50 protein-coding genes and 2 pseudogenes (1 of these 52 running past the window's edge) are annotated in these 55,433 nt (G+C 71.6%); 27 read left to right on the top strand and 25 right to left on the bottom strand.

Annotated elements, in window-relative coordinates; genetic code table 11:
* The 3 genes from ACH4TG_RS06495 to ACH4TG_RS06485 form a co-directional block, all read right to left on the bottom strand.
* Positions 1–1,256: the 5' portion of an FtsK/SpoIIIE domain-containing protein gene (locus ACH4TG_RS06495; RefSeq protein WP_398241018.1), read on the bottom strand. 121 nt of this gene lie to the left of the window's left edge; the window shows 1,256 of its 1,377 coding nt (coding positions 1–1,256); its start codon is at positions 1,254–1,256; the stop codon falls past the left edge of the window.
* A gap of 5 nt (positions 1,257–1,261) precedes the next feature.
* Positions 1,262–1,612 (bottom strand): hypothetical protein, encoded by a 351-nt coding sequence (locus ACH4TG_RS06490; RefSeq protein ID WP_222968324.1) that lies wholly within the window; start codon positions 1,610–1,612, stop codon positions 1,262–1,264.
* 177 nt (positions 1,613–1,789) lie between these two features.
* On the bottom strand, positions 1,790–2,578 hold the full coding sequence (locus ACH4TG_RS06485; RefSeq protein WP_398241017.1) for a GntR family transcriptional regulator: 789 nt from the start codon (positions 2,576–2,578) through the stop codon (positions 1,790–1,792).
* Positions 2,579–2,684: 106 nt separating this feature from the next.
* Between ACH4TG_RS06485 and ACH4TG_RS06480 the strand changes: the two genes are divergently transcribed.
* Genes ACH4TG_RS06480 through ACH4TG_RS06465 form a run of 4 tightly spaced genes read left to right on the top strand, consistent with a single transcriptional unit; the run spans position 2,685 to position 4,288 of the window.
* Complete coding sequence (locus ACH4TG_RS06480) at positions 2,685–3,092, top strand: NUDIX hydrolase (protein ID WP_398241197.1); 408 nt, start codon at positions 2,685–2,687, stop codon at positions 3,090–3,092.
* 46 nt (positions 3,093–3,138) lie between these two features.
* Positions 3,139–3,576, top strand: a complete 438-nt coding sequence (locus ACH4TG_RS06475) for an ATP-binding protein (protein ID WP_398241016.1) — start codon at positions 3,139–3,141, stop codon at positions 3,574–3,576.
* On the top strand, positions 3,561–3,887 hold the full coding sequence (locus ACH4TG_RS06470; protein ID WP_398241015.1) for a hypothetical protein: 327 nt from the start codon (positions 3,561–3,563) through the stop codon (positions 3,885–3,887). Before ACH4TG_RS06475 ends, ACH4TG_RS06470 begins: the two co-directional genes overlap by 16 nt.
* Positions 3,884–4,288 (top strand): hypothetical protein, encoded by a 405-nt coding sequence (locus ACH4TG_RS06465; protein ID WP_398241014.1) that lies wholly within the window; start codon positions 3,884–3,886, stop codon positions 4,286–4,288. The genes ACH4TG_RS06470 and ACH4TG_RS06465 overlap by 4 nt, the downstream gene beginning before the upstream one ends.
* Before the next feature lie 25 nt (positions 4,289–4,313).
* Here the strand turns inward: ACH4TG_RS06465 and ACH4TG_RS06460 are convergent, their stop codons facing one another.
* The 3 genes from ACH4TG_RS06460 to ACH4TG_RS06450 form a co-directional block, all read right to left on the bottom strand.
* Positions 4,314–4,847: a hypothetical protein gene (locus tag ACH4TG_RS06460; protein ID WP_398241013.1), complete on the bottom strand. Its 534-nt coding sequence runs from the start codon at positions 4,845–4,847 to the stop codon at positions 4,314–4,316.
* A 907-nt stretch (positions 4,848–5,754) separates the two neighbouring features.
* A complete protein-coding gene (locus ACH4TG_RS06455; protein ID WP_398241196.1) occupies positions 5,755–5,976 on the bottom strand; it encodes a hypothetical protein in 222 nt (73 codons plus the stop codon).
* 438 nt (positions 5,977–6,414) lie between these two features.
* Entirely contained in the window at positions 6,415–6,738 is a 324-nt protein-coding gene (locus tag ACH4TG_RS06450; protein ID WP_398241012.1) for a hypothetical protein, read from the bottom strand.
* Between the two features lie 266 nt (positions 6,739–7,004).
* Here ACH4TG_RS06450 and ACH4TG_RS06445 point away from each other — a divergent pair, with 266 nt between their 5' ends.
* From ACH4TG_RS06445 to ACH4TG_RS06415, 7 genes and pseudogenes are all read left to right on the top strand, one after another.
* Positions 7,005–7,361 (top strand): hypothetical protein, encoded by a 357-nt coding sequence (locus ACH4TG_RS06445; protein ID WP_398241011.1) that lies wholly within the window; start codon positions 7,005–7,007, stop codon positions 7,359–7,361.
* 476 nt (positions 7,362–7,837) lie between these two features.
* Positions 7,838–8,401, top strand: a pseudogene (locus ACH4TG_RS06440) (putative T7SS-secreted protein); the annotation flags it as partial.
* A 226-nt stretch (positions 8,402–8,627) separates the two neighbouring features.
* A pseudogene (locus tag ACH4TG_RS06435) lies at positions 8,628–8,936 on the top strand (RHS repeat-associated core domain-containing protein); the annotation flags it as partial.
* Between the two features lie 371 nt (positions 8,937–9,307).
* On the top strand, positions 9,308–9,571 hold the full coding sequence (locus tag ACH4TG_RS06430; protein ID WP_398241010.1) for a DNA-binding protein: 264 nt from the start codon (positions 9,308–9,310) through the stop codon (positions 9,569–9,571).
* Positions 9,572–10,359: 788 nt separating this feature from the next.
* On the top strand, positions 10,360–11,193 hold the full coding sequence (locus ACH4TG_RS06425) for a PIG-L family deacetylase (RefSeq protein ID WP_398241009.1): 834 nt from the start codon (positions 10,360–10,362) through the stop codon (positions 11,191–11,193).
* Positions 11,194–11,442: 249 nt separating this feature from the next.
* A complete protein-coding gene (locus tag ACH4TG_RS06420; RefSeq protein ID WP_398241008.1) occupies positions 11,443–12,534 on the top strand; it encodes a MerR family transcriptional regulator in 1,092 nt (363 codons plus the stop codon).
* Between the two features lie 111 nt (positions 12,535–12,645).
* A complete protein-coding gene (locus ACH4TG_RS06415; protein ID WP_398241007.1) occupies positions 12,646–14,154 on the top strand; it encodes a DUF4246 domain-containing protein in 1,509 nt (502 codons plus the stop codon).
* A 213-nt stretch (positions 14,155–14,367) separates the two neighbouring features.
* Here ACH4TG_RS06415 and ACH4TG_RS06410 read toward each other — a convergent pair whose 3' ends face one another.
* The 3 genes from ACH4TG_RS06410 to ACH4TG_RS06400 form a co-directional block, all read right to left on the bottom strand.
* Entirely contained in the window at positions 14,368–14,547 is a 180-nt protein-coding gene (locus ACH4TG_RS06410; protein ID WP_398241006.1) for a peptidase inhibitor family I36 protein, read from the bottom strand.
* Positions 14,548–14,700: 153 nt separating this feature from the next.
* Complete coding sequence (locus ACH4TG_RS06405; protein ID WP_398241005.1) at positions 14,701–15,828, bottom strand: nitric oxide synthase oxygenase; 1,128 nt, start codon at positions 15,826–15,828, stop codon at positions 14,701–14,703.
* Between the two features lie 89 nt (positions 15,829–15,917).
* On the bottom strand, positions 15,918–17,060 hold the full coding sequence (locus ACH4TG_RS06400; protein WP_398241004.1) for a globin domain-containing protein: 1,143 nt from the start codon (positions 17,058–17,060) through the stop codon (positions 15,918–15,920).
* Between the two features lie 1,026 nt (positions 17,061–18,086).
* Between ACH4TG_RS06400 and ACH4TG_RS06395 the strand changes: the two genes are divergently transcribed.
* The 4 genes from ACH4TG_RS06395 to ACH4TG_RS06380 all read left to right on the top strand — a co-directional run bounded on the left by ACH4TG_RS06395 (position 18,087) and on the right by ACH4TG_RS06380 (position 25,058).
* Entirely contained in the window at positions 18,087–22,625 is a 4,539-nt protein-coding gene (locus ACH4TG_RS06395) for a DUF6531 domain-containing protein (RefSeq protein ID WP_398241003.1), read from the top strand.
* A gap of 14 nt (positions 22,626–22,639) precedes the next feature.
* Entirely contained in the window at positions 22,640–22,987 is a 348-nt protein-coding gene (locus ACH4TG_RS06390) for a hypothetical protein (RefSeq protein WP_398241002.1), read from the top strand.
* 200 nt (positions 22,988–23,187) lie between these two features.
* The gene (locus ACH4TG_RS06385; RefSeq protein WP_398241001.1) at positions 23,188–24,480 is read left to right on the top strand and encodes a PQQ-binding-like beta-propeller repeat protein; all 1,293 of its coding nucleotides are present in this window, start codon (positions 23,188–23,190) and stop codon (positions 24,478–24,480) included.
* Positions 24,481–24,578: 98 nt separating this feature from the next.
* The gene (locus ACH4TG_RS06380; protein ID WP_398241000.1) at positions 24,579–25,058 is read left to right on the top strand and encodes a VOC family protein; all 480 of its coding nucleotides are present in this window, start codon (positions 24,579–24,581) and stop codon (positions 25,056–25,058) included.
* 55 nt (positions 25,059–25,113) lie between these two features.
* Here the strand turns inward: ACH4TG_RS06380 and ACH4TG_RS06375 are convergent, their stop codons facing one another.
* Complete coding sequence (locus ACH4TG_RS06375) at positions 25,114–26,373, bottom strand: chitinase (protein ID WP_398240999.1); 1,260 nt, start codon at positions 26,371–26,373, stop codon at positions 25,114–25,116.
* 412 nt (positions 26,374–26,785) lie between these two features.
* Between ACH4TG_RS06375 and ACH4TG_RS06370 the strand changes: the two genes are divergently transcribed.
* A complete protein-coding gene (locus tag ACH4TG_RS06370) occupies positions 26,786–31,372 on the top strand; it encodes a DUF6531 domain-containing protein (protein ID WP_398240998.1) in 4,587 nt (1,528 codons plus the stop codon).
* Between the two features lie 2 nt (positions 31,373–31,374).
* A complete protein-coding gene (locus ACH4TG_RS06365) occupies positions 31,375–32,340 on the top strand; it encodes an SUKH-3 domain-containing protein (RefSeq protein ID WP_398240997.1) in 966 nt (321 codons plus the stop codon).
* Between the two features lie 297 nt (positions 32,341–32,637).
* Here ACH4TG_RS06365 and ACH4TG_RS06360 read toward each other — a convergent pair whose 3' ends face one another.
* From ACH4TG_RS06360 to ACH4TG_RS06345, 4 genes are read right to left on the bottom strand one after another with little or no spacing between them, the layout of a single operon-like run.
* Positions 32,638–33,309: a response regulator gene (locus tag ACH4TG_RS06360; RefSeq protein WP_398240996.1), complete on the bottom strand. Its 672-nt coding sequence runs from the start codon at positions 33,307–33,309 to the stop codon at positions 32,638–32,640.
* Positions 33,306–34,472 (bottom strand): sensor histidine kinase, encoded by a 1,167-nt coding sequence (locus ACH4TG_RS06355; protein WP_398240995.1) that lies wholly within the window; start codon positions 34,470–34,472, stop codon positions 33,306–33,308. The genes ACH4TG_RS06360 and ACH4TG_RS06355 overlap by 4 nt, the downstream gene beginning before the upstream one ends.
* A gap of 20 nt (positions 34,473–34,492) precedes the next feature.
* On the bottom strand, positions 34,493–35,446 hold the full coding sequence (locus ACH4TG_RS06350; protein ID WP_398240994.1) for a hypothetical protein: 954 nt from the start codon (positions 35,444–35,446) through the stop codon (positions 34,493–34,495).
* A complete protein-coding gene (locus ACH4TG_RS06345; protein WP_398240993.1) occupies positions 35,427–36,398 on the bottom strand; it encodes an ABC transporter ATP-binding protein in 972 nt (323 codons plus the stop codon). The genes ACH4TG_RS06350 and ACH4TG_RS06345 overlap by 20 nt, the downstream gene beginning before the upstream one ends.
* A 229-nt stretch (positions 36,399–36,627) precedes the next feature.
* On the opposite strand from ACH4TG_RS06345, the gene ACH4TG_RS06340 reads away from it, so the two are divergent.
* Positions 36,628–37,614 carry a phosphorothioated DNA-binding restriction endonuclease gene (locus ACH4TG_RS06340; protein ID WP_398240992.1) on the top strand — a complete coding sequence of 329 codons (987 nt, stop codon included), beginning with the start codon at positions 36,628–36,630 and terminating at the stop codon, positions 37,612–37,614.
* An 80-nt stretch (positions 37,615–37,694) separates the two neighbouring features.
* On the opposite strand, the gene ACH4TG_RS06335 is transcribed toward ACH4TG_RS06340, so the two are convergent.
* From ACH4TG_RS06335 to ACH4TG_RS06320, 4 genes are all read right to left on the bottom strand, one after another.
* Positions 37,695–38,381 (bottom strand): hypothetical protein, encoded by a 687-nt coding sequence (locus tag ACH4TG_RS06335; RefSeq protein WP_398240991.1) that lies wholly within the window; start codon positions 38,379–38,381, stop codon positions 37,695–37,697.
* 56 nt (positions 38,382–38,437) lie between these two features.
* Positions 38,438–40,258 carry a hypothetical protein gene (locus tag ACH4TG_RS06330; RefSeq protein ID WP_398240990.1) on the bottom strand — a complete coding sequence of 607 codons (1,821 nt, stop codon included), beginning with the start codon at positions 40,256–40,258 and terminating at the stop codon, positions 38,438–38,440.
* Positions 40,259–40,322: 64 nt separating this feature from the next.
* Entirely contained in the window at positions 40,323–40,535 is a 213-nt protein-coding gene (locus tag ACH4TG_RS06325) for a hypothetical protein (protein WP_398240989.1), read from the bottom strand.
* A 46-nt stretch (positions 40,536–40,581) separates the two neighbouring features.
* A complete protein-coding gene (locus ACH4TG_RS06320; RefSeq protein ID WP_398240988.1) occupies positions 40,582–40,797 on the bottom strand; it encodes a hypothetical protein in 216 nt (71 codons plus the stop codon).
* Positions 40,798–41,064: 267 nt separating this feature from the next.
* On the opposite strand from ACH4TG_RS06320, the gene ACH4TG_RS06315 reads away from it, so the two are divergent.
* The 5 genes from ACH4TG_RS06315 to ACH4TG_RS06295 all read left to right on the top strand — a co-directional run bounded on the left by ACH4TG_RS06315 (position 41,065) and on the right by ACH4TG_RS06295 (position 44,465).
* Positions 41,065–41,463 (top strand): helix-turn-helix domain-containing protein, encoded by a 399-nt coding sequence (locus ACH4TG_RS06315; protein ID WP_398240987.1) that lies wholly within the window; start codon positions 41,065–41,067, stop codon positions 41,461–41,463.
* 217 nt (positions 41,464–41,680) lie between these two features.
* Positions 41,681–41,932: a hypothetical protein gene (locus ACH4TG_RS06310; protein WP_398240986.1), complete on the top strand. Its 252-nt coding sequence runs from the start codon at positions 41,681–41,683 to the stop codon at positions 41,930–41,932.
* Between the two features lie 145 nt (positions 41,933–42,077).
* Positions 42,078–42,824 (top strand): hypothetical protein, encoded by a 747-nt coding sequence (locus tag ACH4TG_RS06305; protein WP_398240985.1) that lies wholly within the window; start codon positions 42,078–42,080, stop codon positions 42,822–42,824.
* The gene (locus ACH4TG_RS06300; RefSeq protein ID WP_398240984.1) at positions 42,821–43,159 is read left to right on the top strand and encodes a winged helix-turn-helix domain-containing protein; all 339 of its coding nucleotides are present in this window, start codon (positions 42,821–42,823) and stop codon (positions 43,157–43,159) included. The genes ACH4TG_RS06305 and ACH4TG_RS06300 overlap by 4 nt, the downstream gene beginning before the upstream one ends.
* Before the next feature lie 100 nt (positions 43,160–43,259).
* On the top strand, positions 43,260–44,465 hold the full coding sequence (locus ACH4TG_RS06295; RefSeq protein ID WP_398240983.1) for an alpha/beta hydrolase family protein: 1,206 nt from the start codon (positions 43,260–43,262) through the stop codon (positions 44,463–44,465).
* Here the strand turns inward: ACH4TG_RS06295 and ACH4TG_RS06290 are convergent.
* Positions 44,449–45,258 (bottom strand): SAM-dependent methyltransferase, encoded by an 810-nt coding sequence (locus ACH4TG_RS06290; protein WP_398240982.1) that lies wholly within the window; start codon positions 45,256–45,258, stop codon positions 44,449–44,451. The genes ACH4TG_RS06295 and ACH4TG_RS06290 overlap by 17 nt on opposite strands.
* Before the next feature lie 115 nt (positions 45,259–45,373).
* On the opposite strand from ACH4TG_RS06290, the gene ACH4TG_RS06285 reads away from it, so the two are divergent.
* Entirely contained in the window at positions 45,374–46,009 is a 636-nt protein-coding gene (locus tag ACH4TG_RS06285) for a winged helix-turn-helix transcriptional regulator (protein ID WP_398240981.1), read from the top strand.
* A 369-nt stretch (positions 46,010–46,378) separates the two neighbouring features.
* On the opposite strand, the gene ACH4TG_RS06280 is transcribed toward ACH4TG_RS06285, so the two are convergent.
* From ACH4TG_RS06280 to ACH4TG_RS06270, 3 genes are all read right to left on the bottom strand, one after another.
* Positions 46,379–46,906, bottom strand: a complete 528-nt coding sequence (locus ACH4TG_RS06280) for a hypothetical protein (RefSeq protein WP_398240980.1) — start codon at positions 46,904–46,906, stop codon at positions 46,379–46,381.
* Between the two features lie 107 nt (positions 46,907–47,013).
* On the bottom strand, positions 47,014–48,513 hold the full coding sequence (locus tag ACH4TG_RS06275; RefSeq protein ID WP_398240979.1) for an ATP-binding protein: 1,500 nt from the start codon (positions 48,511–48,513) through the stop codon (positions 47,014–47,016).
* Between the two features lie 16 nt (positions 48,514–48,529).
* On the bottom strand, positions 48,530–49,213 hold the full coding sequence (locus tag ACH4TG_RS06270; protein WP_398240978.1) for a response regulator transcription factor: 684 nt from the start codon (positions 49,211–49,213) through the stop codon (positions 48,530–48,532).
* 342 nt (positions 49,214–49,555) lie between these two features.
* Here ACH4TG_RS06270 and ACH4TG_RS06265 point away from each other — a divergent pair, with 342 nt between their 5' ends.
* Positions 49,556–50,398 carry a DUF3152 domain-containing protein gene (locus tag ACH4TG_RS06265; RefSeq protein ID WP_398240977.1) on the top strand — a complete coding sequence of 281 codons (843 nt, stop codon included), beginning with the start codon at positions 49,556–49,558 and terminating at the stop codon, positions 50,396–50,398.
* A gap of 59 nt (positions 50,399–50,457) precedes the next feature.
* On the opposite strand, the gene ACH4TG_RS06260 is transcribed toward ACH4TG_RS06265, so the two are convergent.
* The 3 genes from ACH4TG_RS06260 to ACH4TG_RS06250 form a co-directional block, all read right to left on the bottom strand.
* Complete coding sequence (locus ACH4TG_RS06260) at positions 50,458–52,257, bottom strand: hypothetical protein (RefSeq protein WP_398240976.1); 1,800 nt, start codon at positions 52,255–52,257, stop codon at positions 50,458–50,460.
* Positions 52,254–53,315 carry an ATP-binding protein gene (locus ACH4TG_RS06255; RefSeq protein WP_398240975.1) on the bottom strand — a complete coding sequence of 354 codons (1,062 nt, stop codon included), beginning with the start codon at positions 53,313–53,315 and terminating at the stop codon, positions 52,254–52,256. Before ACH4TG_RS06255 ends, ACH4TG_RS06260 begins: the two co-directional genes overlap by 4 nt.
* Before the next feature lie 75 nt (positions 53,316–53,390).
* Complete coding sequence (locus tag ACH4TG_RS06250; protein ID WP_398240974.1) at positions 53,391–54,332, bottom strand: LysR family transcriptional regulator; 942 nt, start codon at positions 54,330–54,332, stop codon at positions 53,391–53,393.
* Between the two features lie 70 nt (positions 54,333–54,402).
* Between ACH4TG_RS06250 and ACH4TG_RS06245 the strand changes: the two genes are divergently transcribed.
* Both ACH4TG_RS06245 and ACH4TG_RS06240 read left to right on the top strand, forming a co-directional pair.
* Positions 54,403–54,720, top strand: a complete 318-nt coding sequence (locus tag ACH4TG_RS06245; RefSeq protein WP_398240973.1) for a hypothetical protein — start codon at positions 54,403–54,405, stop codon at positions 54,718–54,720.
* A 128-nt stretch (positions 54,721–54,848) separates the two neighbouring features.
* On the top strand, positions 54,849–55,427 hold the full coding sequence (locus ACH4TG_RS06240) for a dihydrofolate reductase family protein (protein ID WP_398240972.1): 579 nt from the start codon (positions 54,849–54,851) through the stop codon (positions 55,425–55,427).
* Positions 55,428–55,433: the final 6 nt, after the last annotated feature.

Raw genomic sequence — 55,433 nt, 5'->3', positions numbered from 1 at the left:
CAGATGGCGGCAGCGTCCCCGAGGGAGAGGTACGGGGTGCGGATGCGGGACCAGCCGCCGGAGGTGTCCCCGGCGACGGCGAGGCCCGGACGTTCGGGAGCGATGGCGCAGGCGGCCATGACCGCTTCGGGTGCGATGTCGCCGAGGGCCATCTTTGCGGAGGCTTCGTCGTTCACGCGGTGACAGACACGGCCGGTGAGCTGGGCGCGGAGCATGGTCGCGCCCTTGCCGAGTTCGGCGCCGAAGCGCTGTCCGCACACTTCCAGGTAGATGCCGGCGGCCCGGCCGAGCTGGGCGAGCCGGATGAGCTGGGTGACCATCTCGTCGCGCCGTTCTTCGTCCTTGCGGGAGGCGACGAGGAACAGTTCCGCCACCTCGTCGACGAACAGCACCACAGGCACCGGGCGTTCGGACTCGGGCAGGCCCCACACGTCGGACGTGATGTCCTCGTCCGGCGTCGAGGAGGCGATGCCCTGCCGGGCCTTGATCAGGTCGTACCGGTCTTCCATCAGCCGGACGAGCACGGGAAGCAGGTCGGCCGCCTGTTCAGGGTCGGTCGCCAGCCCGGACAACCGGGCCGCGAACGGGGCCAGTTCGACGCCCCGCTTGCAGTCGATCCCGACGAGCGCGACGGGCTGCGGGGCGAGCCCCGCTATGAGGTGGCGGAGGTACGTGGACTTGCCCGCCAGCGTTGCGCCGAGGGTCAGTTGGTGGGGTATCGCGCGGTAGTCCCGCACGAAGGCGGTCGCATCCTCGCGCAGCGCCACAGGCACCTTGAGGAAGTCGCCGCCGGCCTTGCGTGGCATGCGGACCTTGCGGAGCACGTCGAAGCCGACGAGCCGCAGTTCGACCACGCCCGGCTTGACCACGGACACGTACACGGCGTGGACGCCCCACGCGTGCCGCAGCCGTTCAGCCGAGGCTGCGACGTCGGCCGGCTCCTGACCGGGAGCGAGCCGCAGCCGAAGCCGCATGCCCGTCGTCGTCGGGCGGATGATGCCTCGCCGCGGAGGAACCGGCCGCACCTCTCGCCGGGTCGTGGCCCGTACCGCCAGGGTGCGTAAGCGGGACGGGGCCACGGTCAGCCCGCAGACGTCCATCACGGACCCGTACGAGCCCATGAGGCGAGCCGCCGAGAGTGGCAGGCCGACCATGGACCAGTACGCGGCCGGTTGCTCGGCCCGGAGGTAGGCAGCGCCACCGCCGACAGCGGCGAGGGAGCCACCCACCTCCAGCATCGTCGTCAGATCGGGCATGCCGATCAGGCTCCGACCTGGGCCGGGAAGGCGGACGGGGTGACGGCGGCGGCGCGGAACGCGATGCCGTGCCGCTGCTGGCCGTTGAAGGTGCTCTCCCACGGTCGGGCGATGAGCCCCGGCAGCGCGACCGGAGCGCCCAGCGCCAGTCCCTCACCCACACCACTCTGCGGGATGGTCACCTTGACCAGCGAGGACTCCCCGTCCTCGATGTAGACGACGCCGACGGTCATCAGCGCCTCACCGGTCGTCGCGTCGGTGGCGACCTCCCCGGTCTGCCGGTCCTTGATCTTCGTCTCCGGAGCCTCGGTCAGCAGGATCGTTGCCGCCGAGGTCTCCACACGGATGGAACGCAAGGTCGAGTCTCCTCACAGTGTGACAGCTAGTCGTCTAGACAAGTGCCATTCGTCGTACCCGAAGGCCCGGGCACGACAACCACTGTGCCACACATCCCGCCTACTCGTCTATACGAGTTTGCCTCTGGGGGCGTACGAGTAGCGGGAGTTGAACACCCGTCACGCCATCTGCCCTGGTCACGTGGCAGGGAGCTGGTAGGCCAACACGTACGCGTCGGCGGCCATCACGGTGTCGCAGACCTCGACCGCGCGGCCCCCGGTGTCGAAGGCGGTTCGGATCAGGTGGATGACGGGGACGCCGGCGGCCAGGCGCAGGGACCGCACCTCGTGCGGTGCGGGCATCCGGGCGCGGATCTCCTCCTCGAAGTGGTCGAGGCGGTGGCCGAGTTCTTCGAGCCGGGCGTAAATGCCGCCGGGGCCCGGGTTCGGTTCAGCGATCTGGGTGCCGCGGGCGATGTCCAATGGGAGGTAGGAGGTGGCGAATTCGACCGGCCGCCCGTCGAGGAGGTAGCGGCGGTGCCGGGCCAGGACGCGGCGGGGGCCGCCGAGGCGAGTGGCGATGTTCTGGCTGGGCCGTTCTTCCTTGACCTCCAGGTTGTCCACAGTGGGGTGACTGCCGGCGGCATCGGCTTCGACGGTGAACGCCGACTTGCCCTGCTCGCGGTGGCGGCGGGCGAACCGGTCGGAGGCCAGGCGGCGCACCGGGGGGCGGGGGCGGACGAAGACGCCCTTGCCGTGCTCGGAGAACACGAGCCCTTCGCCCTGGAGGACGGACAGGGAGTTGCGGACGGTCATCCGGGAGACGCCGTAGTGCTCGACGAGTTCGGTCTCCGACGGGAGTTTGTCGCCCTCGGAGAAGCGGCCCTTGTCGATGGCCTCGCGTAGCTGGTCGGCGATCTGGCGGAAGACCGCCCGGTCGCTCGTCGGGTCCAGTGCGCCGAGCGCACCGGAGGGGATAGCGGGCATGCGTACTCCTTTGGATATCTAGACGAGCGGCCGACCCTTGTTGCTACGGTGGAGAGCCTAGCCACCCGAGAGGATCAGGTACGTGCCGATCGAGCGCCCGCACTCGGTGAGCGTCGCCGGAGTCATCGTCGACGACGAGGGCCGCGCGCTGCTCATCAAGCGTCGGGACAACGGACATTGGGAACCGCCGGGCGGAGTGCTGGAGGCGGGCGAGACCATCCCCGACGCTCTCCAGCGCGAGGTCCTGGAGGAGACCGGCGTCAAGATCGCGCTGCCCGCGACTCTCACGGGCGTCTACAAGAACATGACCGGCCTCATCGTCTCCCTCGTCTTCCGATGCGAGGCGATCGACGGCGAACCGGCCGTCGGCAGTGAGACCAGCGCCCTGCGCTGGGCAACCCGCGAAGAAGTCTCCGAACTCGCAGACGAGGCATACGCGATCCGCGTCCTGGACGCTCTCGACGCCACATCCCCGCCAGCCGTGCGTGCGCACGACGGCGTGAAACTCGTCTAGCTCGAACTCTCTACCCATGGCCGCCTACCAGCACAAAGGAACTTGTATGGACGAGTATATGAGTAGCGTGCGGATCTGGGGACTCACTTGCCCGGGTTCGCTGGAGGAAGTTGGCCGCGCGCGACGCTGGACCCGGGAAGTCCTGGCCGATTCGCCACACGCCGACGACGCGGCGCTGATCGTCACCGAGCTAGGCGCGAACGCGCTCCTCCACACGCTCAGCGGCGATCCGACGGGGTCCTTCCACGTCAGCCTGGCGCTGTCCGAGCACGTGGTGTGCGTGTCCGTGACCGATGCCGGCGGCGCGAAGACCGTGCCCGCGGTCGAGCACCCCGACGATGAGGAGACCCACGGCCGCGGCCTGGGGATGGTGGCCGCGCTGGCTCAACATGTCGAGACGCTGGGAGGCGAGGACGGCCGCACGGTCACGGCGTACCTGTACTCGTCCACAGCTGTGGATGAACTCGCATGCTTACCGCGCTGAGTCCCGTACACGGCGTCGGGTACCGGTGCGAGGTCACCGCCCACGCGCCGGACGGGGGAGTCATCTCGCTGGGAGCCTGCGCCATACGTAACCGGCGCCTGGCGCTGCGCTGGCTCATCGGCCGCGCCCAGGACGTGACCGACCAACTCGACGAGCCCTACGCGCGACCCGGCCGCCGCTGGTCGACCGACATGGCCGAGCACGAACGCGCGATGGCCGTCCTTGCACAAGGCAGCCCGTACAGCGTGACGTTCGCCGATGACGCCTGCCGCTACCGCCTGACGATCCACCTGCGCGGGAGCTCCCGATGAACAACCCCACGCCCCTGCTCCGCCCCGGCTACTGGTGCGAATGCTGGACCAAGAGCCCCGCAACAGGCGAGACCCCTGTCCTGGTGGCTTCTATCGACGTAGCAACGGCAGCCGACGCCATCCGCTGGATCCGCATCGCTCTGCGCACCATCACACCCGCCCTGGACCGTGCCGCCTCTCACGACGCCTGGACCTGGCTCACCACCGGCCAACTCGACGCCACCCAGCTCCTCCAGGCCGGCAAGCCCTGCACCTACACCGCCCACCACGCCACAACCACGATCGAATGGACCGCCCGCCCCGTCACCTTCCTTGCCCTGGTCCATGGTGCCGCCAGTCGCCCGGCATGCGCAGACGGGTTCAGGCCCCCGCCCGTGGACCTCGGCCCAAGCGATGGATGACCCCTACTAACTCCGACCGTGCTCCCTACCAGCCGAACTCAGGCGGTCCAACAACCTCGGCACCGACCTGTGCCGCCAGCCAAGCGGGACGCTCTACCTCTCCGGGCCGGGCATGGACGAACACGGTGTGCTCCGCGGCCCACTCGGAACAATGAATGTCATGGCTGTTACAGGCAATCTCCAACTCGGCATACTTGTACTCCTCGTGCTCCAACCCGAGCTCAGGCAAGGCTGGCCACTTCAAGTTGTGCCACAGGACGTAGCACCTCGTAATGCTCGCCCAAGTCTCCAGAGCCACTCGCGCCGCGGCGACGGAAGTAACGCCCAGAGACACGTTTACAGGTAGCCCGCTGCCGTCCCGTGCATAGACCTTGGCCCTCGCCTCATCAGGGAAGGCATCGACCAAGCGTTCCAGGAGATCGTGGCTGTGCGCCCAGGCATCCAAGTAGCACCACGTCGGGTCATACCAGGAAGCAACAGACAGCAGCCTCTTCGCAAGAGCGAAGGTTTCCCCCAAGTCCCTGGTCCGCATCACTGGCCACGCCATCGTGTTGCCCATGGGGCGCATCCTGCCGAGCTCCCCATCCCCCAGTCCAGCCAAATTCAGGGGCCTGCCCGAGTAACAACCTTCTCTACGGGTTCAAGGCTCCCGGCGTCGCTGACGCTCCGCCGGGCGCGCGTCCGGCTTCCGGCCGCGCCGTCGCTCCTGTCTCCGCCCCGCTCGGCACGGCCGACGCCGCGCGCGCCCGCGAGGGGGGAGGCCCGAGGGGCATGAGGCGAGACCGTACAGCCGGGGTCAAAGAGGTGCCTCCGGCGGGGGCGCTCAGGCTCCGAGATGGACCAGGCCCGGCCGGCGACCGCACGTTCGTCGTGGGAATGGTGCGGGAGCTCCCATCCCGACTGCCATCGACCCGGGACAAGCCGAGCAGTCGCGGCCCAGGGCGTCAAGGTCGTTCGTACAGCGGCGCGCTCCACCTTGACGCCCTGAACCACGCCCGCTCCACAGGAGTGCGGGCCGAGGGCAGACGGGATGGAAGCGGGGGCGTGGAACTCATTGGTGCGGGTGCTGGGCGAGGCTACGATTACGGCATGCGACGGGGGCGGATGAGCTGGTCAGGCTGGTTTCAGTGGAAGAGTTGGCTCATTAGCTGGTCCTGGATCGCTGGCCTCCTCATGCTAGGCAAGGGGATTTGGCAGGGCATCTGGGGTGTCGTAATAAGCATCGCAGCTGCGGTGCCCCTCGCCACGGGCGCCGAGCTGCAAGAGCATTGGCGCAAGAATCGTCCCGCTCGCGGGCGAAGGTTCCGTAGGCGGGTGCCCTTGTACCGCAGGGAAGTACAGCAACCGCGCCGGTCGCCTACGGCTGATAGCACCCCCCATCAACCCGTTGACCTCGTCAAGAGACCTCAGCGACCGTCGCGCCCATAGTTCGCATCTAGGGGCAATAGGCACCCGCGACACGTCGATCACGCGAACGGCGACAGGCCCTTGCTTTCCAGGTGGGCGAGCAAGGAGTCCAGACAGGCGTCTGCTGTGATCAGATCCGCACGAAAAAAGGAGTCCTCGCCAAGCGCGCCACCGCTGACGAGGACCATCCATGCGGTTCTGCGCTCGATCATGCGCTCACCGTCGACCTTGAACACGGTCGTGATTCCGCGCTCGGCCAGCCAACCCATCAGCTCAAGCATGTCCACTCGCACTCCTCCGGGGAGATCATCCCATCTCCACAACGGGCACCTGGGTGGACGTACGGCAAGATGAGGTGTCTCTTGGTGGCCTGCATGGAGGAGGCTCCGTGTCTGGAGAGCCCTGCCCCGAGTGCGGCAAACCACTCGCCGACCGCGGACTCTTGCTGATGAAGCGCGACGATGACGGACAGCGGGCATGCCGCGCAGTGCTCTCGTGCGGGAGCGGGCATCGTTGGTGGCGGTGGGCCGACCGAAACGAGATCTTGGAGTTCGTCCCTAACTGGGTGCCGGTCCGCTGACTCGCGCGGTCGTGCCCGCCACGTGCCCGTCTGACGGGTGCGCAGCGGGGTCTTACGGGGAACAGCGGGTCAGAGACCCCAAAGGCGCCGTACGGGCCTGTACGAGGTCCCCACGGGGCCACCGCACTGGTCTTCCAAACTAGCGCTCTAACGTCTCCTCTTGGTCGCGCGACCGCTGCCCTTGATCACATGCGCAGTAGGGGAGATCCGTGCCGATCTTGGCCGTGTGGAGGTCTTGCACCGCGTTCATCGGAATGCGGGCAACGGTGACGCACACCTTTTCCGGATCGGCCGGCGCGGCCCCCGTGACCGCTATGTGGGGCTGGTCGGCGAGAGAAACCGTAGCGAGAACATCGAAGACGTAGAAGCCGTCAACTTCCTCGTAACCATCGGCCCAAATGTGGGCGAGCCCGCCATTGACCATGCGTAGGTGCCAGAGCGAGGGTATGTCGTGAAGCTGCACGACAAGCAGGCTAGACCCACGGTGGAGCTTGGCGAGTGGGCGTATGCGCCGCGCCGTGTCGGTCGCCTTCCGCTCTACAGACAGCACCCCCGTACAGCAGCGAAGTACCGCAACCACAGCAACTCTCCGCAACTGTAGGCGTCCGCAGGCGGCCGCTATGTGCCCGGTCCGACCGATGCTGACCCATCCAGCTCTAGCTACGGATCAGAAGGTGCCCCCGTCGCCGGGCATGCCGATCTGTCGGTGCTGCATGACAGCTTTCCGGCATGAGCTACGACTTGGCTGTGTGGGAAGGCGAGCGCCCGGCGGATGACAAGGCGGCCGGGCAAGCCTTCACCGACCTCTACGACCGCTACGTCGATACGGATGAGGAGCATCCGCCAACCGAGCGCATAGCGGCTTACGTCGCCGCGCTGCTGGAGCGATGGTGTGACCTGACCGAGGACGAGGGGGACACCTCTCCGTGGTCGACGGGACCGTTGATCGGAGAGGCGAGCGGCCCGCTCGTGTACTTCCCGATGCGATGGAGCATGGCCGAGGAAGCCTCCGCCTATGCGGCGACCTTGGCGGACTCCTTGGGACTGATCTGCTTCGACCCGCAAGAGAACCGTCTCAGGCCCTGAGGCTGAGAGGCCGCCCACCGTCTCAGTTTCCGTCTCATTCAGCCCCGTGCATGGCCGTTCAGACGAGACCCAAAGCCGACACCGTGACGGCGACCGGGCGACGGTGAACGCAGGTGAACGCCGCCGCGCCTCGGCCCGCGAGTCACCAACAGACTTGGAAAGCGTGTTGGGGGCAACCCCTCACGAGTTCGAATCTCGTATCCTCCGCACCCGCCCGTGAGGGCACTCGCAGGGCCCCATCGCTGAGCGGTGGGGCCCTGCGAGATTTTGCGGCCCGATGTCCGGGCTCGGGCGATCCCCCCCGCGTGGCGGCAGCCGTGACGGAACCGGCGTCCGGGGAACTGCCGTCTCGGACTCTGCGTGACGGGCGCGACACGGTCGGGAAGGCCGGTCAGGGATCCGGCGATCTTCCTGCGTCTTTCCAGCTCTGCGAGGATGGGCGGGACCGGCAGGCTGAATCGGGGGAGGCAGCGGTCATGGGCAGGCCGACGGATTGGCATGTGCTGGATCTGGACCGGGATCCGGTACCGGGGGAGCCGTACGAGGTCAAGGAACTCGCCCGCAAACTCGGGGCGTTCGCCGACGACGTGGCCAGCGCCCTGCGCTCCGTGCGCGGTCTGAACGGCGACACCGTCATCCAGGAATGGGCCGGCCTGTCCGGAGACGAGTACCGCACCCAGTTCGGTGACCTGCCCGGCGAGTTGGACAAGCTGGAACGCTCCTACCGCCTGGCGTCAGGTGCCTTGGACGACTACTGGCCGCAGTTGGAGACCGCGCAGGCCGACGCCGACCGCGCCCTGTCCCAAGGCCGCCAGGCCCGCGCCGACCTGGACACCGCGAAAGGTCAACTCACCAACGCCGACGCCTGGGTGAAACGCGCCCAGGACAAGTCCAACGAGTACCAGCAAGACCCCAAGCCCGGCGTCCCCCCACCCTCGGAGCAGGACGTCCGCGACGCCGCCCGCAACGCCACCGACGCGAGCAGCGCCCACAACACCGCCTCCGCCGCCGTCCACGACGCCCAGTCGCGCCTCGACGCCGCCAAGGAACTCGCCGCGCAGGCCGCCGGGATCCGCGACACCGCCGCCTCCAAGGCCGAACACGCCCTGCACGAAGCATCCGACGCCGGTATCCACAACAAGCACTGGTGGGAGAAGGCGGTCGACTGGGTCGCCGACCACTGGGACGACATCGTCGCCGCCTGCAAGATCATCGTCGCCGTCCTCGGCATCGTCGTCATGATCATCGGCGGACCACTCGCCTGGCTGGTGCATCGTCACCGACCTCGCCGGAGCACCGACCGAACTGCTCGACGCGTCAGGCGACGTCGCCTGGCGGATGCGGACCACCCTCTGGGGATCGGGGACGCCCACGGGCGACGAGCCGTGCCCACTGCGCTTCCAGGGCCAGTACTACGACGCAGAATCCGGCCTCCACTACAACCTCGAGCGCTACTACGATCCGGCGCTGGGGCGCTACGTCTCCCCTGACCCACTCGGCCTGGACGCGGCCCCCAACCACCACGCCTACGTGTCGAATCCGCTGCTGTGGACCGACCCGCTGGGCCTCGCCCCGGCCTGCGGGGGTGCGGGCGCGGACAACCCGGCGAACTACGCCAAGCAGCTGCGCTACTACGAGCAGGCGCAGAAATACGGCAAGGGTGGAATCCGGGAGCTCGAAAGCGGGAGGTTCCGCTTCTACGGAACCATCGCGGAAGCACGGAACCCCGGTGAGATGGTCGGCCGACGCCTGGTACGAGAGTGGGATCCCGCTACGGACGCCACCCGGATCTGGCACGAGACCGTCGACCACGCAGGCAACGTCCGTATCGTTCGCCCCGATGTGACGGTGACCGGCGGCAAGAAGGTTCACTATGTCTTCGACGCGCTGGGCAATTTTACCGGCACCTTCTGAGCCGACCAGCGACCATCCACTACCGAGGGAACATGAGCGACGAGCTTCTACACAACATCAAAGCGCGGCTGGAGGCGCTGGCCGACGACCCCGCGGCCGACGCCGGGGAGGCCGCCGACTGGGCCCTGGAGGTGATGGAGGGGGACGACCCCCTGCTCGCCGAGGAAGCGGTATGGCAGGCCCTGGACGCACTGGGCGGCGCCGATCTGATGTCAGGACCCGGCACTCCCCTGCACGGACCCGAGGACTTCCGCGCCTGGCTGCACGCCTTCATCCAGGCGTATCCCGACGTGTGAGGTGCCGCGCTACCCCACCAACGGTCCGCCGACCGTACCGTTCCAGGTCAGTACGGACCCGTCCCTCCACGATCGCCAACGGGTCGTCGTACCGGTTACACCAGCCCGGATCCGCTCGGGCTCTCGCCGGCGCCCAGCCCCGAGGCGTACGTTCCCAACCTGCACGTTGCCTCCGACCCGCTCGGGCTGAGTCCCTACCCGAAGAAGTTCGACCTCTCGGGTGCTACCCAGGTCAGTGGCCGGTTCCCGAAGAACGCGAACCCCGGAGAAGTGATCTACCGCGCCAAGGAGGACGGCAGCGTGACCGCATACGCCGTGTACGACGAAGACGGTGTGATTGCGCGCCGGGTGGATGTCGATCCCGATTCGGCGCCGCAGCCCCGTCCACGAGCCGCCCGGCCGAACCGTCCGCCGCTGGTCAGGACGCCCTCGCCCGCCTACGGACGGCGCCGTGACCCGTTGGAAGGCGTGTTGGGGGCAACCCCGACCGCTCCGCGGTCGGGGCCCTCGTCGTTCCGTCGTCGCAGGTGACGGCTCCGGGTCCCGGGCCCGGGAGCAGCCACGGCCTCCTCGTCGAGCTCGAGGAGGGTTCACTGCGAAGCTTGGACAGCCGGACGTCGGCCCTGCCGGGAACAGCCGGCCCGGCCGGCACGGTTGCATGGGTCGAGGGACCCGCGCCACAACGGAGGCCGAGCGGTCGCCCGTCCCGCCGGTATCCGGGCTCGTGCATCGTGGTCTGCCCGCCACACGCCTCGGATCAAGACGTATTCCTGCAGGAGGACAGTTTCATGCCCGACCGGCCCTTGACGCTCATGGCAGTACACGCCCACCCCGACGACGAGGCCACCGGGACCGGGGGAATCCTCGCGCGGTACGCGGCGGAGGGTGTTCGCACGGTTCTCGTGACCTGTACCGACGGCGGTTGCGGTGACGGACCGGGCGGCGTGAAGCCCGGCGATCCCGGCCACGATCCTGCGGCCGTCGCCTTGATGCGCCGTCAAGAGCTCGAGGCGAGCTGTGACGTCCTGAAGATCAGCAACCTGGAGATGCTCGGCTACGCCGACTCGGGGATGATGGGCTGGCCGGGCAACGACGCCCCTGGGTCCTTCTGGCAGACCCCGGTTGAGGAAGGCGCCGCCCGACTCGCGGAACTCATGCGGCACTACCGACCTGACGTCGTCGTCACCTACGACGAGAACGGCTTCTACGGCCACCCCGACCACATCCAGGCCCACCGCATCACGATGGCGGCGCTGGAGATGACCGAGCTGACTCCGAAGGTGTACTGGACCACGGCGCCCCGCTCGATGATGCAGCGGTTCGGTGAGATCATGCGCGAGTTCGGTGCGGACATGCCCGAACCGGATCCTGCCGAGGCCGCCGCGATGGCCGAGATCGGCCTCCCCGACGACGAGATCACCACGTGGGTGGACACCACCGCGTTCAGCGGTCAGAAGTTCGACGCGCTGGCCGCGCACGGCAGTCAGGGCGACAACATCTTCTTCCTCAAGATGGGCAAGGAGAGGTTCGGCGAGTTGATGGGCATGGAGACCTTCGTTCGTGTCCGGGACACCACCGGCACGGCCGTACCCGAGAACGACCTCTTCGCCGGACTGCGCTGATCCGCGCGTCCTGTGGCCGGCCTACGCCCTGAGCCTGAAGGCCGTGCAGGCAGGGGCGATCGGCGGCACCGAGGTCGAGATGACGGGGCGCTGCCGTCCCTTCCACCAGACGACGCGGGCGCCCAGGACCTCGCCGGGTCCGTGGCCGACTTCACGGCTGCCTTCGGTGCCGGTGGACCTTGATGCTGAGCGACGGAGGTTGACCCTCGACCTGGTCGAGAGCCGAGAGTTTTGGGTGTGGAGAGTGAGATGCTCAGCATTGGCGAGATGGCCCGGAGGAGTGGACTGGGCGTGAGTGCCCTGCGGTTCTACGACGGGGCCGGTGTGCTGGTCCCGGCGCGCGTGGACCCGCTGAACGGGTACCGCTGGTACGCCTCCGACCAGCTCGGTGAGGCACGGTTGCTGGCTCGGCTGCGTCGCGCCGGTATGCCGCTGGCGGACATCCGGCTGCTGCTGGCCGGCTGGTCCAGCACTGACACCGAACTGGTGCGCCGGCTGCTCCAGTCGCATCTGAGCCGTCTCGAGCGGGACCTGTCCGATGCCCGCAGGGAGCTCTCCACGGTCCGAGCCCTACTCGATCACCGGGAGAATCCCATGGCTTCACCTCTCACCGCCTCCGTCCGCTTCACCGTCGGCGCGTCCGAACTGGCTGCCGCGTTGGACGCGGTCCGGTTCGCCGCCAGTACCGACCCTGAGCTGCCGATGCTCGCAGGGGTCCTCTTCGACATCGAGGACGGCACGCTCCGCACCGTCGCCACGGATCGGTACCGGATGGCGGTCGCGCAAGCCCGTGGCACCGGTGACGGCCCCGGCGGCGCGCCTCGTGCGCAGGTCATCGTCCCGTCCCCCCTGGCCGACGCGATGCGCGCGCTGCTCGGCGAGGGGGGATCCGTCGAACTGACGGTGGAGGGCGGCCACGTGGCCCTGGACGCGGGAGCGCGGCAGGCGGCCGGCCAGTGCCTCGATCACGACTTCCCCGACTACCGCCGGCTTGTCCGCCTGCCGGCGGGGACGCGCGCCCTCGTCGACGTCCCGGCGTTCCGGCAGGCGGTGGAGAACGGCCCCGTCCGCACCGCTGACGTGCCCGAGCCGGGCGCTGCTCCCCGTGACCTCAGCGTGCTCAAGGTGGCGGGCGACGGTACGGTCGCCGTCTGCGCGGACGGCGACGACGACGCGGACGGCATCGCCGTCAACCGGAACTTCCTGCTGGACGCTCTCGCCGCCGGGGCCCGGGACCGACTGGTCCTGGAGTTCGGCGCCTCCACCGCGCCCATGGCGATCCGCAGGACCGACAGCGAGGACGCGTACTCGATCCTGATGCCTGTCCGCCTGGACAACTGACTTCCGTCACGGCGGCGTTGACGTAACCGGGATCCGGGGAGCACGGCCGCGGTGTCAGTCGGCTCACGTAGCCTTCCCACCACCGCACACCGACTAGGAAGACCAGAAGAGTTGACTGAGCCGGCCACTTTCCCCCTGCCCTTTCAGGCTTCCCGCTCCATATCTTCCGCGGCGCCCCGGACGCTGCGGGAGCTGGAGATGATCCAGTGCAGCGCCCGCATTCGGGAGAAGCCGCGGTGGTTCGACAAGAGGAACGACGCGGACATCGCCGCCAGGTGGACGCAGGAGGCGGTCGCGCAGGGCCTCACCGAAGCGCAGGTTCGTTACGTCCTTGCCGAACTCGCGCATTACGCCGCGCTGCGGGACGGAAGAACCGGGGTCGAGGTGTCCGCCGTCGACGGGGTGTGGCAGTCGGACACGCTGGTCGACGACACGCTCGGATCGCGGCTGCGCGAGGCGGTTCGGGTGCTGGAAGAGGTTCCCGAAGAGGAGCGGGACTGGCATCCAGGGTCCGGCGGCCAGGTGCTGGATCTCGTCCATCCCTCGCTGTTCTGCCTGGTGAAAGAGGCGAGCGGCGCACCCGAGCGGGCTTGGCAGAACCCCACCGACCGCTACACGACGTACGAGTTCTCGGAGCGGTTCCAATGGCTGCCCACGGACGTCGACGTCAGTGACGACGGCGACGTCGCCTTCCGTTCGTACGTCAACAACGTTCATCCCGAGACCCATCGCGAACTGGCCGCCGTCCTGCCGGACTTGTTCGCGCGCATGCGCCCGCTGCTGGAGAACGTGCTCACCGACCTGCGCCACCCGCGGCCTCTGCGGATCGAGGCCGATCCTTACGGATGGTACGACTCGGAACCCGAGTTTCCGGACAAGGCCTCCTACAGTGACGACGAGGCCTACGCGGAAGCCCGCCGTGCGTGGGAGGAGGCCATGGACGGCTGGTGGGAGAACCGCCGCCCGGTCGTCCCGGACGCCCCCGCTTTCATCCCGCCCGCGGTGCCCGACGAATCCGCCCGTGTCGACCTGCGCGGCCGCCGCCTTCAGGTCATCGTCAAGCTCGCCACCATTCATCTCACCCCGGACAAGCCCGAATACGCCGGCGGTTCGTGGCATGTCGAGGGGATGATGAACGAGCGGATCGTCTCGACCGGCATCTACTACTGGGACAACGAGAACACCACGGAGAGCCGGCTGAGCTTCCGGGCGGCACTCGACGACCCGGACTACGAACAGAACGACGACAACGGTCTGCGTGAGGTCTACGGCCTCGAGAACGAGGACTCGCTGAACCAGGTACTGGGATCGGCGTCGACCCCGGCGGGCCGCTGCCTGGCCTTCCCCAACATCCTGCAGCACCGCGTCGGTTCGTTCCGTCTTGCGGACCCGACCCGCCCGGGACACCGCAAGATCCTCGCGTTCTTCCTGGTCGACCCGTCGCGGACCATCGTCTCGACCTCCGACGTGCCCCCGCAGCAGCCCTGGTCCGACACCTCGACCATGACCCTTGAGCAGGCCCGGACCTACCGTGAACAGCTCATGCACGAACGCAAGTTCTTCGTCGACGAACACAACGAGCAGCTCTATGAACGGGAGTTCTCCCTCTGCGAGCACTGAGGCCGCCGACCTGCTGGGCGACCTTCCCTCGGCAGCGGCCCGGTGACGTGCACGCACGGGGCCGCGTTCCGTGCCGCTCCCCCGGGCTGGGAAGCCCGGGATCGAGGCCCTGCCGGGCGGATCACAAGAGCGCGTCGCCCGTGTCGAGCGCGGCCTCGTCGAAGCCTGTGGTGAGCCCGCCGGTCTTGCCGCGGTACAGGCGTACCAGGCTCGTCAGGCCATCCCGAAACCGGTGCGGTTGTCCACCGAGACGGCCCGCTTCGACCAACTGCCCAGCGTCGACTGGGGCGTGGCATAGGACGCCATCACCCCGCCGCCGCCCGTGCCGTCGAAGACGCAGAACCTGCCCTTGGGGCACCGCTCGTACCCCGCAGCGGCATGAACGGGTGCCACGGAGGCCCCGGCGGGGCCCAAGGCGGCGACAGCCGTCACGAAGGCAGCACGAAGTGATGCGCGTAAGAGATCCCCCAGGGAACGTTCGCCGGCAGCAGCCGGGCGTGATCGGCGCACCGTAACGTCCGAAGGTGAACGGCCCCTGTCGGAGTCCTACGCGGTGTGGGCGACAGGGCAGGTCGCGGGGGCGCGGTGGAGGAAGGCGGGGCGGAGGTCCGGGTCGGGGGGATCGTAGTAGCGGTGGAAGACGGCGGTCGCCGAGCCCGACAGCGGCGGGACGATCCAGCTCCAGTCGGTCGGGACGGGACGTCCGTGCCGGCCTTCGCGCTCGACATGGGCCAGGAAGCGGGTGGATTCCGTGTGGTGGTCGGCGATGGTCACGCCGGCCAGGTCGTACGAGTGGAGGACGGCCGCGTTGAGTTCGACCAGCGCCCGGTCCCGCCAGAGCGTGCGGTCGCTGGCGGTGTCGAGACCGAACAGGGCGGCGACCGCGGGCAGCAGGTCGTAGCGGTCGGCGTCGGCCAGGTTGCGCGAGCCGATCTCGGTGCCCATGTACCAGCCGTTGAACGGTGCCGCCGGGTAGATGACCCCGCCGATCTCCAGGGACATGTCGCTGACGGCCGGCACCGCGTACCAGCGCAGGCCCAGCGCGCCGAACTCCGGGTGCCTCGGATGCGTCAACGGCACCTCGAGCACCGCGTCCTCGGGTATCTCGTAGAACTCCGGGCGCCGGCCCCCGCCGGGCTGCACCAGCAACGGCAGCACCTCGAAGGGGGTTTCACCGCCCTTCCACCCCAACTCCTGTGCCAGCTCCACCCGCTGCGCACTGCGCGGGTCGTCGGCGTAGCGGACCAGCTGCTCGCCCAGCAGGGTGGCCGCCGGGCGGCCGGGGCGGTCCGGCGCGAACACGCTGATGACCGGGCGGATTCGGCCCCCGTTGGTGGCGAGGCGGAGATGCTCGAAGCACTGCTCGGCGATGCCGTCCGGGTCCTCGACGTGCCGCATGTCGCGCACCGTCATGTTGTTCCAGTACAGGCGGCCGATGCAGCGCGCCGAGTTGCGCCAGGCCACCCGCGCGCCGAAGGCCAGTTCCTCCGGGGTGTGCACATAGGTGCCGTGCCGCTCCACCTCCGCGGCGACCTCGGCGAACCGCCGGTGCGGATCGCCGGCACCCGGATTCTCCGCGGCGAACTGGCGGAGGAAGACCGCGGCGGCGTCCAGCACGGCGCCGGGTCCGGGCGGACGCCGGCTGGCCAGTGGAGTGGTTCCGGAGAAGTGCACAGGCGGTTCTCTCCTGCTCGGGGGGCTCGTACTCACGGCGGCGCCGTGCCGTCCGGGGCCGGAACGCTCACCGTCCGGGGCCGGAACGCTCACTCGGGGTCCTGATCGCTGGTGCGCCGGGGCCGCAGGGCCGCCTCCAGCGCGGGGACGTCGAAGGGATCGAAGTGGATCCGGTCCTGGGGGATGCCCTGCCGGGCCAGGGTGTTGACGGCCTGGGTGACCATGTCGACCGGGCCGGACAGGAACGCCTCGTGCTGGTACCAGGGCCCGAACTCGCCCAGGACCTGGGGCAGTGAGCCCTCCAGCCCGGCGATGCGCTCGTGCGAGACCGCGGCCCGTACCGAGAGCCAGTGATGGCGCTGGGACATCCGGAGCATGTCGTCGAGACCGTAGAGTTCCTCGGCCGTGCGGGCGCCGACGAACACGTCCACGAACCGCTGCATCCCGTTGCGGGCGGCCTGTTCGACCAGCGCGCGGATCGGGGCCATGCCCGTTCCGCCGGCGACGCACACCAAGTTCCGGTCGCTGTAGGGGTCCAGGGTCATGTCGCCCTGCGTGGGCCCGAGTCGCACCACGTCACCGGGCCGGGCGCTGTACACCAGGGCCCGGCTGACCTGGCCCCTGGTGATCGCGCGGACGTGGAAGGTGACGGTGTTGTCCGAACGCGGGGCGTGCGCGGGCGAGTAGTAGCGCCAGGCCCTCGGCCGCCAGGGCGTCTCCATGCTCGCGTACTGGCCCGCCGTATAGGGGTAGGGGGCGTCGGGCCGCACGGTGATCTCGGCGATGCCGTGCCCGCGGGGCACATGGCCGATGACCTCGGCCTGCCAGACCGCGGGCCGGCTGCGGGCGTCCTCGTCGGCCGCGTGCATCATGACCTGGGCCACGATGCCGTAGCCGTGGCTCCACGCGGCGGCCACTTCCGGGCTCCACGCCTCGCCGGCGTAGCGGGCCAGGGCGTCGAGCAGGCACTCGCCCACGGCGGGGTAATGGCCGTGCAGTGCCCCGAACTTGCGGTGGTCCCGGCCCAGCCGGGTGCAGAACCGTACGAGATTGTCCGGATCGTCGACCAAGTCCACGATCCGCAGCAGCCCGCGCAGCAGGCGGTCGCGCTGGGTGTCCATGTTCTCGGGGAACAGGGCGCGCACCTGCGGATAGCGCGTGAACAGGATGGCGTAGAAGTACACGGTCATCTCGGCGGCGACCGGTGCGACCACGGACACGCTGGCCCGCATCCGCGTGATTTCGTCGTTCGTCAGCGGTGCGAGCCTCGGCAGCGGTCTGGGCGGCCCGGGTGGTCCGGGGTGCCCGGCCGACTGCGGATCGGGGGGTGCTGACGCGCTTGCCTGTCCTGATACCGACGGGGAGGGATCAGTGCCCGCCTTGCCCGAGCGTCTATTGCCTCCCAGCGGAGAACGTGGGGATATTTTCACCGGGTACCGCGCAGTTCACAGGGAATCATCATCAGCGCAAAGGGAAAGTCGTGGTCGGGGCGGTGGGGCCTACTGGCCACCGTCGCCACACTGAAATGGGGACTTTCGGGGAGAGGTCGTTGACGGCGTGCTATCCGCTTGTCGAGAGTGGGGTTCGGACAGGTCGGACGCCTGGTCAGGGCGACTTACCGACCGCGTGAGGCGGCCGTCCGACCGCCGCGGAGCAGCAAAGCTGACGTGCGGTCATACGGTCACGCGATCATGCGAGAGGCGATTCGACATGGACGGCAGGCCCCTCGGATCCCCGCCGTCCGGTACCGGCCGACAAGGACGCGTTCACCCTAATACAAAAACTTCACACGTCAACCGCAGGATGTGCGCAGCGTTCAACCGATCTCCAATGATCAGGACCCGTCAGTTTGCCGCCGCTCGCGATCAGCTGAGCGCACGACCGGCCCAGAAGCGTCCCGAATCGACCGAGAAAGCGCCGCACCAACGTACTTCGGCGGCCGGAAGCCGATTTCGCCGGTGATCTGCCGTCTTATGCGCCCATCGGAAGCGAGGTCGATCCGGCGGAATCAGAAACCGGTGGCGTAGCCGTAATGCAGAATTAGTTGACCAATTTACCGGAGTGAAAGTGATGTGTCCTGGTAAATCTGGATAACCCGGGCGATTCGCGGCATGGAGCGCCCGGGGTGTGCCGCGTGGCGATCCGCGAGGTGCGGGTCGAACGATCTTCACGCGTCTGACGAGGCTCTGCGAGGATGGACAGGACCAGCAGGCTTATCGGGGGAGGCAGCGGTCATGGGCAGGCCGACGGATTGGCATGTGCTGGATCTGGATCGGGATCCGGTGCCGGGGGAGCCGTACGAGGTCAAGGAACTCGCCCGCAAACTGGGGGCGTTCGCCGATGACGTGGCCAGCGCCCTGCGCTCCGTGCGCGGTCTGAACGGCGACACCGTCATCCAGGAATGGGCCGGCCTGTCCGGTGACGAGTACCGCACCCAGTTCGGTGACCTGCCCGGCGAGTTGGACAAGCTGGAACGCTCCTACCGCCTGGCGTCAGGTGCTTTGGACGACTACTGGCCGCAGTTGGAGACCGCGCAGGCCGACGCCGACCGCGCCCTGTCCCAAGGCCGCCAGGCCCGCGCCGACCTGGACACCGCGAAAGGTCAACTGACCAACGCCGACGCCTGGGTGAAACGCGCCCAGGACAAGTCCAAGGAGTACCAGCAAGACCCCAAGCCCGGCGTCCCCCCACCCTCGGAGCAGGACGTCCGCGACGCCGCCCGCAACGCCACCGACGCCGGCAACGCCCACAACACCGCCTCCGCCGCCGTCCACGACGCCCAGTCCCGTCTCGACGCCGCCAAGGAGTTGGCGGCGCAGGCCGCCGGGATCCGCGACACCGCCGCCTCCAAGGCCGAACACGCCCTGCACGAAGCCTCCGACGCCGGTATCCACAACAAGCACTGGTGGGAGAAGGCGGTCGACTGGGTCGCCGACCACTGGGACGACATCGTCGCCGCCTGCAAGATCATCGTCGCCGTCCTCGGCATCGTCGTCATGATCATCGGCGGACCACTCGCCTGGCTCGTCCTCGCCGCCGCCGTCATCGTCCTCGCCGACACCGTCATGAAATACCTACAAGGCAAAGCCTCCCTGTGGGACGTCATGTTCGCTGCGCTGGACTGCATACCGATGTTCAAGGGCCTCACCACCGCCGGCGGCCTCCTCAAAATGGCCCGCGAACTCCCCACCCTCATCAAATCCGGCAAGGCCCTGGAGAACATCGCCAACTCCGTCCGCAAGGGCGCCACCGCGATACGGGACGCCGGCCGCACGATCAAGAGTCTGTTCACCTCCGGCGACCCCATCGACATGGCCACGGGCGAGATGGTCATGTCCGCCACCGACGTACGCCTCCCGGGCATCCTGTCGCTGGTCCTCGAACGCCACCACCGCTCCGGCTTCCGTGACGGCGGCTGGTTCGGACCGACCTGGGCCTCCACCCTCGACCAGCGGCTCCTGGTGGACGACCAGGGGGTGCGGTTCCCGACCGCCGACGGCATGACCCTCTACTACCCGATACCGCAGCCGGACACCCCGGTCCTGCCGGTCGAGGGCCCCCGCTGGCCGCTGACCTGGGACGGGACGGCCGCCGGCCCCATGACCGTGGCGCAGCCCGAAACGGGTCTGGTGCTCCACTTCCGCCCCGTCCCCGGCCGGCCCTCCGCCGGGCTGCCCCTCGCCGCGATCACCGACCGGCACGTGAACCGCGTCGACTTCTCCTACGACCCGGCCGGCAGGCCCACGGAGGTCGTCCACTCGGGCGGCTACCGCATCGCCGTCACCACCGACGACGACCGGATCACCGCTCTGCACCTGGCCTCCGCCGGCGACGCGCCCCGCCTCCTGTCCTACCGCTACACGGACGGCCACCTCACGGCGGTCACCGACTCCTCCGGTGTGCCCTTGGCCTTCGCCTACGACCGGGCCGGGCGGATCACCGGCTGGCAGGACCGCAACGGGACGGCGTACACCTACACGTACGACGACGAGGGGCGCTGCGTCCGCACCGGCGGCAGCGACGGCATCCTCGCCTATGCCTACGCGTACGACGCCGCCACGCACACCACCGTGGCCACCGACTCCCTCGGTGCCAGGACGACCTACGAGTTCAACGACGCGCGCCAACTGCTGCGGGAGACCGATCACTTCGGACACACGACCACGTCGGAGTGGGACCGCCACGACCGGCTGCTGAGCCGCACGGACGCGCTGGGACGCACCACCCGCCACGTCTACGACGCACACGGGCGTTGCACGGAGATCATCTATCCCGACGGTTCCACCGCCGGCATCGCCTACGACGGCAGCGGTCTTCCCGTCTCGGCGACCGACCCGGACGGCGCCCAGGTCAGCCAGCGGTTCGACTCCCACGGGAACCTTCTGGCGACGACGGACGCAAGCGGTGCCACCACGGTCTACACGTACGACGAACGCGGTGGCCTGACCGCGGTGACGGATCCCCTCGGCGCGACGCGCACGGTGCGCACCGACGCGGCGGGCCTGCCGGTGTCGGTCGTCGACGCCAGAGGCAGGGAGTCGACGTACGGGCGCGATGCCTTCGGCAGGGTGGCGGAGGCCACCGACCACACGGGACAGGTGATCAGGACCGGCTGGTCGACCGAGGGCCGGCCGCTGTGGCGGGAGCGCCCGGACGGCTCGACGGAGCGGTGGGAGTACGACGCCGAGGGCGATGTGGTCGCGTACCACGACCCGGCGGGCGGCGTGCACCGCTTCGCGATGACGCACTTCAACCTGCCGGCCGAGCGGACGGCGCCCGACGGTTCGCGGCTGCGCTACACCTACGACACCGAGTTGCGGCTGACCGAGGTACGCAACGACAAGGATCTGGCCTGGTCCTACGCGTACGACGCGGTGGGCAACCTGATCGGCGAGACGGACTTCAACGGGCGTCAGCGCTCGTTCCGTTACGACGCCGCCCGGCAGCTCACGGATCGCCTCGACACCCGGGGGCAGGCGGTCCGCTACCAGCGGGACTCGGGCGGCCGGGTCACCGAACTGGTCACGCCGGACGGCACCTCGACGTTCGCGTACTCCCCCACCGGACGGATGCTGCGTGCGGAGAACTCCGCGGGGGTCGTGGAGTTCGGCTACGACGCCGGCGGCCGCCTCGTCACCGAGAGCTGCAACGGCGCGACGGTGAGCAGCCGTTACGACGCCATGGGCCGCCGGATCGCACGGTTGACGCCGACCGGTGTCGAAAGCGTGTGGACCTACGACGACGAGCACCGGCCCACGGGTCTGAACATGCCCGGCGGCGCCCTCGACTTCGCCTATGACGACAACGGCCGCGAGATCGTCCGGCGCCTGGGGGAGACGGCCCGGCTGCGGCAGGACTGGGATCCGGCCGGGCGGCTGAGCGCGCAGGACATCATCGGCTCGTCCCACGGGCAGACGCTCCAGGAGCGCCGGTTCGCCTACCGGCCCGACGGCTACCCCACGGAGATCGTCGAACGGCCCGGCGGCACCCACCGGTTCACGCTGGACCCCGTCGGCCGGATCACCGGCGTGGACGGCGATCCGCGCGGCGAGCAGCCGGCCCCCCTCACGGTGGAGGGGTCCCGGGTGGTGCGTTCCGGGCGCGTCCACTACGCCTACGACGAGCAGGGCCGGGTGACCACCAAGACCCGGGCGCTGCTGTCCGGCGGCCGGCTGCGCTGGCGGTTCCAGTGGGACGCGGAGGACCGGCTCCGATCGGTGACGGGCCCTGACGGCACGGTCGCCGAGTACGCCTACGACGCGCTGGGGCGACGCACGTCCAAACGTCTGCTCCGGACTGACGGCACCACGGCGGACGAGATCCGCTTCATATGGGACGGGGAGGTCCTCGCCGAGCAGGTCCGCGTACCGGCCGGGGGGCAGGACTCCGGCGAGGCGGCGATCACCTGGGAGTACCTGCTGGGCGAAGGGGCCCGGCCGGTCGCGCAGTTGCACCGCCGGCGCGGCGCCGCGGAGGCGTCACGGGAAGCCGACCTGTCGCAGGACGACGTCGACCGCCTGTTCCTGGCCATCGTCAACGATCTCGCCGGAGCGCCGAGCGAGATGGTGGGGCCGGGCGGGGACATCGTCTGGCGGCGCGGCGGCACGCCCTGGCGGCCGGAGGAACCGGAGGCCGCGCCGCGCGACGGCGTCGACTGCCCGCTGCGCAGTCCCGGCCGGTACCGCGATGACGAGACCGGGCTCGACTACAACTACCACCGCTACTTCGACCCGGAGACGGGACGCTACCTCAGCCCCGACCCCCTCGGTCTGGCTCCCGGCCCGGACGAGTACGCCGACGTCGTCAACCCGACCGTGCTGGCCGACCCGCTCGGCCTGTCCCCGTGCTCCTCGATCATCAACGTCTTCCGCGGCCCGTCCCAGGGCCTTCCCGGCGGCCAGCTCGGCGCCCCGATCAGCATCCGGCAGCTGCGCATGGCCCTGGGCCGGGCGGACATGTCGGTGAGCCGCTACGACATCGTCCACGTGCCGGAGATCCACACCCCGACCGGACTGGCCTTCGGCAACAGTCCCCATTCCGTCGCGGGCCTGCCCGAGTTGGGCCCGCGCGGTCTGCCGCTGATCCAGATCTCGGACATCGGCCTGCGCAGCATGGACGAGGGCGTCGCCACCGTCTTCCACGAGATCTACCACCACGAGCAGTTCCGGCTGTCGCTGAACTCCAAGCCGCTCTGGGGGGAGACCATCGCCCCGAGCCACATCTGGGGCGGTACCGAGGACGCGGCCGAGGAGTACGGCCAACGTATGCTGGGGGTGTTCAAGTCCAGGACAGGCTGACCGAAGGGCGATCGGTGCGCGAGTTCGACGCGGAGCAGGTGCAGCAGCTGCTGTCCGGGCCGAAGTTCACCGACGAGCCGACCGAACGCCGGTGCCCTGCCTGCGGCGCCCAGGCGGTGCGGACGTACGTCCACCGCCGCGTGGGCCCCCACCGCACCGTCCGGATCACCTACATGTGGTGCGCGAACTGCCGGCGGCACAAGGGCTGGACGGGGCCCGACGCGGGGCCCGCCTTCGACGACCCCCTGCTCCGGCTCCCCGAAGCGGCCCGGGCGGACCTCCTGCGCGACCTGGAGGCCCTCTTCGCCCGCCTCGACGAACTCTGGGACGCGGGGCAGCTGCCCCAGACGTTCCAGCCCTGAGCCGCACCGACCCGGAGCGGACCCCCCCCGCCGCCGCGCCGCCCGGCGGAGGAGGCGCGAAATTGGTCAAGTGTTCGAAAACCGCGCTCGGTTGACGCACCCCTCGGCAACCATGGTGGGCGGAAGGCGGGCCCCGATCCTCGGGGACGGCCCGCACTGCGCGCATCGCCGGCGCGATGCCGGATGAGGGGGGAACCTGAGTGAACACGCGGAGAGCCACCGCCGTCCTGTTAGGCGCGGCACTGCTGGTCGCGGCGCTCGTGACGCCGGCCGGTGCGCAGCCGGTACACACCGGGGCCTCGACGACCTACCAGGTCGACGCACGGCACGCCGGGAGTCTCGTCGACACCGCGGTGGGCGCGCCGCCGCTCGGCCGGAAGTGGTCGCGCGACCTGGGCGGGGACGTCTCCTACCCCGTCGTGGCCGGCGGGCGGGTCTTCGCCACCGCCGTCTCCCCGAGCGGCCACAGCACCACCCTCTACGCCCTCGACGCGGCCACCGGCGAGAACGCCTGGGCGCCCGTCGACCTCGGCAGCACCCGCCCGTGGTCCGCGCTCGCCTACGGCGGCGGCCGGCTGTACGCCCAGACCTACGACGGCGTGCTGACCGCGTTCGACCCGGCCACCGGGGCGAAGATCTGGACCGTGACGCTGCCGTGGCAGTCCTCCTTCACCTCGCCGCCCACGTTCGCCGGCGGCGTGGTGTACACCGGCGGCGCCGGCTCGGGCGGCACCGTGTACGCGGTGGATGCCGCCCGCGGTGCGCTGCTCTGGACCCAGTCCGTCGCGAACGGGGACGACAGCTCGCCGGCCGTCACCGCCAAGGGGGTCTACGTCTCCTACGCCTGCGAGCAGACCTACGCCTTCGACCCCAGGTCCGGCAGCCCCCTGTGGCACCACCGGACGGACTGCTCCGGAGGGGGCGGCCGCACCCCGGTCGTCGCCGACGGCGGTGTCTGGATCCGGGACGGCGCCGGGATGGCCCCGTCGGTCCTCAGGACCGGGACCGGGAGGGTCCGCAGCACGTACGACGCCGGCCCGGCACCGGCCTTCGACGGCCTCCAGGGCTACTTCGTCGACGGCGGAGTCCTCCGGGAGCGCTACACCCCCACCCTGGCCACCCGCTGGACGTTCCAGGGCGACGGCCGGATCAGCACGGCACCGATCGTCGTCAACGGCTACGTCTACGTCGGCTCCCGGAACGGCCTGCTGTGGGCGCTCGACGGCGCGACCGGCCGGTCCGTCTGGTCCACCGACGTCGGCGCGCCGATCGACGGCCCCGACGAGCAGAACGTGTCCCAGCCGCTGACCGGTCTCGGCGCGGGCGGCGGCCTCGTGGTGGTCCCGGCCACCCACCTGCTGGTCGCCTACGGCCACCGGGCAGCGGGGGTCGCCTGCGGGCCGACCTGCGGCGGCGGCGGCCGGGACCACCCGTCCTGGCCCGGGTCGTCGCCGACGGCACTGCACCGGCCACCTGCGGCTCGGGGTCGCTGAGACGGCCGAGGGTCCGCAGGCGCGGCGGGCCGGGGGCGCCTAGGTTGGGGCGAGGGAGGGGGTGACCCACGCCTGGACGCTGCCCGGGAGGCACGGACATGACCGAGGACCGGCCGTACATCGACTACGAGAACCTTCCGGCTCCGCAGGAAGGCTTCGTGGCCACCCTGTTCATCACCGTCCGCAGCGTCGCGCGCTCGCGCGACTTCTACTCCAAGGTGCTGGGCGGCACGGTCGTGCTCGAGGAGAACCCGTGCATGGTGAAGCTCGCCAACACATGGATCCTGATGAACCCCGGCGGCCCGCCCACGCCTGACAAGCCCGACATCAGCGTCGTCGACTACGAGCCGGGCGGCACCACGTCCATCTTCCTCAACCTGCGCGTCGCCGACATCGACGCCTGCTACCGCCTGTGGAGCGAGCGCGGCGCGCAGTTCGTCACGCCGCCGATCGACCGCGGGGCGGAGACCCGCTGCTACATGCGCGACCCCGACGGCTACCTCATCGAGGTCGGCCAGTCCACGGGCCTGCTCTCCGGCCACCTGGCCGCGAAGCGCCCCGAGGACCTTCCCGGCTGAGGCCTGGCCCCCGGACGTGGGGGCCAGGCCGTGGGACGGTGCGGGGGGCAGGGGGTCAGCAGGCGCCGAGGTCCTGCCAGACGCCCCATTCGCCGGTGGTGCCGGGCTCCTCGCCCTGCGTCCACCACTTGGCCTTCCAGTTGTGGCCGTTCCACGAGACGGTCTGGCCGCCGGTGTAGATCTGCGAGGAGCTCCAGGACGCTGTGGTGCAGGTCCCGCCGCCTCCGGTGGTGCCGCCGGTCGTCGTGCCGCCCGTGGTCGTCCCACCGGTCGTGCCACCGGTGGTCGTGCCCCCGGTCGTGGTGCCGCCGGTCGTCCCGCCCGACGTGCCGCCCGAGCCGCCCGCGAACTTCAGGAACGTGTCGGTGAACGCCAGGCTGTTCTGGCTGATCTCGCTGCACGTGGGCAGGGAGTTGGCGGTGCCGCTGCACGGCTGGTCGCGGTTGACCGACCAGAACGCCAGCCGGCCGACGCCGTTCTGCGCGGCGAAGGTCTCCACCGTCTGGGCGTCCGCCAGGGTGAACGTCGAACCGTCGTCGTTCTTGCCGATCATCGGGGTGATGCCGAGGTTGGCGTAGCTGTAGCCGGAGTCGACGGACTGCATCTGGGCGAGCGTGGCCTGGGCCGCGGAGACCGAGCCCTGGCCCATCTCGGTGCCGGTGCCCGCGTAGAAGTCCATGGTCATGATGTTGACCACGTCGATCTTGACGCCCGCGGTCTTGGCGGCCTTGATGATGTTCACACCGTCGTTGGTCAGCCCGCTCGTCAGGACCGGCAGCGTCACGGAGAACTTGAGGTTCGGGTTGGACGCCTTGAGGTCCTTCATCGCCTGCATCTGGCGCGCCGCGGCGGCCGTGTCGGCGATCGCGGCGCCCTCGATGTCGAAGTCCAGCTGGGTGACGCCGTAGTCGTTGATGAGGGCCTGGTACCCGGCGTCGATGGAACTCTGCGTCGAGCAGGTCCAGGCGAGCGGCAGGCCGCTCGCGCCGCCGGACGAGATGATGACGGAGGCGCCCTCGGACTTCGCCTTCGCGATCAGCGGGTCGGTGAAGGAGTCGTTGCCGATGGGAAGGGTGTCGCCCCAGATCTGGTTGCAGCCCGAGCCGAGCACGAAGGCGGCCGTGTAGGACTTGAGCCCGTGGCCGGTGATGGCCGTGTCGAGCATGCCTTCCTGGCTGTTCGACATGTCGACGTAGGGGGCGACGGCGTAGACGTCGGTCGCCGCGGCGTTGCCGGCGGGGGCCAGGACGATGACCGCGCCGGCGGTCGAGAGCGTGAGCGCGACGGCGGAAGCCGCCCATTTCGCAAGGCGCATGAAAGCCCCTCAAGCGTGAAGTGGTGGGGGGAAGCGTGCGTGCATCTCGGGCCTGAGTTGGTACGTACCAAACCGCGCGCGGGCGCACCCCGTCAAGAGGACTAGACCAACTTTCCCGGTTCCTCCACGTCTCCGGCGACACGGACGCAGGGCCCGGCCGTGGTGCGGCCGGGCCCTGCGCGGTTGACCTGACGGGGAGTTCGGGCCCCTGTCAGGTCAGGTCCCATCACTTCTGCCGTACCGGAACCGGCGCCCGTGGATCAGCCGTCCCAGCCCATGAGTGCGGCGCGTGTCGCGGACCGGCGGGCCTGTGCGCCCAGGACCCGCGGGCCGAACAGACAGTCCTCGCCCCACCGCTGCGCTCTGCGAGGATGAGCGGGACCGGCAGGCTGAATCGGGGGAGGCAGCGGTCATGGGCAGGCCGACGGATTGGCATGTGCTGGATCTGGACCGGGATCCGGTGCCGGGGGAGCCGTACGAGGTCAGGGAACTCGCCCGCAAACTGGGGGCGTTCGCCGATGATGTGGCCAGCGCCCTGCGGTCGGTGCGCGGTCTGAACGGCGACACCGTCATCCAGGAATGGGCCGGCCTGTCCGGTGACGAGTACCGCACCCAGTTCGGTGACCTGCCCGGCGAGTTGGACAAGCTGGAACGCTCGTACCGCCTGGCGTCGGGTGCGTTGGACGACTACTGGCCGCAGTTGGAGACCGCGCAGGCCGACGCCGACCGCGCCCTGTCCCAAGGCCGCCAGGCCCGCGCCGACCTGGACACCGCGAAAGGTCAACTCACCAACGCCGACGCCTGGGTGAAACGCGCCCAGGACAAGTCCAAGGAGTACCAGCAAGACCCGAAGCCGGGAGTGCCGCCGCCGTCGGAGCAGGACGTCCGCGACGCCGCCCGCAACGCCACCGACGCCAGCAGCGCCCACAACACCGCCTCCGCCGCCGTCCACGACGCCCAGTCCCGTCTGGACGCGGCCAAGGAACTCGCCGCGCAGGCCGCCGGGATCCGCGACACCGCCGCGTCCAAGGCCGAACACGCCCTGCACCAGGCATCCGACGCCGGTATCCACAACAAGCACTGGTGGGAGAAGGCGGTCGACTGGGTCGCCGACCACTGGGACGACATCGTCGCCGCCTGCAAGATCATCGTCGCCGTCCTCGGCATCGTCGTCATGATCATCGGCGGACCACTCGCCTGGCTCGTCCTCGCCGCCGCCGTCATCGTCCTCGCCGACACCGTCATGAAGTACCTACAAGGCAAAGCCTCCCTGTGGGACGTCATGTTCGCCGCGCTGGACTGCATACCGATGTTCAAGGGCCTCACCACCGCCGGCGGCCTCCTCAAAATGGCCCGCGAACTCCCCACCCTCATCAAATCCGGCAAGGCCCTGGAGAACATCGCCAACTCCGTCCGCAAGGGCGCAACCGCGCTGCGCGACACCGGCCGGGACATCAAGAAGCTCGTCACCTGCGGCGACCCCGTCGACGTCGCCTCCGGTGACCTCGTCATGTCGGCGACCGACGTCGAACTGCCGGGAGTGCTACCCCTGGTGCTGGAGCGCCACCACCGCTCCAGCTTCCGTGACGGGCAGTGGTTCGGCGCCTCCTGGTCGTCCACCCTCGACCAGTGCCTGCGCCTGGACGACCAGGGCGTCCTGTTCACCACCGCCGACGGCATGACCCTGTACTACCCGATCCCGGCGCCGGGGGTCCCCGTCATGCCCGCCGAGGGCCCGCGGTGGCCGCTCGCCTGGGACGGCATACCCGGCGGCGCGATGAGCGTCACCCACCCCGAGACCGGCCACGTCACCCACTTCGGGTCCGCGGGCGGCGCCTCGGCGGTGCTGCGGCTCGTGGCCGTGACCGACCGCAGCGGCAACCGGATCGACGTCGCCTACGACGCGGACGGCGTTCCCTCGGAGGTCACCCATGCGGGCGGCTACCGCGTGGGCGTCGACCGCGCGGGCATGCGCATCGGCGGCTTCCGCCTGCTGAGCCACCCCGAGCAGCCGTCCCTGGTGTCCTACGCCTACGACGGCTCCGGGAACCTCGCCGGCATCACCAACTCCTCCGGCACACCACTGACGTTCCGGTACGACGACGACCATCGCATCCTCGGGTGGGAGGACCGCAACTCCACCTGGTACCGCTACGAGTACGACCCGCGCGGCCGAGTGGTCTTCTCGACCGGCACCGACCGGCTCCTGGAGTACCGCTACACCTACGACGACGCCAACCGGCGGACCATCGCGACCAATTCGGCCGGGCACGCGACGACGTACCAGTTCAACGAGTACTTCCAGCTCGTCACCGAGACGGACCCGCTCGGGCACACGACGACCCGCACCTGGGACCGCTACGACCGGGTCCAGTCGCGTACCGACGCGCTCGGGCACACGACCCGCTACCTCTATGACGACGAGGGCTTCCCGCTGGCCGTCGTCCGCCCGGACGGGTCCACGACCCGTGCGGAGAACGGCCGTTACGGGCTGCCCGTGACGATGACGCAGGCGGACGGCCACGTCTGGCGCATGGAGTACGACGACGCCGGCAACCTGACCGGCGAGACGGACCCCACCGGTGCCCGCGTCTCCTACGGCTACGCCGAAGGCGGCGCGCTGTGCGCGGTCACCGACGCCGCGGGGCGGACGGCCCGGATCGACACCGACGCCACGGGCATGCCGGTGGCCATGACGGACGCCGAGGGCGGCGTCACCCGCTTCGAACGCGACGCGTTCGGCCGCCTGGTGGCGCAGACCGGCCCGTCGGGGGATGTCACCCGCTTCACCTGGAACACCGAGGGGCAGCTCAGCGAGCGGATCCTGCCGGACGGATCCGTCGAGCGCCGGAGCTACGACGGCGAGGGGAACCTCGTCGCCTCCCAGGACGCGAGCGGCCAGGTCACCCGCTTCGAGTACGCGGGATTCGACAAGCCCGCCGCCCGGATCGATCCCGACGGGTCGCGGCTGGAGTTCGCGTACGACGGTGAGCTGCGCGTCACTTCGGTGACCAACCAGCTGGGGTCCTCCTGGAGTTACACGTACGACGAGGCCGGCCGCTTGGTCCACGAGGAGGACTTCACCGGGCGCGCCCAGCTGTACCGGTACGACGCGGCGGGGCGCCTCGTCGAGCAGGTCAACGGTGCCGGCCAGTCCACCGCGTACGTGCGCGACGTGCACGGCAAGGTCGTCGAGCAGCGCACCGGCGACAGCGTCACGACGTACGCCTACGACCAGGTCGGCCAGGTCGTGCACGTACGCGGCCGGGACGCCGAACTGTCCTACGAGCGAGACGCGTTGGGCCGGGTCCTGGCCGAGACGTGCAACGGCGCGACGCTGCGCACGGCGTACGACGCGCTCGGCCGGCGCGTCCGCCGGGTCACGCCCTCGGGGGCCGAGAGCGTCTGGGACTACGACGACCGCGACCGGCCGGTGGCGCTCCGCACGGCCGGCCGGACCGTCACGTTCGGCTACGACGCCGCGGGCCGCGAGATCGAGCGCCGGGCGGGCGCCGCCGCGCTGGCCCAGACCTGGGACTCCAACGGCAGGTTGAGCACCCAGACGCTCACCGCCGCGGGTCGCGCCGGCTCCCCCGAACCCCGGCGCGTCCAGCACCGGACCTACCGCTACCGGTCCGACGGCGTCGTCGCCGCCGTCGGCGATCTGGTGGCCGGGAACCGGACGTTCGACCTGGACAGCACCGGGCGCGTCACCGGCGTGCAGGCCGCCACGTGGACCGAGCAGTACGCCTACGACGCGGCGGGCACCCTCACGCAGGGGCAGTGGCAGGAGTCGTCCTCGGCGCAGCAACCGCCCGCCGGTGCTGCGCAGCGGGCCACGACGGACGTGCACTACGAGTACGACGCGCAGGGGCGGGTCGTCCTCCGGCGCCGCAAGCGGCTGTCCCGCAAGGCGGACCTCTGGCGGTACACGTGGGACGGCGAGGACCGGCTGGTCGGCGTCGTCACCCCCGACGGCACGCACTGGACGTACCGCTACGACGCCTACGGCCGCCGCATCGCCAAGGAGCGCCTGGCGCCGGACGGCGAGAGCGTCGTGGAGACGACGCTGTTCGCCTGGGACGGCTTCGTCCTCGCCGAGCAGACGACGTCGGCGCCCGGCGCGGCTGCCCGGTGCACGACATGGGACTGGGAGCAGGACCGGTTCAGCCCGGTCACGCAGATCGAGCGCACGCTCCGGGACGAGGGTTCGCTCCCGGACGAGAGTTCGCAGGAGTGGGTCGACCGGGAGTTCTACTCGATCGTCACCGACGTCGTCGGCACGCCGACCGAACTCGTGGACGAGCACGGTGCGTTGGCCTGGCATGCGCGCACGACGCTGTGGGGTGCCGGGCTCGGCGGGTCCGGCGGGTCCGGCGAAGGTTCCGCGCACTGCCCGTTGCGCTTCCCCGGCCAGTACCACGATCCCGAGTCGGCGCTGCACTACAACTACCAGCGCCACTACGACCCGGAGACCGGCCAGTACGTGTCCCTGGACCCGCTCGGTCTGGCGCCCGGCCCCAACCCCCGTGCGTACGTGCCGAATCCGCTGTCCGCGGTGGACCCGCTCGGTCTCGCGCCCGACTGCGAGCGGGCCCTTCAGGCCGCCAAGGACCGGGCGAACGCGGAGCAGGCGCGCCCTGGCGCCAACAAGAACACCCGGCCCACCAGCGCGGCCGGCTTCAAGCCCAAGGACTACGACGGGACGTTCGACGGCGCGAGCATCAAGGGCGGCGGCGACCACGACCTGCACCCGGACATCCAGGCGGCGTACGACCGCGTGCCGCCGGAGTCGCGGGCGCCCAACAACCAGCATGCGCGGTGCGGCGAGCCGGAGGCCCTGTCGGACGCCGTGCGGGCGGGCGTGGATCCGCGCGGCGGGACCATGGCGTCCGTGGAGGTCCGCGCGGCCGGGAACCCGAAGCACGGGGTGCCCAAGCCGCCCTGCTCGTCGTGTCAGCATGTACTCGATCAACTCGACATCACGGCGGTGACCTAGACATGAGTGACCGGACCCGGCCTGCGGAGTGGTCGGAGCTGACCGACCGGGTGCTGCGGGCGGCCGCCTGGTACCCGGGGCGTGCGGTGCCGCTGGACCGCTGGGAGGCGGCGCTCCGGGCCTGCGGTTTCGCCCTGCACGAGGCGGCGGCGCGGTTCCTCGAGGAGTTCGGCGGGCTGCGGACCGACACGTGGACGCCCGGTCCGCTCATGCCGCAGTCGCCGTTCCGGTTCGACGCGGGTGCGGTCGACGGCGGTGCGGTCGACGGCGGGCGATTCGGCCGGTTCCGCGCGGAGTTGGGGACCGGAGCGTGCCCCGTCGGGCTCGCCGACAGCGGCGACAGCGTCCTCGTCATGACCGCCGACGGTGCCGTGCACATCGTCGCGGAGCACACGGAGCCCCTGGCCGGCGACGCGTACACGGCGATCGAGAAGCTCGTCGTGGAACGCCGCACCGACGCGCCGCTGCCGTTCGTCCTCGACGGCGACCGGCTGGTGTTCCCGCACACCCCGGAGCAGGACGGCCGGGCGGAGATCGGCACGCGCTGGTCGGCCGAGACCGACTGGCTGCTGCGCCGGTCCGGCTGGCACCCCGGTCGCGCCGTCCCCACCGCGGACTGGGAGCGCCGCCTCCAGGAGGACGACGAGAGCTTCGCCATGCACGACGCGGCGCGGCGGTTCCTCGGCGAGTTCGGCGGGCTGGAGATCGTCCAGCGGGGGCCGGGCCGGACGGCGGCCCGTTCGCCCTTCCGCCTCGATCCCCTGGTGGCCCTCTACGAGGCCGAGATCTTCGACGACCTCAGCGAGCAGGCGGGGGAGCCGCTCTATCCTCTCGGTGCGGTCGACGGCGGAGCCGGCTACCTCTGCATGGCGCCCGGCGGTTCGGTGTTCACCGGCATGGACGACGCCGGCCTGCTGGCCGGGTCCGGGGACGAGGCGCTGAACAAGCTGATCGAGGGCATCGCCTGAGGGCTCCCCTCGACGCGGCCGGGGAGGAGGAGCAGCGGATGGACGTCGCTTTCGCCGTGGCGCACGCACCGCCGCCCTCGGGCCTCGGCCTCGGCCACATGACCGTGCGCGGCTCCGGCGGGTCGGCCACCTCGCGCGGCCACCGGACGGGCCGGAGCAGGATGATCCACCTGTCGCTGTCGCTCCTGCTGGACGGGCTGCGGACGTTGCAGGGGCGCGGCCGGGGCTCCTGCTCCTTCGGAGCTGTCGGCTCCTCGTTCGCGCCGCACTTGCGTCTCGCGAAGGACGGCACGCTCATCATCCGGGCGGCGCGGGGCGGGCGAGGCCGTGGTCGTAGGCGAAGATGACCGCCTGGACGCGGTCGCGCAGCCCGAGCTTCTCCAGTACGTGCCCGATGTGGGTCTTCACCGTGCTCTCGGCGATCGCGAGGGCTCGACCGATCTCGGTATTCGTGCGGCCCGCGATCACGAGGTCGAACACCTCGTGCTCGCGCGGCGTGAGCCGGGCCAGCGCGCGGGGCCGCCGTACGGGCCCGGGCAGGCCGGCGGCGAAGACTTCGATGAGGCGGATCGTCACGGACGGTGAGAGCAGCGCCCCGCCGTCGACGGCCGCGCGGATGCCGTGGAGGAGTTCTTCGGGCGGGGCGTGCTTGAGCAGGAAGCCGCGGGCGCCGGCGCGCAGCGCTTCGAAGACGTACTCGTCCAGGTCGTACGTCGTCAGGATGACCACCCGGGGTGCGGGTCCCGTGCCTGCCGCGCTGATCCGGCGGGTGGCCTGAAGGCCGTCCATGAGCGGCATCCTGATGTCCATGAGGACGACGTCGGGGGCCAGTTCGGCGGCCAGCCGGGTCGCCTGGACGCCGTCGGCGGCCTGACCGACGACGGTCAGATCGGGCTGGCTGTCGACCAGCATCGCGAGGCCGGCCCGCACGACGGCCTGGTCGTCGGCGATCAGGACGGTGACCGTCATCGGGTTCCTCCGGTGGGGCCGTAGGGCAGTCGGGCGTGGACCGCGAACCCGCCGTCGGGCAGTGCGGCAGCGGTCAGGTGTCCGCCGTGGAGCCGTGCCCGCTCCCGCATGCCGAGCATCCCGAGGCCGCCCGTGGTCGGGACGCGTCCTGAACGCACGCCTTTCGCGGCCCCGTTGACGACGGAGAGCACGAGTTCTCGGGACTGAAAGCGCAATTCGACCTCGGCGGCCGCGCCGGGTGCGTGCTTGACCACATTGGTGAGTGCCTCCTGCACGATGCGGAAGATCGTGAGCTCCGCTCCGGGCGACAACGGCCGCATCGGGCCCACCACCGTCATCTCTGCTGCCACGCCGGCACTGCGCACCGTGGAGATGAGGGACGGCACTTCGGCCAGGCAAGGGGCGGGCCGGCGCGGCGTCTCCTCGGGTTCTCTGCGCAACACGCCCAGCAAATGGCCCAGTTCGTTCAGGGCCTCACGGGCCAGACCCTCGATGGCACCGAACGCCTCGACGCCCGAGGCGCCCTGGAAGCGGGTGCTGCCGGTGGTCGAGGCCGCCATGCGAGCGGCCCCGGCCCGCACGGTGATGGCCGACAGCTGGTGTGCGAGGACGTCGTGCAACTCGCGGGCGATACGCACCCGTTCGGCGTCCCGCGCGGCCTCCACCGCGGCCGAGGCCGCCCAGCGCCGGGACGCGGCCGCGTCTCCCGCGAGAAGTCCCGCCACGAGCAGGACGCCCGGCAGGCCGAACGCCATGCGCACGTGGTAGTTCACCATCGCCGCCACCGCGACGACCGCTGCACCGGCGAGCAGCGGCCGCGCGAGCCGGCGCGGCACGTCGCTGTACGCGCCGACCGCGTACGCCGTGGCCGCCACCGCCACCAGCCCTGAAGCGAGGTGCAGGCCGTATGCCGTCCGGAGGGCCAGCGCGCCGCAGGCGAGGGCAAGACCGACGACCGGCAGACGCCTGCGCCACAAGGACGGAACGGACTGTACGAGCGCCAGTGCCAGGAACCCGCAGACGGCCGCGGCGGTGCCGCCGTGTCCCGGCGGGCGCCAGGGCCAGGGCACATCGGCCAGCGCCCATCCCCACAGGACCGCGGTGACCAGCAGTTCCGCCCTCTTCCGGGCGGCAATCGCCCGTAGACGGGTGACGCTCGGCATGGCCTGAGCGTACGCCCGGGTCAACCCGTGACGTCCAGACGCCGGAACACCTGCATCGCGGCGAGAGCGCAGACCAGGAACAGGGCCGAGACGCCGATCAGCCCTGGCCCGTGGCCGGGCGGGGTGCCGTCGGCGCTGATGAACCGCGACCAGAAGTTGTCCGGCAGGCTGCTGATGGACCCCTGGCCCGCGGCAAACCCCATCCACCCCTGGATCCAGGTCGCGGGTGTCCATCTGCCGAGTCCGGGCAACGCGGCGGCGATCAGCATGGCGATGACCGCCGCGGTGCCGGCGGCCGCCGTTCCGATGGCGCCCCGGGTGACCACTCCGGCCAGGAGGCCGATCGCCGCGAAGGCGGCCAGCACCAGCAGCGACCGGCCGATCTCGGCGCCCGCCCAGGTGAGGGCGTGCCGCGCCGGCTGGTGAGGGTCCGGCAGGTGCTCGACCCTGCGGATCACCGGGCCCGCCGCTGCGAGACCGGCCCAGCACGCGCACAGCAGGCACACCGCGGCACCCCAGAGGCCGGCCAGTTTCGCGGCCATGATCCGATGGCGCCGCCCGTTCTGGGTGAGCAGGTGCTTCAGCGTCCGGCCCGACCATTCGCCGCCGACATGGCCTCCGGCCAGCAGGGCCAGCGCAACCGCGCCTGGCAGCGAGGCCGTCAGGCCCGCCGCTTCTGCTCCGGCGGCCAGCGGGTCCAGCTGGGCCGCGGTGCGGGCGGCGGCGGCCGTTGCGGTGGCGCGCTCGGCCTTGGCCCGCTGCCGCTGCATGTCCTGGGCGTATGTGCAGGACGGCCCGGCCGGCAGGCGCAGAGCCGCGCAGGACAGCGGCGGGTGCGCCGCATCGGTCATCGACTGGCGGGCGTTCGACGCGCCGCCGATCGCGAGAAGGACGCAGAACAGGGTGGAGGCAGTGGCGACGGCCCATGTCAACGGGCGGTTCAAGGTGATGAGTTCAGCGCGCAGCAGTCGCATCGCCCACGCCCTCCTGAGGGGTCGACGTGACCGACCCCACGGCGCCCGGCCACCTGGTGTCGGCGGCGGCGCCACCCGTCAGATCGAGGAACGCCTCCTCCAGACCGGACCGTTCGACCCGGATCTGGTGCGCCCACACGCCGCCGCGTCCGAGCGTCTCGTTGACGGCGCGGCCGTCGTCGCCCTTGACCACGATGGCGTCGGGGCCCGCGGCAGCCACGGTGAAGCGCTCGGCGAGCAACTCCCGTGCCGAGGGCTGTTCGGCAGGTGCGAGGACGATCCGGACGACGGCTGTCGTCAGGTCGTCGGGGGTTCCCTCGGCGATGAGGCGGCCCGACGTCACCACGGCCACCCGGTCGCAGACCTGTTCCACCTCCGTCATCTGGTGGCTGGACAGGAACACCGTGGTCCCGGTGGCGGCCAAGTGCCGCACCGTGGTGCGGAACTCGCGGATGCCCGCCGGATCCATCCCGTTCATCGGCTCGTCCAGCAGCACGAGCGACGGCTCTCTCAGCAGGGCGAGAGCCACCGCGAGTCGCTGACGCATGCCTTGGGAGTACGTCTTCACCTTGCGATCGGCGACCGGCATCAGGCCGACCCTGTCCAGAGCGGCGTCGACCGCGTCCGGGTGCGGGAGGGGTGGACCGCACAACGCCAGCGCGTCGAGGCTGCGCCGGCCGGTCATCCACGGGTGGAACGCCGGCTCCTCGATCATCGCGCCGACCCGCGCGAGACCGTCCGGGTCCGGCAGCGGGCGGCCGTTCAGCCACGCCCTGCCGGTCGACGGCCGCACCAGCCCCAGCAGCATCCGCATCGTGGTGGTCTTGCCGGATCCGTTCGGCCCGAGAAACCCGTACACCTGGTTCGCCGCCACCGACAGATCGAGCCCGTCGACGGCGGCCTGGCTCCCGTAGGTCTTGCCGAGCCCTTCGCAGCGAATGGCCTCGTCCACCGGCGCTCCTCCCTGTCCCTGGGCCGCGTTCCGGGTCACTTCGCGCAACCCCGGCTTCAGGTCGCAACGTTAGGGCCGGCCCAGCAGCAGGTCATCGGACTCCGGACCAGGCGCGCCTCGTCCAATCGTCGAGTCCCCGCCGGCCGGCGCGTACCGGCGACGGCACGTACGAGCCCCGCGGAGCCGGATGTCAACTGGGCGGGCCCGCCGGGCGTTACGCTCGTCGGCCATGAGCTGGGTGGAGCGCGCGGCGAACCTGAGGCAGTGGAGCAGGAGCGGGGTGCGGGCGCCGCACAAGCCGCTGCTGTTCCTGTACGCCCTCGGCCGGTACCAGCAGGATGCCGACGGGGAGTTGCGGTACACCGCGGTGGAGGACGACCTGCGGCAGCTGCTCGTCGAGTACGGCCCGCCGAACCGGACGACGCCCGCGTACCCCTTCCACCACCTCGTGAACGACGGGGTGTGGGAGGTGCGCACCGATCGCGGACCCGGCAGTCCCGGTACCGAGGTTCGGGAGCTGCGGGCCGCCGGGGCCGCGGGGCGGCTGGCGCCGGAGCTGCGGGCGGCGCTGCGCCGGGAGCCCTCGCTGCTCGGCCGGCTGGCCCGGGTCCTGCTCGACCTGCACTTCCCGCCGTCGCTCCACGGCGACCTGTGCGAAGCCGTCGGCCTGGAGCTGGATCCCGCCCAGCCCACGGGACTTGCGGCCGCCAGCCGCAGGCCGCGGGACCCGCGCATGAGGGAGCGGGTGCTCACCGCCTACGAGTACCGGTGCGCGTTCTGCGGGTACGACGGCAGGATCGGCGCGGTCCCCGTGGGCCTGGAGGCGGCGCACGTGCGCTGGTGGGCGTTCGGCGGCCCCGACGAGGTCGACAACGGCCTGTGCCTGTGCTCGCTGCACCACAAGCTCTTCGACAAGGGCGTGCTCGGCTTGGGCGAAGCCCCGGCCGCCCCCGACACCCCGGCCGACCCGGACGGTCCCGCCCGCCCCGATGGCCCCGAAAACCGCGAAGGCCGCGAAGGCCGCGAAGGCCATCGCGTTCTCGTCTCGCAGCGGTTCGTCGGCCACAGTGTCGCGGCACGCGAGCAGGTCCTGGCGCTCGCGGGGCGCCCGCTCCTCGGTCCGCAGGCGGGCGGGTGGGCGGTCGCGGCGGTCCATCGGTCCTGGCACAGCAGCCAGGTCTTCCGCGGGGAGCCGCGGCCCGCCCCGGCCGGTTGACGGTTCCGGCCGGCCGGCGAGGCCCCGGTGCGCAGCGGCACGTCGAGCGTCCGGGGCCCGGTCACGCGGGACGCGCGGGACTAGCTGACGTAGCGGTGCATGGTGACGGTGGGCTGGAACTGCTTCAGCGGGTCCACGGCCTGGGTCCGCGGCGCCGAGGCCACCGCGCCGCGCAACACGGAGACGACCTGGGCCGCCAGGGCGTCCGCGCGCTGCTTGATGTCGGCCACGGAGCGGTTGGAGTGCCCGAGCCCGTACGCCTGGCTGCTCAGCAGGTCCAGCTGGTGCCGGGTGCCGGAGTCCAGGGTGAGCACGCCGGGCGTCGAGACGACGAACTGGTAGGCGCCGGCGAAGGTCTCGCACTCCGGGCAGTGCACGTTGGTGGCCTTGCCGAGGTTGCTGGCGTGCAGGCGGATGTTCGTGCCGGCCGTGGTCACGATCTGGAAGGACAGGGCGATCGAGCGGCACGGGTCGTCCGCCCTGCAGGCGATGGACGTCGCCACGGCCCTGTTGTTCGCGGTGGCCGAGACCAGCGCGCCGAACTGGTGGACGGTGAAGGACTCCTGGTAGCTCACCGGGTGCACGCGGGTGGCGATCGTGCGGGCCTGGTCGACGGCGACGCCGACGTCGTGGGGGATGCCGCCCGAGGCGTGGGCGGTACCGGCGGTGGCCAGCGTCGTCAGGCCGGCCGTGGTGAGCATGCCCCAGCGGACGGCGCTGCGCCCGGCGCGCACGGAACTGAGCTTGCGCGGTTTGCGGTGGGTCATGGTGGTTCTCCTCATGTGGTGGGATCGGGCTACGGGCAAGTTCGGCGGGTGCCGCCTCACGACGCGGACGGCGAGCCGGTCACGGTCCCGGTCGGCGTCGGGGTCCCGGTCTCGGTCGGGGTGGGCGTGGTGGGGGTCGCCGTGGGCGTCGGCGTGGTCGGCGTGACGCTGGGCGGGCGGCTGGAAGGCGGCGGCGGCGCGGCGCTGGTGGGCGGCGTCGCGGGACCGGTGGTCGTGGGACCGGCGGACGTCGGGGGCCCGCTGGTCGCGGGCGTGGTCGTCGGCGCGGTGAAGGCCGGGCCGGTGGAGGCGCCGGCGGGTGACTGGTCGCCGACGGGGGTGGGCCCGGCGGCCGGCGCGGTGGTGGTGGGGGCCGTGGTCGGGGTCCGCGGGAGCGGCAACGGCTCCAGCGGCAGGTGCGGTTGGAGCAGGGGCGCGACGGGCTGCTGGGTCGGCGCCGACCGCGGGCCGATGGCACCGACCCACACTCCGGTCAGGACGATCGTGGCGCTCAGCGCCACCGTCCCCACGGAGACGCGCAGCCGCGGACGCGCGCGGGCGGCGCGGTCGGCGGCCCGCACCACGCGGCTCCCGACGCGGACCGCCAGGTACACCGCGCCGGCCAGCGGACACAGCAGCATGAAGCAGCCGATCAGGCCGACGAGCCCCGCGGCGATCTGACCGTCCGCGAACGCCGACGCGGTGTCGGCCAGTTGATGGGCCAGCGAGCGCAGGGCGGTCTCGGCGAGGCGGGGCAGGTTCCACAGGAGGTAGCCGCACTCGACGACGACCAGCGGCACCATGGCCAGCACCCACACGGTGACGACCGTGCGGGCGGACCGTTTGAGGTCGGCGACCTCGGCGGGGACCGGCCTCCCGGGCACCATGCCGAGCAGGATCGGCTTGACCTTGCCGAAGAGATCGGGGACGCCGGCCAGGTCACCGAGGATGTAGTAGCCGTCCAGCCGCATGACCGGCATGAGCTGTTCCAGGATCTCGATGTGCGCGAGATAGACGGCGCCGAGGAAGAACGACTGCCCGCTGAGCAGGTACCCGCCGAAAAGGGCCACCAGGAAGACGACGTTGAAGTAGACGCCGCCCAGGTCGGTGCGGAGCCGGCCGCCGCGGCCGAGCCGGTACACGTCGGTGACGTCGGTGTACATGGAGGGCCAGATCAGGAACAGCCCGCAGCCGATGCATCCGGGATGGCCGCCTCCGTACCGGCACCCCGAGGCGTGGCCGAACTCGTGGAACACCAGCGACGCCACCGTCAGGGCGAACACCACCAGCATCAGGGCCGGGTGCTCCAGCACGTCGACGACCGGGGCCATCGCCCCGTGGACGCCGAACAGCCAGACGTCGGACGCGATCGCGACCGCCAGCACCAGGAACACCACCGGTGGCAGGTGCAGCCACGCCAGCGACCGGGCGATCCGGGCGACCTGCCGCTCCCGCAGCAGCACCCGGTGGCCCTTCAGCACCAGCAGCAGATCGGTGCGGGGCCCCACCACCTGGTCGTCCCGCTGCCCGAACGGCACCGTCACGCCGAGCGGTTGGAGCTTCTCCTCGACGAGATAGCGCACGTTCTCGGGGCTGATCTCGCGCGCGCAGCGGGCGCTGACCCGGTGCGCGATCGTCTCGGTGTGGCGCTCCCCGTCCACCGAGCCGACGATCTCGTAGAGCAGGCGCGACAGTTGCACGACCTGCCCGTCACCGCGGCGCACCAGGTACTTCGGCTCCTTGGACCCCGATCCCCGGTACTCGCCCAGGACCCGCAGTCCGGCACTGAGCCTGGGGACCGGGAAGACGGCGCCGTCGGAGACGTTCCCACCGGTCGGGCCGCGTCGGTCGAATTCGCGGCTGTCCGCCACCGTCATCCTGATCCTCTCCCGACACGGACCGCGTCGTGCGACGACGCGGTCCGCATGCAAACCGGCCTTGTTACTGGGAGATGGAGATGCTCTGGGTGGCCTCGGCCTGGGCCACGGCGTCCGGCGAGAACAGGTTCGCCGCCACCGAGTGGTTCGCCGCGTTCACCGTCGCGATGTGCTTGGTGACGTAGGTCGTCTTGGTGAAACTGAACCTGAGCTTCCCCAGGGCCTCGCGGCCGGGGAGCAGTTCGGCGGACTCGGCGTTGAGTTCCTGCACGTTCATGGCAATTCCTTTCGATGGCCCGGGCGGTGCCCGGGAAGGGGGACGGTTACTGGGAGATGCAGATACCCTGCGAGGCCTCGGACTGGGCCACGGCGTCCGGCGAGAACAGGTTCGCCGCCACCGAGTGGTTCGCCGCGTTCACCGTCGCGATGTGCTTGGTGACGTACGTGGTCTTGGTGAAGCTGAACTTCAGCTTCCCCAGGGCCTCGCGGCCGGGAAGGAGCTGAGCCGACTCGGAGTCGAGTTCCTGCACGTCGAGCATGGGATTTCCTTCGGGGTGAGGGACAACAGGACGCCATGCCGGGCAGGCCCGGACAGCGTCCAAGAATGCCGGACGAACTGTCCGACGACATTGGACGGTAGCGAGTCAGCCGCGCCCCTCGCAAGTCACGACACGTGTCCGAGTGATCACTCTGAGATATCGCCTGGTGAAGGGCGTATCCACGCCCGGCCGTCGCCCGTTGGCCACCGTAGACTCGGCCTCACTGTCGACAGGCCGACCCGGCCCGCTAGCAGGAAGACACCATCCGTGGCCAACGCACTGCAGGAACTGATCAAGCGCCGGCTGGAGCAGCGGGGCTGGTCGTACGGGGACGTCGCGCGCCGCGGCGGCATCCCGCGTTCCACCGTCCACCACCTGGCCACGGCCCAGCGCGCGGCGGCCATGCCGCAGCAGGGGACACTGGAGGGCCTCGCCCGGGGTCTGGACCTGCCGCTGGACACCTTGCGCCGCGCGGCCGCGGAAGCCTGCGGGATCCATCTCTACACCCAGGGCCCGGCCGGCAACGCCTCCGATCCGGAGGTCGACATGCTCATCGCCAGCGTCGCCCAGCTCTCCCCCACCGACCGCCGTCATGTCGCGGCGCTCGTCGAGTCCCTCCTGCGGCAGCAGGGCGACGCGGAACAGCCCGGGACCGACGGGGAGTAGGCCGGCCGCGCGACGGCGGGCCCGGACCACTTCGAGCGCCGGGACACCGGCCCCCACCAGGACGGACTCCGGAATCCACCCGACCGCGCCTGAGGCAACGTCATGGCAAAAAGCCACATCCAGCCCGGAACCGAAGAATTTGCGGTTATCCTCTCGTCCTGCCCGAGGTGAGCCAAAGCGAGCAAAAGCTCCGTCGAGAGGGGGGCATGTGCTAGTCGTGCACGGCGGACCCACCACCGCAGTCGTCCGAGGCCGGACCGGAGAACCCGTTGTCCTGCTCTCCGGGGAACTCCCCGAAGTCCTCACCGCCTCCAGCCTCGACGCCCTTCTCAACCTCGCGGCCGCCGTCCTCACCCACGACGAGATACAGCTCTTCCGCCGCTGCCTGAACGCACTGACCTGCGGGGAGAAACTCGACGAGCGCCGCATCGAGGTCAGCGGCGCGACCCTCACCATCTACCGCCCCTGACCTCCCCCGGACTGCGGGGAGTTGGGAGCGGTCCCCACCGCAAGCCGGCGGCCGGCCACGGACCGCCGGCTCCCCCATGCCGGGCCCCGGCAGCAACTCGTGCGGGTTTCTTGTCAGAACTGGTTTGTGATGCAAAGCTGATGCCATGACAGAGGCATCGGTGCCCTCGCCGGACACCCCCCGCGAAGTCCTCGCCGGTCTCGGCGACTTGACCCGCCGGGTCCGCGCCGCCCAGCGCGGCGCCTGGTTCCCGCTCCTGCTGCTCGGTGCGCTCACCCTCGGGGGCATCCTGGTCAGCCGCTTCACCACCAAGGTGATGGCCGTTCCCTGCCCGGCGATGCATCCCGCGGCAGGCGCCGGGTGCACCCTCATCAGGCACGGCTCACCGCTCTACTGGCCCCTCGGACTCGCTCTCGCCTACATCGCGACGGCGGTCTTCTCCCTCCGCCGGTCCCGCAACCGCGGAGTCGGCTCCCCGGTCCGGCCCTACGTCCTCACCGGCATCGCCCTGGTCGGGCTGGTGACCGCCACCGCGGTCTGGAGCATGCGCCACGGGATCCCGCAGCCGGGCAGGCCCTTCGACTTCTGGGGCCTGCACCTGGACCCGACCTCGCGGACGACGACGTTCCTCGAACGACTCACCGGGGACGCCACGGCGGTCGGGCTGCCGCTGCTCGTGCTGTCCTGGGTGGAACGCAGCCGCGCCCTGCTGCTCCTCACCCTGGTGTACCTGGCCGTCGAGCTGGTGCCGGCCACCACCCGCTGGATGCGGATCCCCGCCTCCTCGTCCTGGTCCGCCCTGCCCTACCTCGCCGTCCCCGGCGTGCTCCTCCTGCTCGGCGCCCTCGGTTTCCGCCTGGCCGAGCTGCCCCGCCGGCACGACGCCTCATGACCGACGAGCCCGACCAGCACCCCGTCACCAGCCTGAACGACGTGGTCCACCAGCGCGTCCGCCTCGGCATCCTCACCGTCGCCCACCAGGCGCGCCGGGTCGAGTTCGGCTTCCTCCGCACGGCGCTGGGCCTCACCGCGGGAAACCTCAGCCAGCACCTGACCGTCCTGGAGAAGGCCGGACTGGTCGCCGTCGAGAAGGGCTACGAGGGCAGACGCGCCCGCACCTGGCTCTCCCTCACGCCCGCCGGCGACCGCGCCCTCCGGGACGAGGTCACCCAGCTCAAGCGGCTCATCGACGGGATCGAACAAGGCGACCCGGGCCCGGAGTCCTAGCCCGGGCACCTGGGCACACCTCCGCCGCGACCCATGCGCGGTGGAGCTCGGCGAACAACGGACAGCGTGCCGGACACCATCCGAGAAACCGGGAGGACAGTTGACCACGACACCGGTCACCAGCAGAACGGACATGACGCGCCGCCGCATCCTCGCCACCGCGGCGGCCGCGGGGCTGGGAGCCACCGTGCCCCTGGGCGTGCCGCGCCACGCGTGGGCGGCGCCGGCCGCCCCCGGCCCGGCACGGCTCACCCTGCCCGCACCCACCGGACCGCACCCCGTGGGCACCGTACCGCTGCACCTGGTGGACACCGCGCGCCCGGATCCCGTGGCCGGCCCCGGGCGCCACCGCGAGCTGATGGCGGCCGTCTGGTACCCCGCGCGCACCGCCGCGGGACTCCCGCGCGCGCCCTGGATGGCCGAGGGCGCACTGCGGGCCTTCCTGGCGGACGTCGGCTTCCCCCTCGACCCCGCCCTCGGCCCGCTCACCGCCGGGCTGACGGGCGCGCCCGTGCACCGCACGGGCCACCGCCTGCCGGTCGTGGTGTACTCGCACGGCTCGGCCAGCCACCGCGGCGACCACACCGTCATCGTCCAGGAACTCGCCAGCCACGGCTTCGCCGTCGTCACCGTCGACCACACCTACGACACGTTCACCGAGTTCCCGGACGGCCGGGTCGTCACCCCGGCGGCCGACGTGCCGATGTACCCGAAGGACTTCGCCGCGGACCTCCGGTTCCTGCTCGACTGCGTGGCGGAACTCGCCGCCGGGCACAACCCCGACGTCGACGGCAGGGCCCTGCCCCCGGGCCTGCTCGGCGCCCTCGACCCGCGGCACGTCGGCGCGTTCGGCTGGTCGAAGGGCGGCACCGCCACCGCGCTCACCATGCTCGCCGACCGGCGCGTCAGTGCCGGGCTCGGCATCGACGGCCCGATGCAGCCGACCATCACCACCGACCTCGACCGGCCCTTCATGATGATGACCGCCGACTTCACCCGGGCCGCCATGCCGGACATCGCCGAGTTCTGGACGCACCTCCGCGGCTGGCGGCTGGACATCCAGGCGGAGGGGGCGGTCCACAACTCCTACGGCGACAACGCGACACTGATTCCGCAGGCGGGCGCGATCCTCGGCATGACCGACCAGGAGATCCAGAGCTGGGTCGGCACCCTCGATCCCGCCCGGTCGGTAAGCATCCAACAGGCCTACCCGCGCGCCTTCTTCGACCTGCAGCTGCGGCACCGCGGCGGGCAGCTGCTCGACGGCCCGAGCCCGGCCTTCCCCGAGGTCACGTTCCTCCCATGACCCCGGCCGCGGTGAAGGTGCCGCGGTGGACGGTGAGGGTGCCGGCGGTGACGGCGATCGCGTAGTTGAGCATGCGCGTCGGGCCGTCGGCGAGGAGGGCGGGGAGCGCGAGGGGGGCCGGGCCCGCGGAGGACAGGCGGCGGCCGAGGTCGGCGAACCACCGCGTCGCCCACGCGGATTCGTCCGCCCACTCCACGACGCCGAAGCCGGCGGACCGGATGGTGCGGCACAGGTCGTCCGCGGTGGACAGGAAGCTGTCGGTGCCGTCGAGCGACCACGGCAGCGGCAGCGGCGGCTCCTCGGCGCCCTCGCCGCGGCAGACCTCGAGCACCGCCAACCGGGCCCCGGGACACAGGCGTTCGGCGATGTCCGCGAAGAAGCGCCGCTTGTCCTCGACGTTCATCTGCACGTGCAGGGTGACGGCCGCATCGAAGGCGGCATCCGGCGCGAGACCGGCCAACGGGGCGTGGAGGAAGCGGACTTGGGCGGCCAGGCCCGCGCTCTTAGTCAGGGCGCGGGCGGCGTCGACGTACGCGGCGGTGATGTCGACGCCCACCACGTCGCAGCCCGTGGTCCGGGCGATCTGGCGGGCGGGGCCGCCGAGCCCCGAGCCGACGTCGAGCACGGTCATCCCCCGCCCGAGCCGCAGCCCGGGAAGCAGCCGATCGACGGCCTCCGCGCCACCGGCATGGAACTGGTCGACACCGTCCAACTGGTCCTGGGTGAGCGCGCCCACCGCGCCGCCCGCCAACTTCTCGATGGCGTCGACGATGCCGGATTCCTCGTAGGTCATCGACACGTCCTCCTGGATGAGGAGCAAGGAGCATCTACTTGAAAAAATAAAGCGACTAACAAAGAAAGTCAACCATCCCATGGAGATGAGCAAGCGGGCGCGGTAGCGTGGCGGGGTGAAGAGCTACCGCCAGTACTGCGCCGTCGCCCGTGCGCTGGACGTCGTCGGCGACCGGTGGGTGCTGCTCATCGTGCGCGAGCTGCTGGCGCTGGGGCCCAGCCGGTACACCGACCTCAGACGCGGGCTGCCCGGCATCGCGACGAACCTGCTCGCCGACCGGCTGAAGGCGATGGAGGCCGACGGGCTGATCGAGCGCTACGACGCGCCGCCGCCCGTGGGCACGGCACTGTTCCGGCTGACCGAGCGCGGCCGTGAACTGCGCGGCGTCGTCGCGGCCTTGACCGAGTGGGGCCTGGACCGCATGCCGCCCGGCCCCGAAGCCGACGACGCGGTGCAGCCTCACTGGTCGGCACTCGCCGGAGCGCTGCTGCGCCCCGACCACCTCGCACCCGACGCCGAGATCGTCGTGGAGATCACCTCAGAGGGCGAGACGCTGACCCTCCGCCTGCGCCACGGCACCTTCGACATCCGCCGCGGCCCCGCACCCCACCCCGACCTCACCCTCACCGGCCCGTCCATGCTCGTGGGCGGCCTGCTGTCCGGCCTGCTGCCCGCCACCGAAGCCGCCACCCAGGGCCTCCGCATCACCGACCCCACCCACCTCCTCCCCACCCTCCTCCCCTCCGCCTAGCCGCCTCCGAGGCGACCGCGTCCCCCTCACCTCCCGCACCCGGGGACCGGCCGGAGGGACGGTGCGGGAGTGTCCCCGCAGGAACTGTGCATCCCCCCGCCCCACCCCACGAAAGAACCCGCACGCACAGTTCCGAGGAGACACTCCCGCGGCGGCCCCGCCCCCACACCGAACATGCACCGCAGGGGCGCGGGGAACTGCGCGCCCAGCCACAGCACCGCAGCACACGGCAACGGCGACCACGGGCACCACAGGGTTGCCGCAAGGGGCGCGGGGAACTGCGCGCCCAACCACGGCGAACCGTTCGACGGGAGAGCACAGCGGGGGCACCCCGGTTGCGGCAACGCGCAGCGAGATTCACCCGCACCCTCAGGACGGACAGTCCTGGACCCTCTGGATCCGGTGCCAGTCGGGCCCGACAACCTCGACCTGGACGGCAACCGTGGACGGAACCGTCGGGATGCCCGACGGCTCAGCGACCCCGGGCTGCGCCGGAAGGGCCCCGGGGCTCGCCGCCCCGAAAGCGCTCGCCGCGGTGCAGGCGAGCTGCCGCAGGCCGAGAGCGTCGGGCGCGGGCATCCCGCGGGGCAGGCGGACCGTGACGGTGTGGCCCTGCGTCCAGACCCCGACGGAGCCGCCCGGGGCCGCGGGCCGGAGCAGATGGGTGGTGAGGTCGGGGCGGCCGGCCGCCGCGGGCCCTGCGAGCAGCAGCTCGACCGCGGTCGTCACCGGGTCCTGCTCGTCCTTCACCTCCTGCCGGACCGGCCGCAGCCGGCTCCCTTCCAGGAAGTACAGGACGGCCCGGGAGCCCGCCGCGGGGACGGTGGGCAGCCCGCTCGCCGGCACCCCGACGTCGATGACGCCGGACGTCGGCACCCCGCACCCGGCGAGCAGCACGACGGCGCCCGCGACGGCACCCGCGGCGGCCAGGGGACCGGCAAGGCCCGCACGCCGGGTCCCCCCGCGCGACCCTGGGCCGGCTCCCCGCGCCGCGCAAGCCCCCCTCATGCTTTCCCCCCTCCCCGCGGAGCCGGCAGGTCGACGGTGAAGACGGCGCCGCCCTCCGGGCCGTTCGCGACGTGGATGCGGCCACCGTGCAGGCGGACGTTCTCCGCGGTGATGGCCAGCCCCAGGCCGCTGCTCTCGCTGCGGGTGCGGGCCGAACTCGCCTTGTAGAAGCGCTCGAAGACGTGCGGCAGTGCCTCTGCCGGTATCCCGGGGCCGCCGTCGGCGACGACCAGCCGGGCCCACGCCCGCGCGCCCTCCGCCCCGTACGCCCCGCCGTCCCCCGCAGCGTCGCGGTGCCGGGTGAGCGTGACGCTCACCGGCTGGGCGCCGTGCCGCAGCGCGTTGCCGGCGAGGTTGGCCACCACCACGTCGAACCGCCGGGGATCGACCGGCATCCGCAGCGCGCCGGGCTCCGGCAGGTGCGCCGCGACCTGGTCCTGCCAGCCGCGGGCGGCCAGGGTGCGCCGCACCGACTCGGCCAGGTCGATCTCGTCCAGGTGGAGTTCGGCGGCGCCCGCGTCGAACCGGGAGATCTCCATGAGGTCGTTGACGAGCCGCACCAGCCGTTCGGTCTCCTCGCCGATGAGCTGGACGGCCTCCGCCGTACCGTGCTCCAGGTGCGCGGCCTCCTCGTCCAGCACGTCGGTCACCGCGGACATCGCGGCCAGCGGCGTGCGGAGTTCGTGGGAGACGTCGGCCGCGAACCGCCGGGCCTGCTGCTCCATCCGGCGCAGCTCCGACACCGACCGCTCCAGCGCCGCGGCCGTCTCGTTGAACGCCGAGGACAGGTCGGCGAGTTCGTCGGAGCCGTGGACGTTGAGGCGGGTGTCGAGGTGCCCGTCGGCCATCCGCCGGGTCGCGTCGCGCAGGGCCCGCACCGGGCGCAGCACGCCGCGGGCGACGAACAGCGCGAGCAGGACGGCGAGCAACAGGGCCGGGAGCGCGGCGCGTTCGATCGCGCCGACCAGGGCGCTCACGTACCGCTGTTCCGTGGTCTGCGGGACCACGAGGTAGAGGGCCAGGCCCGAGCCGGTGCGCGGACTGCCGTCGTCGACGCGGACGACGGGCAGGCCGACGACGAGCGCGGAGCGGCCGTCGGTGCGGACGCGCTGGAAGACGGCCACCGAGCGGGTCCGCACCGAGGTGCGCAGCGCGGGGGTCAACTCGGGGAAGTAGTCGCCGGGTTCCGAACCCGCCTGCAGCCCGTCGAAGGTGGCCAGCACCCGCCAGTGCTGGGAGCGGTGGGTGGAGGCCAGGCCGGAGACGAGCGTGGCGAGTTCGGCCTGGCCGGGCTGCGCCGGGACGCCGGGGATCGCCGCGTCCACGCTGTCCCGGAACTGGTTCACGACCGTGTCCTGGCTCTGCTGGAGCACCCCGGTGCGCGCCTCGCGGAACGTCAGCGCACCGGTGCCGAGCGCGCTCACCGCGGCGATCAGCGCGAAGCCGGCGACCAGGCGGAACCGCAGGCTGCGTACCACTCCGGGCGTCCTGGCCATCCGCGGCGCCCCGCCGTCACGCGGCCGCGCGGAAGCGGTAGCCGAAGCCGCGCACCGTCTCTATGTGGCGGGACTCGCCGCCGAGCTTGCCGCGCAGCCGTTTGACGCAGGCGTCCACCAGCCGGACGTCCCCGTGGTAGCTGTGCTCCCAGACCTGCTCCAGCAGTTGCTGGCGGCTGAGCACCTGGCCGGGGGAGGCCGACAGGGCCAGCAGCAGGCGGAGTTCGGAGGGGGCGAGCGGCACCGGCTCGCCGCGGTAGGTGACGACGAGGGCCGCGCGGTCGATCGCCAGGTCGCCGTAGGTCCGGGGCGGCGGGCGGGTGCGGCCCGCGGTGTCCGGGACCGCGCGGCGCAGCACCGCCCGCATCCGCGCCTCCAGCACGCTGGCGCGCACCGGCTTGACCACGTAGTCGTCCGCGCCCGCCTCCAGGCCGACGACCACGTCCACGTCGTCGCCGCGCGCGGTCACGATGATCAGCGGGACCTGGTCGGTCCTGCGGATGCGGCGGCACACGTCGAGCCCGGGCATGCCGGGCAGCATCAGGTCGAGCACCACGACGTCCGGCCGGTGCGTGCGGAGCAGCACCAGGCCCTCCTCGCCGGTGGGCGCCGCCGCGACGTCGTGCCCGCGGTGCCGCAGCGCCCATTCCACGCCCCGCCGGACGGCGGGGTCGTCTTCGATGAGCAGCACGCGGGACACGGCATCAGTATGCGCAGGGCCCGCGGCGGGCGGGTCCCGCGAGCCGCTCCCGGCCGAGTTTGTTGCAGAACGGTCACATGAACCGTGCAACCCGGACCGGCCCCCATCAGGCACCCTACTCCAGTCCGTTACTGATCCGTGACCGGACGGACCATGCCTCATCATGTGCCGACGCGAGCCTGAAGTGAGCACGCACGGGGCCCGGTTGTCCCCCTCGGCGCCCGTGCGTGCGCAGCGCTCGACGGAACGGAAGGGACTCGACGGGGACGGGGCGGCGGCGCCGGGAAAGGCGCACGGCCCACGGGGACGACGGGAACGGACGAGGACGGCGAGGACGGGGACATGGGCGGAGCGGGCAACCGGAGGGCGCAGCCGCGTGGGAACGGGCGCGCGGGCCGGCGCGGCCGCAGAGGCACCGGCACCGGCTGGTACCTGCTGATGGGCCTGATCTTCCTGGTGCTGCTCGGGTGCACGCTCTACGCGGTGCGGGCCGGAGCGCGCACCCTCGCGGGCGGGCCGAAGGACCACGGTCCCCCGGCCGCCGCGAGCGACGGCACCGGCGGGACCCCGGAGGCGGCGGGCACCTCCTCGGGGACGGCGCGGACGACCACGCGGGCCGTCCCCGAGCACGGCAGCGGCGTGTTCAGCACGGCCCACGCCTCCGGCAGGGCGGTCGGGCACGGCACCGTACGCCGCTACGAGGTGCAGGTCGAGGGCGGCGCGGGCATCTCGGCGGCCGACGCGGCGCGGGAGATCCAGGGCATCCTCGGCGACCCGCGCGGCTGGACCGCCGACGGCCACGACGCCTTCCAGCTCGTCTCCTCGGGCCCCGCGGACTTCGTGATCAAGATCGCCACCCCGGACACGGTGGACGCGATCTGCGGGGCGGCCGGGCTGCACACGCACGGCGAGGTCAACTGCGACGTCGGGCCCACCGTGGTGGTCAACCTCAAGCGCTGGCTGCTGGGTTCGCCGCAGTTCCCCGGACCGATCCACGGCTACCGCGCGCTCATCGTCAACCACGAGGTCGGCCACCGGATCGGCCACGGCCACGAGGGCTGCCCGGGACCCGGCAAGCTCGCCCCGGTGATGATGCAGCAGATCGACGGCCTGCACGGCTGCAAGGCCAACGCCTGGCCCTACGACGCCGACGGCGACTACGTCCGAGGCCCGCGGGTACCGTGACGCCGGACCGACCGGCCCGACAGGACCAAGGAGCGGACCGACCGGCAGCCGCACCGCCCCTAATGCATGGCGAAGACCGGCCCCCGCGGCGCGAACGGCAGCCGGGCGCCGCGCGGCAGCAGGAAGGCGTGCTCGCGCCGGACCCTGAGCACGTCGCACGCGCCGTCGGTGATCAGCAGCACGGGCGCGGCCGGCGGGAAGTCGTCGGCGGCGAGCAGCAGGTCGACGCCGGGCTGCAGTTCGGTGCCGCCCCGGCCCCGTACCCGCACCCGGCCGGCGATCTCGGTGACCGGCAGGTACCCGGCGTCGAACGGTGCCGCGTCGCAGAAGACCACCCGGGCCGCGGGCACGTCCCGGGACCCGGCGTACGAGGCGATCGCGCCGAGCGCCTTGCCGAGCAGCCGGGGCGGCATCGAGCCGGAGGTGTCCAGGACGACGCCGAAGGTGCAGCGCTCCAGCTCCTCGGGCGGGAAGTACCGGCCGGCGCGCGGGATGCCGGGGGTGGACGCCTGGCGGCGCGAGGGCCGGGCGAAGCTGCGCAGCGGCTCCGGGCGCGGCACGTGCTCGTCGAACCAGCGTGCCAGCTTCACGTCCCAGGGCAGCGGGGGATGGGCCAGCGCCCTGATCTCCTCCACCAGGCCGGCCGGGAGCGTGCCGCGGGTCCGGTCGTGCAGGTCGAAGCCCTGGAGCAGGCCGCGGCGGTAGAACGCGTCCAGGTCGACGTACGCGGACGGCGCGGTGGCGTGCGGCAGCGGCTCGCCCAGCACGTCGCCGAGGCCCTTGCCGCGCAGCGTGGCGAGGCGGCGCAGGCGCCGGGCGTCGGTGGTGATCCGGTCGTACACCTCCTCCGCGGACAGGCCGGCGAGCGCCGGGTCGTGGAGCAGCCCGGACGGCATCGCGCCGACGCCCATCTCCAGCAGCCAGGCGTTGATCACGTAGTCGCAGGCGACGTTGAACAGGTACGGGTCGCGGGCGCCGCAGCGGTCGGCGTGCCGCAGCGCGGCGTGCAGCATCTCGTGCGCCAGCACGAACCGCCACTCCTCCTCGCTCAGCACGCGCAGCGGGTTGACGTAGATCTCGGCGGCGGCCGCGTCCACCGCGGCCACCGAGATCCGGTGGGCGCGGGCGAGGTCGGCGTCCGCGACCACGGTCATCCCCGCGGCGATGCCGCCGAGCAGCGGGTAGGACGACACGAACCAGTCGAGCGCCCGCTGCCACGGGCCCTTCGGGGTGTCGCCCGCCGCGCCCGCGGCGTTCATCGAGGCCGACACCGCGCGGGTCAGCGCCCGCGCGAACACGTCCTGCCAGTCCGCCGGGTCCCGCAGGTACGGCCAGGGCTCCAGCACCTGGTCGGGCTCGGGCCCGCCGGCCCCGCACCGCGCGTACCGCGCGGGCACACCGTCCCGGCGGAACCGCTCGGCCAGCTGCTCCTCGTCGCCGCCCGGGAAGGACCCGGGCAGCTCGAACGGCGCCGTCCCCACCGCGAGCGTCTGCTGGAAGCGGCTCACCACCACGCAGCGGGCCGCCAGCGCGGCGGGGTCGGGCGGGGTGCGCTCGCCGCGCGCGGCCGGGACGTGCCCGAAGCCCAGGTGCAGCAGGCAGTGCGCCAGCACCCAGGCCCACTCGCGGGGCTCGGCCAGCTGCCGCGGGTTGGCGTGGACGCACCCGTCGGAGTCCACCAGCGCCCAGCCCTGCGCCGGCGCGACGCGGCAGGACGCACGGCAGAAGTGCGCGTCCAGCGCGCTCAGGGCGGGATGGCGCAGCGCGATCTCCAGGCCGTGGCGGTAGTGGAGTTCGAGGCGCGGGTCGGGCGCCGGGGGACGCCCGCGCCGGTTCCCGCCGCGGGCCGGCCGGCTCATCGGCGGGCCTCCACCAGCCGGGGCATGTCGCGGGCCGCCTCCACCAGGAACCACGCGGGCAGCACCGGGTTGCCGTCCTCGTCGTCGGCGATCACCGTCTGCGCGACCTCGACGGAGATCTCGGCGAGCTGCACCAGCAGGGCCTGCGCCCGGTAGGCGGTCTGCCGCAGGGACGGCGAGGCGTGCTCCTTGCTCGCCGGCAGGTCCCGCATCAGCCGGCCGCGGAACGACTCGGCCAGGTAGTAGAGCAGGTCGCGGTCCTGGATCCGGTGCGGCCAGCGGGCGTCGCCCTTGAGGATCGCCTCGACCCCGACCGCGCTGCGCACGATCTTCACGTACCCGCAGAACGCCGAGGCGTGGGCGGGGGTGAGGGTGCCGTGCGCCAGCACCTTGAGCGTCTCCTCGTCGAGCGCCGGGCCGAACGAGGCGATCGCGTCGGAGAGCATGTGCCACGAGCGCGGCGTGGAGAACGGCTCCTCGGTCTTCGGCGGCTTCGACCACAGGTGGTGCGGCCGGTCGGTGAGGTAGTCGGTGATCCACGGGTGGATGCCCGAACGGGCCGCCCAGTGCAGCCAGTCCTTCGGCGACGCCTCAAGATGGACGTGGGTCAGGCGGTTGACCAGTGCGGACGCCAGCGGGCGGGCGAGGGCGTTGTCGGTGGCGCGGTTGCCCGCGCCGATGACGATGCTGCCCGCGGGCAGTTCGTAGCTGCCGATGCGGCGGTCCAGGATCAGCGAGTAGAACGCCTTCTGGACGTCCGGGGTCGCCGCGTTCAGCTCGTCCAGGAACAGGCAGTACGGCTCGTCGCGGGCGATCGCCTCGGGCGGGCAGAACACCGAGCGGCCGTCGCGGATCTGCGGCACGCCGATGAGGTCCTCGGGGGCCAGCTGGGTGCCCAGCAGGCTCACGCACTCCAGCCCGAGGGAGTCGGCGAACTCCCTGACCAGGGAGGACTTTCCGATGCCGGGCGCACCCCAGAGGAAGACGGGGCGCACGGTGGCCAGGCCGAGCAGCAGCTCGGGCACCTGGGCCGGGCTCACAGCGACGGCGGCCTGCACGGACGGATCAACTCCTGTGGCGGGAAAGGGGAGGGCGGCCCGGGAGGTCCCGACGCGTCGCGGGTGGGCCGCTGTTCATGGTCGCGGCCCGCCCCGGCCCGTCGCATCCGGTTTTGCCTCGCCCGCGGGCACCGGCCCCGCCTCCGGCGCGACCGCCGAGCGAACCGACCCCGCCGCCTCCACCGCGGCGGCGAGGAACGCGGCGACCAGGGGCCGGTGGTCCCGTTCCGACCGGGCGACGACGATGCTGCTGGGCGGCGCGTCCGTCACCGGGACCGTCACCAGGTCCGCGGGGAGCGGCCCTGCGAGCGAACGCGGCAGGACCGCGATCGTGCGGCCCAGCGTGATCAGCTGGATCATCTGCGGCCCGTCGTCGATCTCCGGCCCGCTGCCGTCGTCCGGAACTCCCGTCCAGCGCACGCCTTTCCACCGCGGCAGCGTCTCGTGCTCCAGGTCGGCGAGCCGCACCCCGGCGCGTCCGGCGAGGCGGTGGCCGCGGGGCAGGATCGCGACGCGCTCCTCGACGAGCAGCGTGTGCGCGTCCAGCCCGGTCAGGTCGTCGAAGGGCACGTACAGCAGGGCCGCGTCCGCCCGCCCGTCGCGCAGGTGGTCGGCGCGGTCGGTGGCGCCGCCGAACAGGACCTCCACCGGGCGGGCACCGGGCCGTTCCGCGTACGCCGCCAGGATCCGCGACAGCAGCTCGGCGTCGCCGCCCGGCTTGATCACCAGCCGCAGCCGGGCCTGGGCGTCCGCGGCGCGCCGTGCCCCCTCGGCCGCGGCGGCGACCGCGTTCAGCGCGTGCCGGCCGTGGTGCAGCAGCGCCTCCCCCGCCGGGGTGAGCGCGACATGGCGGCTGGTGCGGTGCAGCAACCGCACGCCCAGCCGCGACTCGACGCGCCGGATCGCCTTGGACAGCGCGGGCTGCGCGATCGACAGGCGGACGGCGGCGCGGCCGAAGTGCAGCTCCTCGGCCACCGCGACGAAGTACTCCAGCTCGCGCGTCTCCAGATCAGCCATGCCCACAGGTTATCGCTGGTGATCCATTCGGTCTTGGACGCCGCCGCCAGGGTGGGGGTTCGATGGTCGCATGATCTGCCACACGATGATCGTCGCGTTCGAGAACCCGATCCCCGACGCCGACCTCGATCAATACCTGAAGGACATCGAAGCGCTGCTGACGGGCTCCGGTCACGTCACGGCGTTCGCCGCCCGCCGCCACATCCGCGTGCCCGGCGACGACCTCGCTCCCCTCTTCGTGCCCACCGCCGTCGTCCAGGTCGCCGCCGCCGACCGCGAGGCCCTGGACGCGGTCTTCGCCGTCCCCGGCATCGAGGACGTCATCGGGCGCTGGCAGGCCCGGCACCCCTACAAGGTCGTCTGGGCCAACCACGAACCGCTGGCGTAGGAGGCCGGGATCGGTGGCGCCGCCCAGTTCGCGGTGCGGCCGGTGTCTGCCCCTGTGAGCGCCGGAAACGGCACGCATCGAGGCGGGCCGGGGGGACCCGGCCCGCCGGGCACATCAGGGAGACCGACATGGGCACCATCGTGATCAGTACGAACATCACGCTCGACGGGGTCGTGACCGACCCGGACGGGCAGGAGGGCGCCGCCGGGGGCGGGTGGTTCACCGCGACGGTCGGGGACGACCGGCCGGCATGGGCGGAGCACGAGACCCGCGAGGTGCGGCAGGCCGCGGCGTTGATGGTGGGACGGCACAGCGACGCGTGGTTCGCGAGCCGGTGGAACGCGCGGCTGGGGGAGTGGGCCGAGCGGATGGGCGCGCTGCCGAAGTACGTGGTGTCCGCGACGCTCGACGAGCCGCGCTGGAACAACGCGACGGTGCTCGGCGGCGATCCGGTGAAGGAGGCCGCCGAGCTGAAGCGGCGGGTCGACGGCGAGATCGTGGTGTACGGGAGCCGCCGGCTGGCCCGTGCCCTGATCGAGCACGACCTGGCCGACGAGCTGCGGCTGACCGTGTTCCCGGTCGTCGCCGGCGGCGGCGGGCGGCTGTTCGACGAGGAGGGCCCGGCCGGCACGAAGCGGCTGCGCCTGCTGGAGAGCCGGCCCCTCGGCGCGCAACTGCACTACCAGGCATACGCGTTCGTCCGCTGACCGCCG

It is taken from the genome of Streptomyces sp. NPDC020917 (assembly GCF_044333795.1).
Lineage (GTDB): Bacteria > Actinomycetota > Actinomycetes > Streptomycetales > Streptomycetaceae > Actinacidiphila.
Note: the sequence above shows the minus strand (reverse complement) of the source record. Positions and strands in the feature narration are given on the sequence as shown.

What these genes read in the sequence shown, in the direction of transcription:
- ACH4TG_RS06340 (WP_398240992.1), top strand. Translation starts at nt 36,628, where the DNA reads ATGAGCTGGGTGGAGCGCGCGGCGAACCTGAGGCAGTGGAGCAGGAGC.
- ACH4TG_RS06330 (WP_398240990.1), bottom strand. Translation starts at nt 40,258, where the DNA reads ATGACGGTGGCGGACAGCCGCGAATTCGACCGACGCGGCCCGACCGGT.
- ACH4TG_RS06265 (WP_398240977.1), top strand. Translation starts at nt 49,556, where the DNA reads ATGGGCGGAGCGGGCAACCGGAGGGCGCAGCCGCGTGGGAACGGGCGC.
- ACH4TG_RS06400 (WP_398241004.1), bottom strand. Translation starts at nt 17,060, where the DNA reads ATGCGGGCCAGCGTGTCCGTGGTCGCACCGGTCGCCGCCGAGATGACC.
- ACH4TG_RS06425 (WP_398241009.1), top strand. Translation starts at nt 10,360, where the DNA reads ATGCCCGACCGGCCCTTGACGCTCATGGCAGTACACGCCCACCCCGAC.
- ACH4TG_RS06475 (WP_398241016.1), top strand. Translation starts at nt 3,139, where the DNA reads ATGGACGAGTATATGAGTAGCGTGCGGATCTGGGGACTCACTTGCCCG.
- ACH4TG_RS06305 (WP_398240985.1), top strand. Translation starts at nt 42,078, where the DNA reads ATGACAGAGGCATCGGTGCCCTCGCCGGACACCCCCCGCGAAGTCCTC.
- ACH4TG_RS06260 (WP_398240976.1), bottom strand. Translation starts at nt 52,257, where the DNA reads ATGAGCCGGCCGGCCCGCGGCGGGAACCGGCGCGGGCGTCCCCCGGCG.
- ACH4TG_RS06420 (WP_398241008.1), top strand. Translation starts at nt 11,443, where the DNA reads ATGCTCAGCATTGGCGAGATGGCCCGGAGGAGTGGACTGGGCGTGAGT.
- ACH4TG_RS06240 (WP_398240972.1), top strand. Translation starts at nt 54,849, where the DNA reads ATGGGCACCATCGTGATCAGTACGAACATCACGCTCGACGGGGTCGTG.
- ACH4TG_RS06320 (WP_398240988.1), bottom strand. Translation starts at nt 40,797, where the DNA reads ATGCTCGACGTGCAGGAACTCGACTCCGAGTCGGCTCAGCTCCTTCCC.
- ACH4TG_RS06370 (WP_398240998.1), top strand. Translation starts at nt 26,786, where the DNA reads ATGGGCAGGCCGACGGATTGGCATGTGCTGGATCTGGACCGGGATCCG.
- ACH4TG_RS06470 (WP_398241015.1), top strand. Translation starts at nt 3,561, where the DNA reads ATGCTTACCGCGCTGAGTCCCGTACACGGCGTCGGGTACCGGTGCGAG.
- ACH4TG_RS06335 (WP_398240991.1), bottom strand. Translation starts at nt 38,381, where the DNA reads ATGACCCACCGCAAACCGCGCAAGCTCAGTTCCGTGCGCGCCGGGCGC.
- ACH4TG_RS06360 (WP_398240996.1), bottom strand. Translation starts at nt 33,309, where the DNA reads ATGACGGTCACCGTCCTGATCGCCGACGACCAGGCCGTCGTGCGGGCC.
- ACH4TG_RS06250 (WP_398240974.1), bottom strand. Translation starts at nt 54,332, where the DNA reads ATGGCTGATCTGGAGACGCGCGAGCTGGAGTACTTCGTCGCGGTGGCC.
- ACH4TG_RS06245 (WP_398240973.1), top strand. Translation starts at nt 54,403, where the DNA reads ATGATCTGCCACACGATGATCGTCGCGTTCGAGAACCCGATCCCCGAC.
- ACH4TG_RS06325 (WP_398240989.1), bottom strand. Translation starts at nt 40,535, where the DNA reads ATGAACGTGCAGGAACTCAACGCCGAGTCCGCCGAACTGCTCCCCGGC.
- ACH4TG_RS06485 (WP_398241017.1), bottom strand. Translation starts at nt 2,578, where the DNA reads ATGCCCGCTATCCCCTCCGGTGCGCTCGGCGCACTGGACCCGACGAGC.
- ACH4TG_RS06275 (WP_398240979.1), bottom strand. Translation starts at nt 48,513, where the DNA reads ATGGCCAGGACGCCCGGAGTGGTACGCAGCCTGCGGTTCCGCCTGGTC.
- ACH4TG_RS06445 (WP_398241011.1), top strand. Translation starts at nt 7,005, where the DNA reads ATGAGCTACGACTTGGCTGTGTGGGAAGGCGAGCGCCCGGCGGATGAC.
- ACH4TG_RS06355 (WP_398240995.1), bottom strand. Translation starts at nt 34,472, where the DNA reads ATGCCGAGCGTCACCCGTCTACGGGCGATTGCCGCCCGGAAGAGGGCG.
- ACH4TG_RS06350 (WP_398240994.1), bottom strand. Translation starts at nt 35,446, where the DNA reads ATGCGACTGCTGCGCGCTGAACTCATCACCTTGAACCGCCCGTTGACA.
- ACH4TG_RS06455 (WP_398241196.1), bottom strand. Translation starts at nt 5,976, where the DNA reads ATGCTTGAGCTGATGGGTTGGCTGGCCGAGCGCGGAATCACGACCGTG.
- ACH4TG_RS06380 (WP_398241000.1), top strand. Translation starts at nt 24,579, where the DNA reads ATGACCGAGGACCGGCCGTACATCGACTACGAGAACCTTCCGGCTCCG.
- ACH4TG_RS06460 (WP_398241013.1), bottom strand. Translation starts at nt 4,847, where the DNA reads ATGGGCAACACGATGGCGTGGCCAGTGATGCGGACCAGGGACTTGGGG.
- ACH4TG_RS06430 (WP_398241010.1), top strand. Translation starts at nt 9,308, where the DNA reads ATGAGCGACGAGCTTCTACACAACATCAAAGCGCGGCTGGAGGCGCTG.
- ACH4TG_RS06465 (WP_398241014.1), top strand. Translation starts at nt 3,884, where the DNA reads ATGAACAACCCCACGCCCCTGCTCCGCCCCGGCTACTGGTGCGAATGC.
- ACH4TG_RS06290 (WP_398240982.1), bottom strand. Translation starts at nt 45,258, where the DNA reads ATGACCTACGAGGAATCCGGCATCGTCGACGCCATCGAGAAGTTGGCG.
- ACH4TG_RS06375 (WP_398240999.1), bottom strand. Translation starts at nt 26,373, where the DNA reads ATGCGCCTTGCGAAATGGGCGGCTTCCGCCGTCGCGCTCACGCTCTCG.
- ACH4TG_RS06365 (WP_398240997.1), top strand. Translation starts at nt 31,375, where the DNA reads ATGAGTGACCGGACCCGGCCTGCGGAGTGGTCGGAGCTGACCGACCGG.
- ACH4TG_RS06300 (WP_398240984.1), top strand. Translation starts at nt 42,821, where the DNA reads ATGACCGACGAGCCCGACCAGCACCCCGTCACCAGCCTGAACGACGTG.